Origin of the sequence: Marinobacterium stanieri (genome assembly GCF_900155945.1) — a bacterium.
Classification (GTDB): domain Bacteria; phylum Pseudomonadota; class Gammaproteobacteria; order Pseudomonadales; family Balneatricaceae; genus Marinobacterium; species Marinobacterium stanieri.
The window spans coordinates 1-57,671 of sequence record NZ_FTMN01000008.1 but is presented as its reverse complement, the minus strand read 5'-3'; the positions used below and the strand labels follow the sequence as shown (position 1 = coordinate 57,671).

Annotated in this window: 59 protein-coding genes and 1 other RNA gene (1 of these 60 running past the window's edge); 15 read left to right on the top strand and 45 right to left on the bottom strand. The window is 57.0% G+C overall.

The window, feature by feature from the left end; genetic code table 11:
• Positions 1-2,045, bottom strand: the 5' portion of a protein-coding gene (parC, locus tag BW956_RS16410; RefSeq protein WP_076464334.1) for a DNA topoisomerase IV subunit A. Its footprint begins 202 nt before the window's first position; only the first 2,045 of its 2,247 coding nucleotides appear in the window; its start codon is at positions 2,043-2,045; its stop codon lies beyond the left edge, outside the window.
• Positions 2,046-2,231: 186 nt separating this feature from the next.
• Between parC and BW956_RS22105 the strand changes: the two genes are divergently transcribed.
• The 4 genes from BW956_RS22105 to BW956_RS16385 all read left to right on the top strand — a co-directional run bounded on the left by BW956_RS22105 (position 2,232) and on the right by BW956_RS16385 (position 5,075).
• Positions 2,232-2,393, top strand: coding sequence for a hemin uptake protein HemP (locus tag BW956_RS22105; RefSeq protein ID WP_010323614.1), 162 nt, complete (start codon positions 2,232-2,234; stop codon positions 2,391-2,393).
• A 97-nt stretch (positions 2,394-2,490) separates the two neighbouring features.
• Positions 2,491-3,570, top strand: a complete 1,080-nt coding sequence (locus BW956_RS16400) for a hemin-degrading factor (protein WP_076464331.1) — start codon at positions 2,491-2,493, stop codon at positions 3,568-3,570.
• A 303-nt stretch (positions 3,571-3,873) separates the two neighbouring features.
• Positions 3,874-4,203, top strand: coding sequence for a hypothetical protein (locus tag BW956_RS16390; RefSeq protein ID WP_010323617.1), 330 nt, complete (start codon positions 3,874-3,876; stop codon positions 4,201-4,203).
• A complete protein-coding gene (locus BW956_RS16385) occupies positions 4,200-5,075 on the top strand; it encodes a ChaN family lipoprotein (RefSeq protein WP_076464328.1) in 876 nt (291 codons plus the stop codon). The genes BW956_RS16390 and BW956_RS16385 overlap by 4 nt, the downstream gene beginning before the upstream one ends.
• Here the strand turns inward: BW956_RS16385 and BW956_RS16380 are convergent.
• Positions 5,061-5,525 (bottom strand): LEA/WHy family protein, encoded by a 465-nt coding sequence (locus BW956_RS16380; protein ID WP_139327217.1) that lies wholly within the window; start codon positions 5,523-5,525, stop codon positions 5,061-5,063. The two genes, BW956_RS16385 and BW956_RS16380, sit on opposite strands and share 15 nt — an antisense overlap.
• Positions 5,526-5,666: 141 nt before the next feature.
• On the opposite strand from BW956_RS16380, the gene BW956_RS16375 reads away from it, so the two are divergent.
• Positions 5,667-6,488, top strand: a complete 822-nt coding sequence (locus BW956_RS16375; RefSeq protein ID WP_076464323.1) for a TlpA disulfide reductase family protein — start codon at positions 5,667-5,669, stop codon at positions 6,486-6,488.
• Here BW956_RS16375 and mepK read toward each other — a convergent pair.
• Positions 6,473-7,063 (bottom strand): peptidoglycan L,D-endopeptidase MepK, encoded by a 591-nt coding sequence (gene mepK / locus BW956_RS16370; protein ID WP_076464320.1) that lies wholly within the window; start codon positions 7,061-7,063, stop codon positions 6,473-6,475. The genes BW956_RS16375 and mepK overlap by 16 nt on opposite strands.
• Before the next feature lie 67 nt (positions 7,064-7,130).
• Positions 7,131-8,759, bottom strand: coding sequence for a L,D-transpeptidase family protein (locus tag BW956_RS16365; protein WP_076464317.1), 1,629 nt, complete (start codon positions 8,757-8,759; stop codon positions 7,131-7,133).
• 131 nt (positions 8,760-8,890) lie between these two features.
• On the opposite strand from BW956_RS16365, the gene BW956_RS16360 reads away from it, so the two are divergent.
• Entirely contained in the window at positions 8,891-10,987 is a 2,097-nt protein-coding gene (locus BW956_RS16360; protein WP_076464314.1) for a hypothetical protein, read from the top strand.
• Positions 10,988-11,062: 75 nt separating this feature from the next.
• Here BW956_RS16360 and parE read toward each other — a convergent pair whose 3' ends face one another.
• From parE to ffh, 20 genes are all read right to left on the bottom strand, one after another.
• Positions 11,063-12,958: a DNA topoisomerase IV subunit B gene (gene parE / locus BW956_RS16355; protein ID WP_010323624.1), complete on the bottom strand. Its 1,896-nt coding sequence runs from the start codon at positions 12,956-12,958 to the stop codon at positions 11,063-11,065.
• 13 nt (positions 12,959-12,971) lie between these two features.
• Positions 12,972-13,595: a YqiA/YcfP family alpha/beta fold hydrolase gene (locus BW956_RS16350; protein WP_076464311.1), complete on the bottom strand. Its 624-nt coding sequence runs from the start codon at positions 13,593-13,595 to the stop codon at positions 12,972-12,974.
• Complete coding sequence (locus BW956_RS16345) at positions 13,588-14,376, bottom strand: metallophosphoesterase (protein WP_076464309.1); 789 nt, start codon at positions 14,374-14,376, stop codon at positions 13,588-13,590. Before BW956_RS16345 ends, BW956_RS16350 begins: the two co-directional genes overlap by 8 nt.
• Positions 14,373-14,816 (bottom strand): DUF1249 domain-containing protein, encoded by a 444-nt coding sequence (locus BW956_RS16340; protein WP_010323627.1) that lies wholly within the window; start codon positions 14,814-14,816, stop codon positions 14,373-14,375. The genes BW956_RS16345 and BW956_RS16340 overlap by 4 nt, the downstream gene beginning before the upstream one ends.
• Positions 14,806-15,438 carry an NUDIX domain-containing protein gene (locus BW956_RS16335; RefSeq protein ID WP_076464305.1) on the bottom strand — a complete coding sequence of 211 codons (633 nt, stop codon included), beginning with the start codon at positions 15,436-15,438 and terminating at the stop codon, positions 14,806-14,808. The genes BW956_RS16340 and BW956_RS16335 overlap by 11 nt, the downstream gene beginning before the upstream one ends.
• Before the next feature lie 54 nt (positions 15,439-15,492).
• Positions 15,493-16,365 carry an EAL domain-containing protein gene (locus tag BW956_RS16330; protein ID WP_076464302.1) on the bottom strand — a complete coding sequence of 291 codons (873 nt, stop codon included), beginning with the start codon at positions 16,363-16,365 and terminating at the stop codon, positions 15,493-15,495.
• Positions 16,366-16,430: 65 nt separating this feature from the next.
• Positions 16,431-17,276, bottom strand: coding sequence for a deoxyribonuclease IV (gene nfo / locus BW956_RS16325; RefSeq protein WP_076464300.1), 846 nt, complete (start codon positions 17,274-17,276; stop codon positions 16,431-16,433).
• Between the two features lie 10 nt (positions 17,277-17,286).
• Positions 17,287-17,466: a hypothetical protein gene (locus BW956_RS16320; RefSeq protein WP_029511146.1), complete on the bottom strand. Its 180-nt coding sequence runs from the start codon at positions 17,464-17,466 to the stop codon at positions 17,287-17,289.
• 121 nt (positions 17,467-17,587) lie between these two features.
• Positions 17,588-18,238 carry a hypothetical protein gene (locus BW956_RS16315; protein WP_076464298.1) on the bottom strand — a complete coding sequence of 217 codons (651 nt, stop codon included), beginning with the start codon at positions 18,236-18,238 and terminating at the stop codon, positions 17,588-17,590.
• A gap of 131 nt (positions 18,239-18,369) precedes the next feature.
• Positions 18,370-20,106, bottom strand: a complete 1,737-nt coding sequence (recJ, locus tag BW956_RS16310; RefSeq protein ID WP_076464295.1) for a single-stranded-DNA-specific exonuclease RecJ — start codon at positions 20,104-20,106, stop codon at positions 18,370-18,372.
• A gap of 109 nt (positions 20,107-20,215) precedes the next feature.
• Positions 20,216-21,610 carry a threonine synthase gene (thrC, locus tag BW956_RS16305; RefSeq protein ID WP_010323400.1) on the bottom strand — a complete coding sequence of 465 codons (1,395 nt, stop codon included), beginning with the start codon at positions 21,608-21,610 and terminating at the stop codon, positions 20,216-20,218.
• A gap of 21 nt (positions 21,611-21,631) precedes the next feature.
• Positions 21,632-22,933: a homoserine dehydrogenase gene (locus BW956_RS16300; RefSeq protein WP_076464292.1), complete on the bottom strand. Its 1,302-nt coding sequence runs from the start codon at positions 22,931-22,933 to the stop codon at positions 21,632-21,634.
• A 129-nt stretch (positions 22,934-23,062) separates the two neighbouring features.
• A complete protein-coding gene (locus BW956_RS16295) occupies positions 23,063-23,794 on the bottom strand; it encodes a DsbC family protein (protein ID WP_076464289.1) in 732 nt (243 codons plus the stop codon).
• A gap of 60 nt (positions 23,795-23,854) precedes the next feature.
• Complete coding sequence (xerD, locus tag BW956_RS16290) at positions 23,855-24,784, bottom strand: site-specific tyrosine recombinase XerD (RefSeq protein ID WP_076464286.1); 930 nt, start codon at positions 24,782-24,784, stop codon at positions 23,855-23,857.
• The gene (locus BW956_RS16285) at positions 24,781-26,175 is read right to left on the bottom strand and encodes a hypothetical protein (protein ID WP_076464283.1); all 1,395 of its coding nucleotides are present in this window, start codon (positions 26,173-26,175) and stop codon (positions 24,781-24,783) included. The genes xerD and BW956_RS16285 overlap by 4 nt, the downstream gene beginning before the upstream one ends.
• A gap of 156 nt (positions 26,176-26,331) precedes the next feature.
• Positions 26,332-26,688, bottom strand: a complete 357-nt coding sequence (gene rplS / locus BW956_RS16280) for a 50S ribosomal protein L19 (protein WP_010323405.1) — start codon at positions 26,686-26,688, stop codon at positions 26,332-26,334.
• 9 nt (positions 26,689-26,697) lie between these two features.
• Entirely contained in the window at positions 26,698-27,456 is a 759-nt protein-coding gene (trmD, locus tag BW956_RS16275; protein ID WP_010323406.1) for a tRNA (guanosine(37)-N1)-methyltransferase TrmD, read from the bottom strand.
• A gap of 3 nt (positions 27,457-27,459) precedes the next feature.
• Entirely contained in the window at positions 27,460-27,999 is a 540-nt protein-coding gene (gene rimM, locus BW956_RS16270) for a ribosome maturation factor RimM (protein WP_010323407.1), read from the bottom strand.
• Positions 28,000-28,014: 15 nt separating this feature from the next.
• Positions 28,015-28,266: a 30S ribosomal protein S16 gene (gene rpsP / locus BW956_RS16265; protein WP_010323408.1), complete on the bottom strand. Its 252-nt coding sequence runs from the start codon at positions 28,264-28,266 to the stop codon at positions 28,015-28,017.
• A 180-nt stretch (positions 28,267-28,446) separates the two neighbouring features.
• Positions 28,447-29,829, bottom strand: coding sequence for a signal recognition particle protein (gene ffh, locus BW956_RS16260; protein WP_010323409.1), 1,383 nt, complete (start codon positions 29,827-29,829; stop codon positions 28,447-28,449).
• 152 nt (positions 29,830-29,981) lie between these two features.
• Between ffh and BW956_RS16255 the strand changes: the two genes are divergently transcribed.
• Complete coding sequence (locus BW956_RS16255) at positions 29,982-30,782, top strand: cytochrome C assembly family protein (protein WP_076464280.1); 801 nt, start codon at positions 29,982-29,984, stop codon at positions 30,780-30,782.
• A 57-nt stretch (positions 30,783-30,839) separates the two neighbouring features.
• On the top strand, positions 30,840-32,114 hold the full coding sequence (locus BW956_RS16250) for an HlyC/CorC family transporter (RefSeq protein ID WP_076464277.1): 1,275 nt from the start codon (positions 30,840-30,842) through the stop codon (positions 32,112-32,114).
• A gap of 15 nt (positions 32,115-32,129) precedes the next feature.
• Here BW956_RS16250 and BW956_RS16245 read toward each other — a convergent pair whose 3' ends face one another.
• Entirely contained in the window at positions 32,130-32,321 is a 192-nt protein-coding gene (locus BW956_RS16245) for a DUF1289 domain-containing protein (RefSeq protein ID WP_010323412.1), read from the bottom strand.
• Positions 32,318-32,914, bottom strand: a complete 597-nt coding sequence (locus BW956_RS16240) for an NUDIX hydrolase (RefSeq protein WP_010323413.1) — start codon at positions 32,912-32,914, stop codon at positions 32,318-32,320. Before BW956_RS16240 ends, BW956_RS16245 begins: the two co-directional genes overlap by 4 nt.
• Positions 32,915-33,033: 119 nt before the next feature.
• Here BW956_RS16240 and BW956_RS16235 point away from each other — a divergent pair, with 119 nt between their 5' ends.
• Entirely contained in the window at positions 33,034-33,597 is a 564-nt protein-coding gene (locus BW956_RS16235; RefSeq protein ID WP_076464274.1) for an NUDIX hydrolase, read from the top strand.
• A 5-nt stretch (positions 33,598-33,602) separates the two neighbouring features.
• On the opposite strand, the gene BW956_RS16230 is transcribed toward BW956_RS16235, so the two are convergent.
• The 12 genes from BW956_RS16230 to grpE all read right to left on the bottom strand — a co-directional run bounded on the left by BW956_RS16230 (position 33,603) and on the right by grpE (position 46,234).
• Positions 33,603-35,417 carry a V-type ATP synthase subunit A gene (locus BW956_RS16230; protein ID WP_244894384.1) on the bottom strand — a complete coding sequence of 605 codons (1,815 nt, stop codon included), beginning with the start codon at positions 35,415-35,417 and terminating at the stop codon, positions 33,603-33,605.
• 5 nt (positions 35,418-35,422) lie between these two features.
• Positions 35,423-36,121, bottom strand: a complete 699-nt coding sequence (locus BW956_RS16225; RefSeq protein ID WP_076464269.1) for a hypothetical protein — start codon at positions 36,119-36,121, stop codon at positions 35,423-35,425.
• Positions 36,121-36,801: an ATPase gene (locus BW956_RS16220; protein WP_076464266.1), complete on the bottom strand. Its 681-nt coding sequence runs from the start codon at positions 36,799-36,801 to the stop codon at positions 36,121-36,123. Before BW956_RS16220 ends, BW956_RS16225 begins: the two co-directional genes overlap by 1 nt.
• A gap of 9 nt (positions 36,802-36,810) precedes the next feature.
• A complete protein-coding gene (locus tag BW956_RS16215; RefSeq protein ID WP_010323418.1) occupies positions 36,811-37,257 on the bottom strand; it encodes an ATP synthase subunit C in 447 nt (148 codons plus the stop codon).
• Positions 37,245-39,041, bottom strand: a complete 1,797-nt coding sequence (locus tag BW956_RS16210) for a V-type ATP synthase subunit I (RefSeq protein WP_076464263.1) — start codon at positions 39,039-39,041, stop codon at positions 37,245-37,247. Before BW956_RS16210 ends, BW956_RS16215 begins: the two co-directional genes overlap by 13 nt.
• Complete coding sequence (locus tag BW956_RS16205) at positions 39,038-39,643, bottom strand: V-type ATP synthase subunit D (protein WP_076464260.1); 606 nt, start codon at positions 39,641-39,643, stop codon at positions 39,038-39,040. The genes BW956_RS16210 and BW956_RS16205 overlap by 4 nt, the downstream gene beginning before the upstream one ends.
• 6 nt (positions 39,644-39,649) lie before the next feature.
• On the bottom strand, positions 39,650-41,008 hold the full coding sequence (locus BW956_RS16200; RefSeq protein WP_076464257.1) for a V-type ATP synthase subunit B: 1,359 nt from the start codon (positions 41,006-41,008) through the stop codon (positions 39,650-39,652).
• A gap of 27 nt (positions 41,009-41,035) precedes the next feature.
• A complete protein-coding gene (locus BW956_RS16195) occupies positions 41,036-41,347 on the bottom strand; it encodes a YqfO family protein (RefSeq protein ID WP_010323422.1) in 312 nt (103 codons plus the stop codon).
• Positions 41,348-41,513: 166 nt separating this feature from the next.
• Positions 41,514-42,323: a 4-hydroxy-tetrahydrodipicolinate reductase gene (gene dapB / locus BW956_RS16190; RefSeq protein ID WP_010323423.1), complete on the bottom strand. Its 810-nt coding sequence runs from the start codon at positions 42,321-42,323 to the stop codon at positions 41,514-41,516.
• A gap of 49 nt (positions 42,324-42,372) precedes the next feature.
• Entirely contained in the window at positions 42,373-43,512 is a 1,140-nt protein-coding gene (gene dnaJ, locus BW956_RS16185; RefSeq protein WP_010323424.1) for a molecular chaperone DnaJ, read from the bottom strand.
• 102 nt (positions 43,513-43,614) lie between these two features.
• Positions 43,615-45,543, bottom strand: a complete 1,929-nt coding sequence (dnaK, locus tag BW956_RS16180; RefSeq protein WP_010323425.1) for a molecular chaperone DnaK — start codon at positions 45,541-45,543, stop codon at positions 43,615-43,617.
• Positions 45,544-45,646: 103 nt separating this feature from the next.
• Positions 45,647-46,234, bottom strand: coding sequence for a nucleotide exchange factor GrpE (grpE, locus tag BW956_RS16175; RefSeq protein WP_010323426.1), 588 nt, complete (start codon positions 46,232-46,234; stop codon positions 45,647-45,649).
• 194 nt (positions 46,235-46,428) lie between these two features.
• On the opposite strand from grpE, the gene recN reads away from it, so the two are divergent.
• A complete protein-coding gene (recN, locus tag BW956_RS16170) occupies positions 46,429-48,096 on the top strand; it encodes a DNA repair protein RecN (protein ID WP_076464255.1) in 1,668 nt (555 codons plus the stop codon).
• A 25-nt stretch (positions 48,097-48,121) separates the two neighbouring features.
• Here recN and fur read toward each other — a convergent pair whose 3' ends face one another.
• Positions 48,122-48,556 carry a ferric iron uptake transcriptional regulator gene (gene fur, locus BW956_RS16165; RefSeq protein ID WP_076464253.1) on the bottom strand — a complete coding sequence of 145 codons (435 nt, stop codon included), beginning with the start codon at positions 48,554-48,556 and terminating at the stop codon, positions 48,122-48,124.
• An 88-nt stretch (positions 48,557-48,644) separates the two neighbouring features.
• Here fur and BW956_RS16160 point away from each other — a divergent pair, with 88 nt between their 5' ends.
• Positions 48,645-48,983: an outer membrane protein assembly factor BamE gene (locus tag BW956_RS16160; RefSeq protein WP_010323429.1), complete on the top strand. Its 339-nt coding sequence runs from the start codon at positions 48,645-48,647 to the stop codon at positions 48,981-48,983.
• A gap of 29 nt (positions 48,984-49,012) precedes the next feature.
• On the opposite strand, the gene BW956_RS16155 is transcribed toward BW956_RS16160, so the two are convergent.
• From BW956_RS16155 to BW956_RS16145, 3 genes are read right to left on the bottom strand one after another with little or no spacing between them, the layout of a single operon-like run.
• Positions 49,013-49,339: an RnfH family protein gene (locus BW956_RS16155; RefSeq protein ID WP_010323430.1), complete on the bottom strand. Its 327-nt coding sequence runs from the start codon at positions 49,337-49,339 to the stop codon at positions 49,013-49,015.
• Positions 49,340-49,347: 8 nt separating this feature from the next.
• Positions 49,348-49,779: a type II toxin-antitoxin system RatA family toxin gene (locus BW956_RS16150; RefSeq protein WP_010323431.1), complete on the bottom strand. Its 432-nt coding sequence runs from the start codon at positions 49,777-49,779 to the stop codon at positions 49,348-49,350.
• A gap of 22 nt (positions 49,780-49,801) precedes the next feature.
• Complete coding sequence (locus BW956_RS16145; RefSeq protein WP_010323432.1) at positions 49,802-51,169, bottom strand: sodium-dependent transporter; 1,368 nt, start codon at positions 51,167-51,169, stop codon at positions 49,802-49,804.
• 151 nt (positions 51,170-51,320) lie between these two features.
• Here BW956_RS16145 and smpB point away from each other — a divergent pair, with 151 nt between their 5' ends.
• From smpB to BW956_RS16125, 4 genes are all read left to right on the top strand, one after another.
• Entirely contained in the window at positions 51,321-51,800 is a 480-nt protein-coding gene (gene smpB, locus BW956_RS16140; RefSeq protein WP_010323433.1) for an SsrA-binding protein SmpB, read from the top strand.
• Positions 51,801-51,854: 54 nt separating this feature from the next.
• Positions 51,855-52,213, top strand: a transfer-messenger RNA (tmRNA) gene (gene ssrA, locus BW956_RS16135).
• Between the two features lie 185 nt (positions 52,214-52,398).
• Positions 52,399-53,844, top strand: a complete 1,446-nt coding sequence (locus BW956_RS16130; RefSeq protein ID WP_076464251.1) for an HAD-IA family hydrolase — start codon at positions 52,399-52,401, stop codon at positions 53,842-53,844.
• The gene (locus BW956_RS16125) at positions 53,817-54,839 is read left to right on the top strand and encodes a DNA-processing protein DprA (protein ID WP_083703115.1); all 1,023 of its coding nucleotides are present in this window, start codon (positions 53,817-53,819) and stop codon (positions 54,837-54,839) included. Before BW956_RS16130 ends, BW956_RS16125 begins: the two co-directional genes overlap by 28 nt.
• Before the next feature lie 2 nt (positions 54,840-54,841).
• Here the strand turns inward: BW956_RS16125 and BW956_RS16120 are convergent, their stop codons facing one another.
• The 3 genes from BW956_RS16120 to BW956_RS22500 form a co-directional block, all read right to left on the bottom strand.
• Positions 54,842-55,825 (bottom strand): phage integrase, encoded by a 984-nt coding sequence (locus BW956_RS16120; protein ID WP_076464249.1) that lies wholly within the window; start codon positions 55,823-55,825, stop codon positions 54,842-54,844.
• Positions 55,825-57,159, bottom strand: coding sequence for a hypothetical protein (locus BW956_RS16115; protein WP_175612035.1), 1,335 nt, complete (start codon positions 57,157-57,159; stop codon positions 55,825-55,827). Before BW956_RS16115 ends, BW956_RS16120 begins: the two co-directional genes overlap by 1 nt.
• 10 nt (positions 57,160-57,169) lie before the next feature.
• A partial coding sequence (locus BW956_RS22500) for a hypothetical protein (protein ID WP_175612034.1) occupies positions 57,170-57,671 on the bottom strand: 502 nt, incomplete at its 5' end.

Here is a 57,671-nt window from a genome sequence, read left to right as displayed (position 1 = left end):
GCGCTGGGGATATTGATAACCTTGTTGCCCTTGCCGCGCGCCAGCTCCGGCAATTCACTTACCGGGAATACCAGCAAACGTCCTTCACTGCTCACGGCCGCCAGCAGCGCTTCCGAATCCGGTACTAATACTGGCGGCAGTACCTTGGCGCCTTTCGGCAGCGTCAGTGCCGCCTTGCCGTTTTTGGTCTTGCTGGTGAGCTGGTCAATGCGGGTGACAAAACCGTAGCCCGCATCGGATGCCAGCAATAGCGCATCCGAGTCACGCCCACACACCAGACCATCCACAACCGCGCCCTTGGGCAGGCTGACATGACCGGTGACCGGCTCGCCCTGGCCCCTGGCCGATGGCAGTTTGTGGGTTTCCAGCGTATAGCTGCGGCCGGTAGAGTCGAGCAGGATACAGGGCTGGTTCATGCGCCCGGGGCTGGCCAGCTTGAAGCCGTCACCGGATTTGTAACTCAAGCCTTCGGCATCGATATCATGGCCCTTGGCCGCACGTACCCAGCCCTGCTTGGACAGGACAACGGTGACCGGATCAGCACTGAGCAGATCCTTTTCGCTGAACGCCTGTGCCTCGGCACGTTCGGCCAGCGGCGAGCGACGCTCATCCCCGAATTCCTCGGCCGTGGATTCAATCTCTTCACGCACCAGGTTGCGCATCAGCTCATCGGAGCCCAGCGTCTCTTCCAGGTACTTGCGCTCATCGTTGAGCTCATCCTGCTCACCGCGGATCTTGAACTCTTCGAGTTTAGCCAGATGACGCAGCTTCAGGTCGAGAATGGCATCCGCCTGCACATCGGTCAGCTCGAAGCGACGCATCAACTCGTCTTTGGGCTTGTCCTCTTCACGAATGATCGCGATCACCTCATCGATCTTGAGGTAAGCCACCATCAGGCCTTCGAGGATATGCAGGCGATCCAGCACCTTCTGCAGACGGTATTCCAACCGACGGCGCACGATACTGGTACGCCAGGTCAGCCACTCCACCAGAATCTGGCGCAAGTCTTTCACCTGAGGACGACCGTCAATGCCGATCATGTTCAGGTTAACGCGGTAGCTGCGCTCCAGATCCGTGGTGGCGAACAGGTGCGCCATCAGGGCATCCAGATCCTTGCCACGCTTGGGCACAATGACCAGACGGGTGGGATTTTCGTGATCGGATTCATCGCGCAGATCCACCACCATCGGCAGTTTTTTCTGCTGCATCTGGCTGGCAATCTGTTCCAGCACCTTGGCACCGGACACCTGCGCCGGCAGCGCGGTAATGACAATCTCGCCGTCTTCCTTGCCCCAGATGGCCCGCATGCGGAAGCTGCCGCGCCCCTTGCTGTAGATCTCACGCAGGTCTTTGGCAGGGGTAATGATCTCGGCCTCGGTCGGCATGTCCGGCCCCGGAATCAGGTCACAGACATCCTCCAGCGTAGCCATCGGGTGGTCCAGCAAATAACAGCAGGCCCTGGCCACTTCGCGCAGGTTGTGTGGCGGAATATCCGTTGCCATGCCCACGGCAATGCCGGTGCCGCCATTCAAGAGTACGTTGGGCAAACGTGCCGGCAGCACCTCGGGCTCATTGATGGTGCCATCAAAATTGGGCACCCAGTTGACCGTGCCCTGCCCCAGCTCCTTGAGCAGCACTTCGGAATAGGGCGCCAGACGTGACTCGGTATAACGCATGGCCGCAAAGGACTTGGGATCATCAGCCGACCCCCAGTTCCCCTGACCGTCGATCAGCGGATAACGATAGCTGAACGACTGGGCCATCAGCACCATCGCCTCATAACAGGCGGAGTCACCATGGGGGTGGAATTTACCCAGCACATCACCGACGGTACGCGCCGATTTTTTGTACTTGGCCGTTGCCTTGAGTCCCAGCTCAGACATGGCATAAACAATTCGACGCTGCACCGGCTTCATGCCATCCCCAAGGTGGGGCAAGGCACGGTCCAGAATGACGTACATCGAATAATCGAGATAGGCTTTTTCGGTAAAGTCTCTCAGCGACAGCTTTTCCGTCTCGCCGTCAAAGGTGGTTTCTACACTCATCAACTGATCCCTGCACAGATGTGCCCGCAGACTGGCGTGGCAAACAATTGTGATTAGTGCGGCAGTATGCCAGCTCAGTGAAAGGAGCGCATCTTGCACTCCTCATCCTCTCCGGGGACTTGCATTTATCGCTAATGCGGATTATTCTCATTTGCATAAAGTGATCACCAATCAGGACCGGAAATCATGTTCGACAAATCAGCTCAAGCCAACAGCACCGCCCCATCCAACACCTGGGTTCGCAGTGATGAACTGGTACAACACCCGTCCGGGCTGATCATCATGCACAATGATGAGCTCTACCGCCTGCGCGTAACCCGCAAGGGCAAACTGATCCTGACCAAGTAACCCACCCAAACGACTGCGACTAGCCAGCATGTTTTGCCATGCCAGCCAAAGCACCACCCCGGCGCAGCCCAATTGCCGCGCAAGGAGAGCGACTGGTATGAATACTCTGTTTGATTACACCTCCCCCTTTGCCGAACTCCAGCACGCCTACACCAGTTTGGTCGATAGCGGACGCCGCCTGCGCCGACGCGAACTGGCGGCCGAGTTGAACCTGACAGAAGCGGAGCTGACCGACGCCCAACTGGGGTGCAAACGCTTGCGCCTCAAAGACAACTTTCCGCAGCTGGTTGAACAGTTACATCGCCTGGGCCCTATTCTCACGCTGACACGAAACGAGGCTGCCGTGCATGAGCGCAAGGGTCACTACCCTCACGCCCATATCCAACGACCCGTGGGCCTGGTGATCGGCAATGATCGCAAGATCGATCTGCGCCTGCTGTTCAATCACTGGCACCAGGGTTTTGCTGTAGCCGAAGCGCTGGCGAGCGGCATGCGCTACAGCCTGCAGTTCTTCGACAAGTACGGCGTTGCCGTACAAAAGATATTTCTCCAGCCCGACACCCACTTTGAGGGTTATTTTCAGTTACTGGAACAATTTCGTGCAGAAGATCAGACAACGCCACTGGCCTTTGAGCCTCAGCAGCCTGCTGTTGCCGAGTTGGCCGATAGCCGGGTGGATGTGCGTGCACTGACCCGCAGCTGGTCGAGTCTCAGTAATGAACATCAGTTTTTTGGTCTGCTCAAGGAGCACGGTGTCTCACGCCAGCAGGCGTTTCGTCTGGTGGGCGCCCCCTGGGCCGAACCCGTGGCCCTTGGCCGTATCAAGCCGCTGTTGGAGCAGGCAGCGCGCGACGCACTGCCACTGATGTGCTTTGTCGGCAGCCGCGGCAATATCCAGATACATTCCGGCCCTATCCACAGGGTCAAAATGGTCGGGAACTGGCTCAATGTGCTGGACCCCGAGTTCAACCTGCACCTGGATATGGAACGAATTGCATCTGCCTGGCTGGTCCGCAAACCCTCTCGTGATGGCACCCTGACCTCACTTGAACTCTATACCGACAACGGCAACACCGCCGCCCAATTCCTTGGCGTCCGTCAGCCGGGTAAACCCGAGTCCAATGCCTGGCGCCAACTGGCTGAATCCACCCTCAAACCGGAGCGAGCCTGCGCATGAAACTTCACTGGCCGTTAATCGTCTTTGCTGCCCTGCTGGCACTTATGCTGACTGACCATAGTCCCTCGCCGGCGGAGCGGCTGGCCGATGCCGACAACAGCACACTGGCAACGCTCAGCCAAGCACCTGCAAACCAGCCCCCGCCCCGAGGGGGCTTCCCATCCCGGATGGGTATGCTAGATTCAACTCAGGGGCTGTTGAAAACTGTCTGCACAGATAAACAGCCATACGGGTGCGCTGTGCATAACTCAGCCTGATCAAGAGGCACATGGCGCTCCTCCGCCTCATGCCAAGGAGAGATCCATGTCTACCGATAATAACCGTTTGCTGCTGGAACTGGAGAAACATCGGCGTGATATCAATCGCGAGGTGATCAACCCACTGTTGCCCGAACTGGCACTGGCTGACCTCAAGCCGGTCCTTGCCATGGTCGCCCACGCCCGCGCCGACTACATCAAGACGTTGCTGTCGATTGCCGATGGCAGTGAGGGTGAATCACCGGCCCCCGAGTCCATCAAGGAACTGAAGCACCGCCGTGAAACCTTCCAGGAGCTGGTCGATGCCGTTAACGCACTGGAGAGTGTCATCTCTCGCGACTATCTGGACGTTAAAAGCGGGCGGAGCCATTCGTGATCCGCTATCTGTGCTGCCTGATGGTTATGTTACTGGGCCTACAGGTGCAGGCCGAGCCGCTGGAAGGCAAGCTCTGGAGCCTCAAGGAAGCACGCTTCCTGCCTGTTGCAACCCTGTTTGATCAGCTGCCTGCCGGTGGCTGGTTGCTGCTGGGTGAACAGCACGACCACCCGCAACATCATGCAATTCAGACACAATGGCTGCAGCAGCTGGCCAAACGCAAGCAGTTGGGTGCCGTTGCACTGGAAATGGCCGATCAGACGCAGCAGGATGCCCTGGATGACGCTCTGGGCCGCGGCAAAGAGGTATCACCGGACGAGCTGCAATGGCAGCAAGGGTGGGACTGGGATCTGTATGAATCCGTGGTGCGCACAGCGCTGGATCTTTCGCCCGCCGTGGTAGCCGCCGATCTGCCCCGCGATGCCCAGCGACGGGCCTACCGCGAGGGGGCTCCAGAAGGTGAGCTGGAGACCGAGCACAGCAACTTCATGCGAGATCTCCTGTACGAAAGCCACTGTGGACAGATGCCCACGTCGGGGCTGGATGGCATGCGCCAGGTGCAACTGGCCCGCGATCAGGCCATGGCCGAACAGCTAAGACGCTACTCGACACCGGAGCGCACCGGCGTGATGCTGACCGGTGGCATCCATGCGCGCAATGACCTGGGTATTCCACGCTGGCTGGATCGACCTCTGGTCAGTGTATTGATGGTGTCCATCGAAGCGGACAAATCCAGTCCACAGGACTATATTCCCGAGGGTTTGAGCGGGTTCACACCGGTGGACTATCTGTTGTTCACCCACGCCATTCCCCAACAGGATTACTGTGCCGGGCTGGCATCCCAACACTCGGCCTCCTCAGGGAATGAGTGACAGCTTACCCTCTCGCTCAACATTGACCGGCCAGCTCATGCCACCGCTGTCGAGCTTAACCTCTACCCGGTAGTCCAACGCCTTCAGGCCCGGCGTACCCGCCAGCTCCTGCAGCAAACGCACGCTGCCAAACAATGCTGGCGTTGCTCCCACTTCCAGAGTGGTTTCTTCATAACCGGGAATGGCGGGCAGATTGTTGCTCACACCACTGAGCACGCGCTGGTTTTGCAGATACAGATGATAACGAACCCCTTCCAGCGCCAGCGTCTGGCGGTTCGGGTTCAACACGCGCAGGCTGATCAGAAAACGCGGCACAGCGCCCTGGCTTTGCGGATCCAGTCGCACACCGATCACATCTACTGTGGGGGCTTCCTGTGTCGGCTGAATACCGGCACAGCCCGTCATCAGCAGCACCATTAACGCCACCATTGCACGCAGTTGTATTTGCACGTCCTACCTCCGAACTTGATATGCTTGCCATTGAAGGCGCGCTTGAATGAAGCTTAGCTGAACCCCCGCCATTGAGTGGGGTCTCACAGGCATCCATGTTTTTTCAGTCCTGCGCAGCTGGACCACCTCAAGGAGAACCTCATGCAATCTTTGGCCCTCGGCCCCTTCGCACTTTCAATGGATCACCTGCTGCTGTTGATCGCCCTGGTGATCGCCCTGTTTGCCGGCTGGGTCAGCAGTCGCAAAGGTGGCAAGAACCCGGAAAGTGCACTGTTTCTGATTGTACTGGTTGCAGCCCTGGGTGCACGTCTCGGCTTCGTACTGCGCTACAGTGAGGAGTATCTGGCCGACCCGGTGCAAATCATCGACATTCGTGACGGTGGCTTCTGGTGGGTCAGCGGATTGGCGGCCGGTATTGCCACCACACTGTTCTGTTTCTGGCGCCAGCCGGCGCTGCGGCGACCGCTCGGTATCGCCCTGCTCTGTGGCGGCATCACCTGGGGTACTACGGCGGTGCCGCTGGCTCATATCCAGCAGAACCAGCAGAGCCTGCCGGATATGGTGCTGATGTCGCAACAGGGGCAGGAGGTAAACCTGCAGGACTATGCCGGTAAGCCGGTGGTGCTCAATGTCTGGGCTACCTGGTGTCCGCCCTGTGTGCGTGAGATGCCGGTGCTGCAGGATGCTCAGCAATCACATCCCGAGGTTCACTTCCTGTTCGCCAACCTGGGGGAAGATGCGGTCACCATCGATGCCTTTCTGATGGAGCTGGGCGTGGAGCTGGATAACGTCCTGCTTGATCAGCGCAATGCCATCGGCCAGCACTACGGTTCACGCGCGCTGCCCACAACACTGTTCATTGATGCCCAGGGCCAGCTGCGGGATTCACATTTGGGTGAACTCTCGGCAGCCAGCCTGAAGGATAAACTGGGTCGATTGTTACCGGATCAGCTGCCCCAGTAACGGACACGCCCGGTATCGATGTGGATAAAGTTGGAGCCGGTATACAGCCCCACGCCGCCGACCTTGGCCTCACAGGCAACCTGATGCAGGTGTGACAGAGAGGTGCCGGGCAAGCGGATATCCAGTGCCTTGCCCTGCATGTGCAGGCTTTTCTTGGCGACACCACTGCTGGATGAACGCAGCTGGGCATTGGTTTTGGGGGAACGGTAGCCCGAAATGATCTGGAACGGGTTGCTGTTGCCGGTCTGCTGCTGCAGATGATGCAGCAGATCCAGCAGGCGCGGGTCAATGGGGTGCACTTCACCGGTGCGGAAATCACGCAGCAGATGATTGATATCTGCCAGGCTGCGCTGCAAGTAGCTGCCCTCTGACCAGTAAGTCGTATCCAGGCGCTCGCCGGTGTGCAAGTGGTCAAACTTCAGATGCCGCCCCTGCAGCGGACGAATATTGGCCCGCGCCGCCGGCACCTGCATCACCGCAGCCGTTGCTGCGACTGTTCCGAGGATGCGGCGCCGCTGACGGCATTCAGGTTGAGCATCGGGATCTACTTGGAATCGGCGCGGGGTCAACAGCATCAGTCACCTCGGTTACAGCTGGAAAAATCACAATTGTGCGAATTTTAACCAATGCGCAACCGGCTGACTACTTTTTAATCACATTCCGTGCCAATTTCACCAATTCCGCCGCCGGTGCCTGAGGTATAGGACCCAGCACTTGCTGCAGCGCCTGATCACGGCCATACACATCCGGGTGATAATACGCCTTGCCTGCTTCGTCCACCCAGGTCGTCAGGTAGACCAGGTACACAGGGATGGCTGTGGGTAATGACAGGTAACGCCGATCCGGTTGGGCCAGCCCCTCGGCAATAGCCTCTTCACCCGCGAGCCTTTGTGCCAGCTCCCCAATCCGGTACACCCTGACACAGCCGGAACTGAATGCGCGCCGGGACTCATCGAACAGGTGCTGCTGCGGCGTATCATGCAGAAAAATGCTGTACGGGTTGGGCATATCCATCCGCATGCGCCCCAGACTGTTGCCCGGCCCCGGGCGCTGTCGCAACAGGTAGTCGAAGTTGCGCCTTGATAGACCGCTCCAATCCACCTCTGATGAGGCCACCTCATGCCATTGGCCGGTTTCACTGCGCTGAAGAACATCGATCTGTTTTCCAGTCAGGTACGTCTCATCAACCTGCTGTTTCGGCAACAGATCTTCCACCGCGATGCGAAAGGGCACCGTCCAATAGGGATTGAAGGTCAGGCGTCGGATGCTGGCCGCAAAAGATGGTGTCGGCCGCCGCGGCTGTCCGGTGATGACAGAGTGGCGCTGTATCGGCTGCCCCTGTTCGACCAGATCCAGGTTATACGCACCGGTCCTGACCAGCACATACTGGTTGCCCAGCTGCCGCGGCAGTGCCCGCCAACGAAACAGGTTGGCCCGGACCTGCTGCAGCCGGTCCGTTACCGAGCGCTGCATCGCCGCGCCTGTTTCCGGCCCCAGAATGCCATCGGGTTTGAGTCCGTTGCGCTGCTGGAATTCTCGCACGGCGGCGACCAGTTCTTCGTCATATATCTCTGGATTATCCACCGCCGAAACCGGTGCCAGCCAGTGCTGCCAAATCAACCATCGACGCAGCTGGGGCACGACCGGATGCCGCTGTCCCGGACGAATCAACTGATCCGGCAGTGGCAACTCTGGCACATAGGCACTCTGCTGGCGTAACAGATCTCGATACAGGGTTTGCAGCCGCACATACTCAGGTGCAAGGGGCAGCAAGGAACGCAGCAGCTGATCCACCGTTTCCCCCTGAGCCAGTCGTTGCGCCAACTGCGCCACACCCAGTCTGGTATTCACAAAGTGCCACTGGCTATCACTGCTACCAACCTGGGCAGCACCATTCAGGTCACGCGCCAGCTTGAGAAACTGCTGCGTCAGCCAATATTCGCGCTGTGGACCCATCCTGGCCAAATGGCCTGCTGACAGCTCCTTTAACCCATACGTCTGTGGATCCAGCCCCTGCTCGTAGGACAGCATGACCCAGGCTTCCAGTTGCTGCTGTCGCTGCAGAAAAGGCTCACCCTGCTCATCAAACCAGACGCGGCTCCCGCCCAGCGCCTGATAGAAAGTCTGTAGGTCAGACTGGTCGACCGACTGCTCTGACAAGTGTGCGCTGCCCGGGGGCAGGTTCAACCCCTCGGTGCGTGCAACAGCCGGGGCCAGTAGCCACAGGCACAGCACCAGAACGCCCCTCAGTTTTTGCCATCCAGCCATCATCGTTTCTACCCTTTGGCGCAACATCTTCACTATAGCCTGTTCTCGGATAATGCTATGCTCACCGCTTGTAACGGCGGGGTTTTCAAGGTCGTCGTCAATCTCCAACACAACCCGAAGCAAGGGAGTTTCTAATGAATAAATGGATAGGCGCGGGTGTGCTTGTAGCTGCCGCAGGGGCAGGACTGGCATGGCAGCAGGGATGGTTCGGCGAAGCCCCGGCGGGCAGCGCGCAACTGACCGATTTTGTACCGGCTGACACCGTGCTGTATCTGGGCGGCCAGGCTGAGGCCAAACAGGTTGAACAGCTCCGCCAGATGCCCTTGATGGCACAGTCACAGTTTCAGATGCAGCAGCTGCTCAGAGAGATGGACAACTGGGGTCGCGAAGAAACACCCCAGGCCCGCTTCGCCACAGAGCTGCTGCGTGACTTCCTGAGCAATGCCACCAACTATGGCATGTTCATGGATCATTTCGGGCTGGACCTGACCAAACCCCAGGCGATCTACATGGATGGCCTGATCCCGGTTGTGCGCTTCGGTGTCAAAAACGAAGAGACCTTCTGGCAGGTGTTCGAGCGCGCCTCCGAGAGCAGTGGCCTGCAGCCGCGTGAAGTCACCCTGGATGGCAGCACGGTCAAACTCTGGCGCCTCACCAAGGAAGATGACAAAGCGCTGGAACTGGCCGTAAATGTGCGCGATGGCGTCGCGACCCTTTCTGCCTTCCACTTCCTCGACCAGGAAGCCGACCAGCTGCAGCGTCTGGCCATGACCGCACCGGAGCAGTCACTGGCCGACAGCGGTGAGCTGGACAAGATGCAGAAAACCTACGGTTTCGACAACAGCATGCTGGCGCTGATCCATTTTGAGCGCCTGGCACAGGGTATGCTCGACCCCAACAGCAACGATTTGGGCCGAGACCTCAAGGCATTGATGGACGCCCAGGGCGAAACCCTGCCCACCGCTAACCTGGACGCTGCCTGCCGCAGTGACCTGACCTCACTGGTGGCCAATGTGCCGCGTCTGGTAGCCGGTAATACCCGTGTCGCCTCCGGCGATACCCTGGCGATCGACAGCCTGTCCGTACTGGAACTGACCAACAAGGAGGTACTGACGTCCCTGCAGGGTCTGCGTGGTCACCTGCCCGGCCACACCGCGGGCAGCGACTCGATCTTCAACATGGGCTTTGGCATCAATGTGGATAACCTGATCCCGACGGCCACCAGCCTGATGCAGCGTTTCCAGGGTTACCAGACCGATTGCGCCCAGTTGCAACAGGCTCAACAGCAGCTGAGCAGCGCCAACCCGGCCATGATGGGCATGTTCACCGGTATGGTACAGGGCACCAAAGGTGCTGGCTTCTCACTGTATGACCTGGATATCGATCCGAATACACTGCAGCCGAACAACCTGGACTTCCTGTTCAGTGTGGCCACCGATAATCCCAACTCGCTGCTGGGCCTGCTGGCCATGTCGCCCATGGGCCGCCAGATCCAGATCCCGACCGATGGCAGCCTCACCGATGTGGACCTGTCCTTTGTCGCACCGGGCCTGAGCCTTAAAGCGGGCATGCAGGGGCAGCACCTGGTCGCCTTCACTGGTGAACAGGCCAGCCGTGCCGCAGAGAGCCTGAAAGATGAAAGCCTGGATGCCAATGGACTGACCCGCTTTGGCGCGGACTACGGCCGTCTGGCAGATCTGGTCGACCGCATCCCGTCACAGTTCGCCGGCGAGCTGGAAACCGGCACCGCCAGCGGCTGTGTTGCCCAGGCACAGGTAGCCAACATGCTGCGTCTGCAGGGCGCCAACCTGAACTACACACTGGACTTTGCCGAGCAGGGCCTGAGCACCAACATGGCGTTCAGCATTGATCCTCAGGCATTGGCCAGCGTGAATCCGGTCGGCAACTACCAGATTCTGGATCAGAGCTACGACTGCCAGGGCGGCGAGCCCATGGGCACTGAAGAGATCCGTGAAGACGGTACCGGTGAATACCGCTACAACGACGGTCAGTGTGACCTCTATCGTAGCCAGTACACCTGGAGCCAGAACGGCAACCTGTTCAGCATGACTGCTCAGGAAAGCGTCAGCCGTGACAGCTGCGACCAGGAGTGGAACAACGACGAGCTGATCAGCAGCCAGTGCGTACTGGTTCCGATGGATGAAGGCTTCCGCTGCATGTACAGCGATGACGAGAGCGAAAGCCTGTTCCACTACGTACCACGTTCCTGATCACGAACCTTTCAGGATGAAAACCAAAACGCCGGGCATTGCCCGGCGTTTTTCGTTAAGAAGAAGGGTGAGGAATCAGATCACTTCCGCCAGGTTACCCTTCTCTTCCAGCCAGCGCTTGCGGTCGCCCGAACGCTTCTTGGCCAACAACATATCCATGATTTCCAGCGTATCGTCGCCGGCATCCAGCGTCAGCTGAACCAGGCGGCGTGTATCCGGCGACATGGTGGTCTCACGCAGCTGCAGCGGGTTCATCTCACCCAGCCCCTTGAAGCGCTGCACACCCACCTTGGCATTCTTGCGCTCGGCTCGAATGCGCTCGACGATACCGTCTTTCTCGGCATCGTCCAGGGCGTAATAAACCTCCTTGCCGAAGTCGATGCGATACAGCGGCGGCATGGCAACAAAGATATGCCCGGCTGCGACCAGGGGCTTGAAGTGACGCACAAACAGCGCACACAGCAGGGTAGCGATATGCAGGCCGTCGGAATCGGCATCGGCCAGAATGCAGATACGGTTGTACCTGAGCCCATCCAGCTTGTCCGAGCCGGGATCGACCCCTATAGCCACCGAGATATCGTGAATTTCCTGCGACGCCAGTACCTCACCGGGGTCCACTTCCCAGGAGTTCAGGATCTTGCCGCGCAGCGGCATGATCGCCTGGAATTCACGGTTACGTGCCTGTTTGGCAGAACCGCCAGCGGAGTCGCCCTCCACCAGAAAGAGTTCGGACTGACTGGCATCGGCACCGGAACAGTCGGCCAGTTTGCCCGGCAGCGCCGGCCCCTGAGTCACCTTCTTGCGCACCACCTTGCGACCGGCCCGCATGCGACGCTGGGCACTGGCGATCACCAGTTCAGCCAGCTTCTCGCCCTCTTCCACATGGCGGTTAAGCCAGAGCGAAAAGGCATCCTTCACTGCACCGGAGATAAAGGCCGCAATCTGGCGTGAGGACAGGCGTTCCTTGGTCTGACCGGCAAACTGGGGGTCACGCATCTTGGCCGACAGGATGTAACAGCAGCGATCCCAGATATCGTCCGGGCTCAGCTTGACGCCACGGGGCAGCAGGTTGCGGAACTCGCAGAATTCGCGCATCGCCTCCAGCAAGCCGGTACGCATGCCGTTGACGTGGGTGCCGCCCTGCGCGGTAGGAATCAGGTTCACGTAGCTTTCGGCAGTCACTTCACCACCATCGGCCAGCCACTGCACCGCCCATTCCACGGCATCTTCCTCGCCCTGCAGGCTACCGGTGAACGGCTCCGCCGGCAGAGTTTCATATACCTGGGTGGTACCGCGCAGGTAGGCTTCCAGGCCATCTTCGTAGTACCACTCTTCCTGCTCTTTCTTGCCGCTGCTCAGATCGGTAAAGATCACCTTCAAGCCTGGGCAGAGCACGGCCTTGGCGCGCAGGTTGTGCTTCAGGCGAGTGGTATTGAACTTGGGCGTATCGAAGTACTTGGGGTCCGGCAGGAAGCGCAGACTGGTACCGGTATTGCGCTGGCCACAGGTGCCGGTAACCTCGAGCTCGGAGACCTTGTCACCGTCGGCAAAGCCGATACGGTACACCTGGCCACCACGCTTGATCTCAACGTTCAGCAGCTTGGACAGGGCGTTCACTACGGACACCCCCACACCGTGTAGACCGCCGGAGTAGTTGTAGTTGTCGTTGTTGAACTTGCCGCCGGCATGCAGCTTGGTCAGGATCAGCTCGACCCCGCTGACACCCTCTTCAGGGTGAATATCCACCGGCATGCCACGGCCATTGTCGGCCACGCTCAGTGAGCCGTCATCGTGAAGCGTCACTTCGATCTGGCTGGCATGACCTGCCAACGCCTCGTCGACCGAGTTATCGATCACTTCCTGAGCCAGGTGGTTGGGGCGATCCGTCTCGGTGTACATGCCCGGACGGCGGCGCACCGGATCCAGACCACTGAGAACTTCTATCGCTTCGGCATTGTATTGCTTCGACATTGAATCTTCCTGTTCAGAGAGAGGCGACCGGCAAGGGCGTGGGTTCGGGCAGTTCCACTCTGCCCTCGGCAAATGCCTGCACGGCCGGAATCAGCGCCTCGAACTGTTCAAATCCATGGCTGCCACCGGGCTGCACAAACTGATGACTGCCGGCAAACTTATCCACCGATTCACGGTAATCGATGGTGTCATCGGCAGTCTGCACCAGCAGCAGATAGCGGGACGGATCCTGCAGCTGTGGACAGTATATAGCCTTGAGCTGCTCCAGATGGGTCTCGGTAAGCTCGTAATTATCATCGGTATAGAGGTTGGTATTGGTGCCCAACCACTCTTCCAGCAGCTCGTAAGGACGTACCGCCGGATTCACCAGCACCGCCCTCACACCGGGATTATGTTCCACCAGCCAGGTGCTGTAATACCCACCCAGTGAGCTGCCCACCAGTGTAACCGGACCATCCGCCTGATCAATTTCGGTCTGCAGCTGGGCCATGGCTTCCTGCGGCCAGTGCGACAGCGCCGGTACACGCAGTCGATCACCGCAGCCCTGCTTATCCATCACGGCCTGCATCAACCGCGCCTTGGCTGACTGTGGCGAGCTGTTAAAGCCATGTGCATAAATAATCAGGGGCTCAGCCATGCGTCATGCTCTCTTCAATTGTGGATAAACGAACAAGATGGGCATCAATGCGCCCATCATCCTGTAATTCATACCAGCGACAGCCGGGTGTGGACAACTGCGGCTGTGTTTCTACCTCCAGCCTGTCGCTGCCGGCGACAAACTGCACGACCGTGGACGGTGCCGACCAGAGCGGGCGACCAGCGCACTCCAATGCGTGCGCCTGATGCAGGTGACCACAGATCAAACCACGCACCTGGGGTGCGGCCGCCACCAGGGCTTCCAGCGCGTCGGGATTACCCAGCCGGGTTGCATCCTGCCAGGGCGTGCCTGTTGCTGTGGGGTTGTGGTGCAGTGCCAGCAGGACAAAACGGTCCTGCAGTTGTTGCAGCCTTGCCTGCAGCCAGTTCAGTTCTTCAGTCGCCAGATCACCGCTGCCACGCCCGTCCGGGTTGGACGTGCTGTTCAGCAGCAGGATAGTCCAACGCCCCAGGTCGAGACGCTTCCCGCCCGGCATGCGACCAGCGTCTACCGCCGCCATGGCGGCAGTGTCGTCATGATTGCCCGGTAACCAATGGCAAGGGGACCGCAGCGGTGCAACCTGCTCCAGCAAACGTTGATAGGCATCCGGCCCGGCATGGTGCACCAGATCACCGGTCAGCAGGGTCAGATCAAAACGGGGCATCTGGCCCAGCTGCTGAACCAGTTGAGTCAGCGTCTGGTCAGCATCCCGGCCGTGATAAAGAGTGCCCGGCTGCGCCGGCAGGTGACAGTCGCTCAGTTGCAGAACGCGCTGACTCACTCGGCAAACACCTCTTCCAGCAGCTGGCCGTGGGCCAGGCAGTGGCTGAGCCATTCACCGAGGAACGCATTGAGCTGGGCCTTCTCATCGGGGTAACGCATCTGCTGGTTGGGGTAGCTGTATACGCCAGACAACTGGCGGCGCTGGCGGGTGCAGATCACTTCCGCCACACGGGCATCATGGTAGAGCCGTACCACCAGTCGCGGAGACTCCAGCCAGACAGACGCGTTTTCATACTGCTGAGATACCACCACGCTGGTGGTGTAGGTAAAGCGCTCATCAATTTCCAGGCGCACACGCACGCGCTGTCCATCCAGCTCTACCAGAAATTCGCGCTGGTCACAGCTGTCCAGGTCCGGCAGCAGTTTCAGCAGGCGCAGATAATTGGCTTCCCCCTGCGCCATCTGGCGCTTGAGGTCGGGTACATACTTACGTTTCATCGGACATCCGCATCTGTTGCAGCCGTCCATGGTTGAGTTCCAGCCACTGCAGGCCAATGATGGCTGCGGCGTTCATCAGCCTGTTATCACGCACCAGGGCAAAGGCATCGGTAGCACTGATCACATGCACGCGAATATCTTCGCCTTCGCTCTCCAGTCCATGCACGCCGCCTGCCCCTCGGGAATCCACCAACGCACAGACGAGCTCGATCCATTCATCACAGCCGCCCGGGCTGGGCAGATAACCGGTGATGGGAAACACCTGTCCAAGGGCAACACCAGCTTCTTCAACGCTTTCGCGACGGGCCACATCGTCCGGGGTTTCACCGGGCTCGACAATGCCGGCGACCAGCTCCAGCAACCAGGGACTGCCTGCCTTGCCCAGAGCACCGGCACGGAACTGCTCCACCAGCACCACCGCATCGGCAACCGGGTCGTACATGAGTACGCAGACAGCATCACCACGGTCCAGTATTTCACGCTGAATACGCACCCGACCGCCTTCAAAGCGGGGGTGGCTCAAGGTCAGTCGGTGCAAGCGGAAAAAGCCCTGATACAGAGGCTCATCCTGCTCCAGTCGGACATCGCGCTCGTCGAATGTCGGCGCCCAGTTCTCAGACATTGGTGCTCTCGCGTCGCATTATGAAAACGCGACTATACCACTAGCGAAGCGCCGCTAAAAACCGAACCAGCTGCGAGGCGGAAGCATTGAGTATAGGCCGCGCTGGATACTTTGCTGCCAGCGGCCCGGTAGCGGGCGACGGATCTGTGCTCGGCTGAGCCGGGCTCTGGGCTGCTGCTCGGGCCGCCCCAGCAGATAGCCCTGCCCCAACTCGATACCCAGGGTCTGCAAGGTGCGCATTTCGGCGACTTCTTCAATGCCCTCGGCCAGTACATGACAGCCCAGATTGCGGCCAATACGGCTGATGGAATGGACAAACTCGCGCTTGACCGGATCCTGGTGCAAGCCGCGCACGAAGTGCTGATCGATTTTGACGTATTCCGGCTGCAGCTCCGACCAGAGTTTTAACCCTGAATACCCAGCCCCGAGGTCATCAATGGCGATGCTGAAGCCCATATTACGGTAGTGCTCAACGGCTGCTCGGGTGAGACCGTGCTGATCAAACGGATGCTGCTCGGAGAGCTCGATGACGATCATCTCGATGGGAATACCCAGCTGACGCAGCAGATCGGCGGTGAAGCCATGTTGATGGTCAGGTGAGCTGAGCAGGGAGGCGGTCACATTGAGAAACAGCTTGTGACCGGGCTCGAAATCGGCAAAGGCCTGCAGCGAGCACTTGCGGCTCAGCAGCTCCAGCTCCTGCTGGCGGCCCTGCTCGATGGCACAGCGAAACAGTTCCGACGGCATCTGCAGCGGACTGCCCTCAGGTCCACGTATCAGCGCTTCATGACCGATCAGCTCGCCCTTGCGCAGATCCATAATGGGCTGGAAGTGGGGACGCAGCAGCTCACGCGACAGGATGCGTTCCAGCTCCTGTCGCTCAAGGTCCTGCCGTCGAGGAAACTGTTGTGTATAGGCTAACTGCATGCCCGCTTCCACCCTGTTGAATCGAGGGCAGAAGCCTATTGAAGTTTAATGACAGGAAAATGACATCAGGCCGCAGCCAGCGCTCTCAGGTGCTGGATTTCATCCGCCCAGATCTCAGGTTCGATGGTTTCCAGTACCAGAGGGATGCCCTCAAAACGGCTGTCCTGCATGATGAACTCGAAGGGTGCCCAACCAATTTCACCCTGCCCCAGGCTGTGGTGACGATCGATACGGCTTTCCAGCGCACCCTTGGAATCATTCAGGTGCATGCCCCTGAGATACTCAAATCCGACAATGCGTTCAAACTCGGCAAAGGTATAAGCACAGGCCTCGGGCGTGCGCAGGTCATAGCCTGCCGCGAAGGTATGGCAGGTATCCAGACAGACGCCCACACGGGACTTGTCTTCCACCTGATCGATGATTGCGGCCAGCTGCTCGAAACGGAAACCCAGATTGGAGCCCTGGCCGGCGGTGTTCTCAATCACCGCGACCACGTTTTCCGTCTGTGCCAGCGCCAGATTGATCGACTCGGCGATGGTGCTCAGGCAGGTCGCTTCATCCACCTTCTTCAGGTGACTGCCAGGATGGAAATTAAGCAGTTTCAGCCCCAGCTGTTCACAACGCTGCATCTCGTCCAGAAAGGCCGCACGGGATTTCTCCAGAGGTTCCTCTTCCGGGTGACCCAGATTAATCAGATAGCTGTCATGGGGCAGAATCTGATCCGCACTGAAACCCAGACGCTCACAGTTGGCCTTGAACGCCTTGATGCTCTTGCTGGTCAGCGGCTTGGCTTCCCAGCGACGCTGGTTCTTGGTGAACAGGGCAAAGGCGTTGGCCCCGATTTTGGCAGCGTTCAGCGGCGCATTTTCAACACCACCGGCAGCACTGACGTGGGCACCGATATAGTACATCCTCTATTCCTCAGAGCTTACAAGCGCCGCCGAGGCAATCATCAAAATCCATCGACGCCAGCTCTTCCTTCTCGGCATGATGCGCTTTCAGACGGGTCAGCAGGTCGGATTCAACTGCATCCTGAGTGTCGCCGGCACGATCAAATACGTTCAGCAGTGCGGTCAGTTCATCAAGAGTCAGTTCATGCATGGGAATACTCCTCGGCCAGGGTCGGGCCGGTTAAATGGGCGATCAAAACAGGGCGCGTATCCTAGCCTAACAGGCTGTAAAACGACACCTTGACGTGTTGTATCAAAGCCTCTTTATTCGCTCAGCCTGCAGTGCCTTCCTGTTTTCCAACAACAGCAGGGGCGGTACTATGCCGCTCGTATTCCGCACGCGCCTGCATAATTTTGAGCAGGTTCAGGTTATAAGGATCAGCCTGCATCGCCAGCCAGTCGACCACGGCCCGAGGCTGTTCAAGACGGTCGTAGGTCGCCTGATCCAGCGCAGTGTCTGATCTCACCCACACGGAACCGCCCGCTGCACGTGCCAGCTGTTCCGCCAGCACCTGTGCCCGCTCGGGCCCCTTGGGCAGATTGCCACCACTAATTGCGTCCATATCAATCCCCAGATAGTGCAGATTGACATCGCTGCCGATATAGCCGTTGTTATCCACGGTGGCGATCACCCGGCCATCCACCACAATTTCGGCATATGGCTCAAGCAGCCGGGGGTCTCCCGGCTGGATCCGGGTATGCATGCTCTCCAGCATCCGTTGCATGCCGTCCAGTAACATCTGATAGTCTTCCTCAGGCAGCTCGGACATCGGAGTTGTCTGGCTGAGATCAAATGTACGCGGATTACTTACCGCCTCATCAGGCAGCTTGAACTGTCCCTTCTCCTCACTCGCCGATTGGGTGTGAGCGGCAGCGGGCCGGGATTGGGGGTAGGTGTTGGTGTACTGAGTAATGCTGGTCATGTATCGCACTCCTTGCGGTGGTGAGGTCATCCCCTCACCAGCAAGGCCTGTGCCAAATTACATGGTCTTATAAATCAAAAACTTATACTGAACGAATGCGGAGCAGCGGCAAGCCTTTGCCTCTGCGCAAGTCAGACCTCAGCCCCTATCCAATCCACCATCAGCTGCAAGGTGCGCTGGCCACGGAACTCGTTCACATCCAGTCGATAGACCAGGCGTACCCGCTGTACGGACTCATCCGGCCAGGCCAGGGTATCCACATTGAAGGCGATCGCATCCAGCGCCAGGGTGCCGCCTTCGGGCATTACTACCATTTTCAGGTGGCGCTGGCCGACGATACGCTGCTGCAGCAGGTGAAAGCGGCCTTCAAACAGCGGCTCGGGGAACTGATGCCCCCAGGGGCCTGCGTTGCGCAGCTCTTCCGCCAGCGTCATGCTGAATTCGGCTTCCGCCAGTTCACCATCGGTGAGGATACGCTGGGTCAGGTCGGCAGCATCCAGTTGCCGCCGCACTTCGACATCGAAAGCGTCACGAAAGGCCGGCAGGTCATCGGCTGCTATGGTCATGCCAGCCGCCATGGCATGGCCGCCGAATTTCTTCAGCAGGCCCGGGTGTTTGGCAGCCACGGCATCCAGGCCGTCACGGATATGAAAACCGTTGATGGAGCGGGCCGATCCCTTGATCTCGCCATCATCGCCGGGCGCAAAAGCGATCACCGGACGGTGCACACGCTCCTTGATACGGGAGGCAAGAATACCGATCACGCCCTGATGCCAGTATTCGTCATACAGACAAAGGCCGAACGGCAGTTCCTGATCATTGAGGCTGAGCTGGCCCAGCAGTTCCAGTGCCTGGTGCTGCATCTCCTGCTCAATCCCACGACGTTCCTTGTTGAGATCGTCCAGCGAGCGCGCCATTTCCAGTGCGCGGTCATAGTCCTCTTCCAGCAGGCATTCAATGCCGATGGACATGTCTTCCAGGCGCCCGGCCGCGTTCAACCGTGGCGCGATGGCGAAGCCCAGATCACTGGCGACCAGACGGCTGCGGTTACGGCCGGAAACTTCAATCAGCGCCAGCAGGCCCGGTCGTGCCTGACCGGCACGAATGCGCTGCAGCCCCTGCCAGACCAGCGCCCGGTTATTGCGCTCCAGTGGCACCACATCAGCCACCGTACCCAGTGCCACCAGGTCCAGCAGGCTGGCCAGATTGGGCGCCTTGCCGTTAAACCAGCCACGCTCATCCAGCGCACGACGCAGGGCGATCAAGACATAGAAAATCACGCCTACGCCACAGGTGGACTTGGCTATGAAGTCGCAACCGGGCTGGTTCGGATTAACGATAGCACAGGCATCCGGCAATTCGGCGCCCGCCAGATGGTGGTCGGTGACAATGACATCTATACCCAGTGACTGGGCACGGGCCACACCTTCGATACTGGAGATGCCGTTATCTACCGTAATCACCAGATCCGGCTTGTTCTGTGCCGCCACATCGACTATTTCCGGGCTGAGCCCATAACCATACTCAAAGCGGTTGGGCACCAGATAGTCCACTTCGGCGGCACCCAGCATACGCAGGCCCAGCAGCCCCACCGAGGTACTGGTCGCACCGTCGCAATCGAAATCACCGACAATCAGGATCTTTTCCTGCTGCTCGAAAGCTTTGAGCAAACGCTCGACTGCTGCCGGCACCCCTTTCATCTGGCTGTCAGGCAGAAGTTCCTGAAGGCGACGTCCCAACAGGGCCGGGTCATCAATGCCACGGGCGGCGTAGACTCGCGCCAGTACCGGGTCCAGTCCGGCCAAACCGGGATGGCTGGGGTCGACCTGAAACGGCCGCTGTTCAATGATCGGGTCAGACACACTCATGCACACAGATCCGCCAGAAGGGGCAAGGAAAGGAGAGCCGGGCCACGCAGGCCCGGTATGCCTGACCGGCAGAGCGCCGGAACAGGCCAGAGATCAGGCGTTGTGCCGATCAGTCGCGGTGCACGTGGCCCGCGATGAAGTCCTGGACCTTGGACAGGTCGTTAGCCAGCACTTCGTAGCGCTCTTCACGCTCGAACAGATCCGCCATGTGCGTCGGCAGCTGCGGTGATTCCAGACCGGCCTTGACCACCGGTTCGGGGAATTTGACCGGATGCGCCGTCGCCAGGGTGATCATCGGCACGGACTTGTCACGCCAGCATTCACGCGCCGCCTTGACACCGATCGCAGTGTGCGGATCCAGCAGGTAACCGGTTTCCGCGTGTACCTCTTTGATCACGTCACAGGTGCTGTCGTCGTTCACGGCATAGCTGTCGAACAGTTCACGTACCTTGTCCCACTGCGCCGGATCAAGCTGCACGGATTCGGTCTTGAAACGCGCCATCAGGTCGTTGATGGCCGCGCCGTCACGGTCATAAACATCAAACAGCAGACGTTCGAAGTTGGAGCTGACCATGATATCCATGGACGGAGACAGCGTATGCACCAGGTCGCCCTTGGACATGTCGTTACCGCTGATGACGCGGTGCAGAATGTCGTTACGGTTGGTTGCCACGACCAGCTGCTGGATCGGCAGACCCATCTGCTTGGCCAGGTAACCGGCGAAGATATCACCGAAGTTACCGGTCGGAACCGAGAAGGATACCGGGCGGTGCGGACCACCCACGGCCAGAGAGGCGGAGAAGTAGTAAACGATCTGGGCCATGATGCGCGCCCAGTTGATGGAGTTTACTGCGCCCAGCTTCATGCCCTTGAGGAAGTCCTGGTTGGCGAAGCTGTCCTTCACCATCTCCTGACAGTCGTCGAAGTTGCCTTCCAGCGCGATGTTGAACACATTGTCTTCCAGGATGCTGGTCATCTGGCGACGCTGTACTTCAGATACACGCTGGTAGGGGTGCAGGATAAAGATATCCAGGTGATCGGAATGGCGGCAGCCTTCGATGGCTGCAGAACCGGTATCACCGGAGGTCGCGCCCATGATCACCAGACGCTCGCCACGCTCGGCCAGCACATGATCCATCAGACGGCCCAGCAGCTGCAGTGCAAAGTCCTTGAACGCCAGTGTCGGACCGTGGAACAGCTCCAGCACCCATTCATTGGTGCCCAGCTCTTTCAGCGGTGCCACCGCGCTGTGATTGAACGCGGCGTAGGTCTCGTCAACCATGCGCTTGAGATCGGCGTCGCTGATGCAGTCATCCACGAACGGCTTGATTACCTTGTACGCCAGCTCGGCATAGGACAGACCTGCCCAGGAGGCGATTTCGTCCTGGCTGAACTTGGGCAGTTCTTCCGGGACGTAGAGGCCACCGTCGCTGGCCAGACCAGCCAGCAGAACATCAGCAAACTTCAGTTTCGGTGCCTGACCGCGAGTAGAGATATAGTTCATGTTCGTCTTCCTAAATCAGCCTCAGTCCGCCAGCAGCTCGACACGGATACGGACGATTTCGCCCAGGATATCCGGCAGCGCTTCGATTTCGCGGATCGCTTCATTCATCATGCGCTCTTCCACACGCTGGGTCAGCATGATCACAGGCACCTGTGCTTCGGTGGTCTGCTTCTGGATGATCGCTTCGATGTTGATGCCCTTCTCGCCCAGGATGCGGGTCACGTGGGCCAGTACACCCGGACGCTCGACAGCCTGCAGGCGCAGGTAGTAGGCGCTGGTGGTTTCTTCCACCGGCAGTACCGGCGCATCAGACAGCGCAGACGGCTGGAAGGCCAGGTGCGGTACACGGTTGTCACGGTCAGCCGTCAGCGTACGGACCACATCCACGACGTCGGCAACGACAGCGGAAGCCGTGGCTTCAGCACCGGCGCCCGGACCGTAGTACATGGTCTGGCCCACAGCGTCGCCGTCAGCCAGAATCGCGTTCATGACGCCATTCACATTGGCCAGCAGGACGTTTTTCGGAATCAGGGTCGGGTGTACACGCAGCTCGATACCCTTGTCGGTACGGCGGGTGATACCCAGGTGCTTGACGCGGTAGCCCAGCTCTTCAGCGTACTGGATATCCTGCGGGGTGATCTTGCTGATACCCTCGGTGTAGGCCTTGCTGAACTGCAGCGGGATACCGAATGCCAGAGATGACAGGATGGTCAGCTTGTGCGCGGCATCGATGCCTTCAACGTCGAAGGTCGGGTCGGCTTCAGCGTAACCCAGTGCCTGAGCTTCCTGCAGTACATCGGCAAACTCGCGGCCCTTCTCACGCATTTCAGTCATGATGAAGTTGCCGGTACCGTTGATGATGCCAGCCAGCCAGTTGATCTGGTTGGCAGACAGGCCTTCACGGATCGCCTTGATGATCGGGATACCGCCGGCAACGGAGGCTTCAAACGCCACCATGACGTTTTTTTCCTGCGCCGCTTCAAAGATCTCGTTACCGTGCACAGCAATCAGCGCCTTGTTGGCTGTCACTACGTGCTTGCCATTTTCGATGGCAGTCATCACCAGATCACGTGCGGTGTCATAGCCACCGATCAGCTCAATGACAATATCAATTTCCGGGTTCGTGGCAACCTCGAAGATATCTGCGGTAAGTTGCATACCGGTGGTATCACAGCTCGGGTTTTCGCTACGCATCCCGATCTGTTCAATCACGATATGGCGTCCGGCACGGCGGGAAATTTCCTCCGCATTTCGTGTCAGAACATTGAACGTACCGCCACCGACGGTACCCAAGCCACAGATCCCTACTTTTACAGGTTTCAAGCCACACCTCGCAGAATGTTCGGTCAGAGAGTGTCACCGCCAGCCGGCGGTTAAAAAATGGGCTCCAGTATAGCGAAAAGGCGGGTCATGCACTACGCATGCCCGCCTCGGATACAGCCTGTTTCACGCTTAGTTGAGTTTAAGCGTCTGTTTCAGCCGTTCTGCTGGCACATAACCCGGCAGCAGGCGACCATCTTCCAGTACCAGCGCCGGTGTACCGGTGACACCCAGCTTCTGGCCCAGGGCAAATTGCTCCATGACCGGTGTTTCACAATCGTCTACATCCACACGGCCACCGGACTTGGCTTCATCCATGCGCTCGCGGCGCTCTTCAGCCGTACCGCACCAGATGCTGTTCATGGTCGTAAAGGCGCGCGAGCCCTGACCGCCACGAGGGAACGCCAGATAATTCACCTGTACGCCCATCTCATTGAGGGCGGGCACTTCATCATGCAGTTTGCGGCAGTAAGGGCAATCCACATCGGTGAACACATGAATGGTGGCTTTCACCTCGCCTTCCGGCTTATACACAACCTGATCGTCTTCGGACAGCGCCTGCATGGCAGCAACACGTTGCTCGGCACGTTTCTCTTCAGTCAGGTTCACCAGCCCCTGCTCTTCTACCTTGTACAGCTGCCCGGCCAGCAGATACTGTCCCTGACCGTCGGAGTACAGGGTTTCGCCGCTATTCAGCGTTACCGCATACAGACCTGCCAGCGGTGCGGGCTCAATACTTTCAACCTTGAGGCGACTGTCCACCTGGTTCAGCTGCTGTTTGATCTTTTCTTCAGCGGTATCAACCGCCCAGGCGGTGCCGGTCATGGCCAGCATGAGCGCAGATGTCAGGGTAAGGGATCGCATGAATGCCTCTGTATTTCCGTATTGATTTGAGAGTTTGATTATACTCGCTCCAGATAGTTCCTAACCGCGCGGGTGATGTTCCCGATGCAGGCTCTGGAGACGATGATTGGCCACATGGGTATATATCTGAGTGGTCGAGAGATCACTGTGGCCCAGCAACATCTGCACCACGCGCAAGTCAGCGCCATGATTGATCAGGTGCGTAGCAAAGGCGTGGCGCAGCACATGGGGTGACAGGGGCTTGTCGATGCCGCTTTCCACCGCATAGCGTCGTATCCGGTACCAGAATGCCTGGCGCGTCATCATCTGGCCACGCTGACTCAAGAACAGCCCCTCTTCCCGGGTATTCTGAGCCAGCAACCCGCGTGACTGCTGCAGGTAACGCTCAATCCAGCGCAGCGCTTCATCCCCGACCGGCACCAGTCGCTCCTTGTCACCCTTGCCAACCACCCGAATGACACCAAGGCGCTGGTTAACCTGTTCCAGCTGCAAGCCGACCAGCTCACTGATGCGCAACCCTGAAGCATACAACACTTCCAGCATGGCGCGGTCACGCAAGCCCAACACATCGCTGCAGTCAGGCGCAGCCAAAAGCCGTTCCACTTCCTCTTCACTGAGTGTTTTTGGCAGCGGACGCGCCGGGCGTGGGTTATCCAGATTCAATGTAGGGTCAACATCCAGATAGCGCTCACGCAACAGAAAACGATAGAAGCCGCGCAGGCAGGACAAGAGGCGCGAGGTCGAACTGCTTTTCAGCTGCTGCTCCAGGCGCCAGTGCAGATAGGATTGTAACTCGCTGCGGCCTGCCTGAAGCAGGCCCGTATTACGCGTATTGAGCCAGACAGCGTACTGCCAGAGATCGCGCTGGTAGGAGGCACGAGAATTATCACTGAGCCCCTTTTCCAGCCAAAGACTGTTGAGCCAAAGCTCGACCAGTTGTTGATCAGCGGCAGCGGGACGCTGACGGGTTTTACGCCCGTCAACGCTCAACGATAAACCTCAACCTGCTCGATACGTGAGAACTCCAGCGGATACTCGGCCTTACCCTGCGCCAAGCGCTGGGAAACGCGAATGCCATCACTGTCAACCGACACCAGCTGACCGGACACATCACGGCCAAAGTAGGTAAAGATACGCACCTGAGCTCCCAGGTGGTCCCCCAGTTGTTCCTTGGGCGTCAGCTTAAAGCCCCTCGCTTCAGGCTGCTGGCGGCGGGATGAACGCGAAGATACCGCTGCCGGCGCCGCTTCAGCCGGTGCCTCGGCGCTGTCTGCAACGCTTTCGGCGTCTGTTGCTTCAACTTCAGCACCCGGTTCTTCAACGGTTTCGCTGGCACCATTCTCGCGCGCGATGGCCGCTGCATTACCGGCCTGGCTGACCTGAGTGATCAGCGCCATCCAGTCAACACCGTCCAGTGGCAGCTGCTTGCCATTCACTTCAACCGCCGGGTTGGCCTTCTGAATCAGATATACCGGATCCTGCGCCATCATCATTTCACCGGCACCGAAACCACCAATCGGATTCAGTGACACCGTCAGACGTCCGCCCTTGCCCTGCAGGTCCTGATACGCCTGGAACCAGCTGTCAGGAATTTCGATACCGTTGGAATCCAGCCAGGCACGATAAAGACGGAAATGCTCGGCACGATATTCCGGTGCGGTGACACCGCTTTCACGGGCACAGAAGACAGCCAAACGCGAGTTATAGCCCTTATCGGTATAGTTCAGCTCAAATTTTTCCAGACGCGCAGTGCCGGTCGCCTGCATGGGGTTACGCAGTTGATCCGGGTCGGCGCTGAAACGCATATCAAACTTGAGCTCAGCCAGGCCATCGATATCGGCCAAGATGGAGAATTCCAGTTTGCGAGTCTGCTGGTCACCGCTGTAATGCAGATTCAGATCGGTCTCCAGTGAACGGTAGCCCATGCCGCGCAGGGCGTTCACATCCAGATGACGTACATCGCCGCAGGCCAGTGCCGTGGGGCTGACATGTAAAGGATTGGCTTCACGCTGCAGGTCTATCTGCTGCTGCATCGCCTTGAGAACGCCGCTGTTCAGGCCCTGCTCCAGACGCTGAAAGTGCACATTCAGGGTTTCCGGCGGCTCATCTCCACCGGTAAGCCAGTACATGGGACTACCGGGACGCACACGCACGGCATCAACCGTAATGGGCTCATAGGAGCCTGAGGGGGTCACTTCAAGCTTGTTTACACCCACGGTGCCATCGGGGTGGGCATAGATGGCGCCATAACTGACCTGAGCAAAGGGTGCCGCAGCCTCCACCAGATCGTCGATACTGGTTTTCACCTTGTACCAGTAGATTCCATAAGCAGCGCCTACCAGTAATACCAGCACCACAAGCAGAGTTCCGAGCCTGCGCATGCAACACCTCGTTCCATTCAGTTGCTAAAGGTTCAATTCTAGGTAGTGCTTATGTTAATTGCGAGGGGTCAGATCAAGAAAAACCGTAAACAGGGGGCAACAAAAAAGGCAGCCCTGAGGCTGCCTTTTTTTGCTTGGACACGAGAGAACTCGTGCTTAGCCCAGCTTTTCCTTGATGCGCGCAGACTTACCGCTACGCTCACGCAGGTAGTACAGCTTAGCCTGGCGCACGTCACCGCGACGCTTGACTTCGATCTGTTCAACAGTCGGGCTGTAAGTCTGGAAAGTACGCTCAACGCCCACACCGTGGGAGATTTTACGAACGGTGAAAGCAGAGTTCAGGCCGCGGTTACGCTTGCCCAGAACAACACCTTCAAACGCCTGCAGACGGCTACGAGAACCTTCCACAACACGTACCTGTACGACAACGGTATCGCCCGGTGCAAAAGCCGGGACTTCTTTGCTCATCTGTTCAGCTTCGATCTGCTGAATAATAGCGCTTTTGTTGCTCATTGCTTGCTCCTAAATTTTGCCCCCGCCGGCCCCTTGGGCCTGGCGGATATATTCGCTTAACAACGTCTGCTGTTCGGGGTTCAGCTCGATCTTTTCCAACAGGTCCGGTCTACGCTCCCAGGTACGTCCCAACTGCTGCTGCAGGCGCCAGCGGCGGATATCCGCATGGTTGCCACTGAGCAGAACCGGCGGCACCGTTTGGCCATCCAGCTCTTCAGGGCGGGTGTAATGGGGACAATCCAGAAGCCCTTCAAAGAAGGAGTCTTCGATCGCCGAATCCTTGTGCCCCAGTACTCCCGGGACCATGCGAGACACGGCATCCACCATTACCATTGCCGGCAGCTCACCACCGCTGAGGACAAAGTCACCCAGTGACCACTCCTCATCCACTTCACTCTGCAGCAGGCGTTCATCAATACCTTCATAACGCCCGGCCACGAGTATCAGCTTGTCGCTGGCAGCCAGTTCACAGACTCCCACCTGGTCGAGTTTGCGTCCCTGAGGTGACAGATAAATCACCCGGGCGCCCTCGCCGGCAGCAGTCTTGGCAGCGTGAATTGCATCGCGCAGCGGCTGGACCTTCATCAACATGCCGGGACCACCGCCATAGGGGCGGTCATCCACGGTGCGATGGCGGTCATGGGTGAAATCGCGGGGATTCCAGCATTCCACACTGACCAGTCCGTTGCGCACTGCCCTTCCGGTGACGCCGTAGCGGGTAACCGCCTCGAACATCTCCGGAAAAAGGCTGACAATTCCGAACCACATGACTCAGAAATCGGGGTCCCAATCGACCCGCATGCTTCCCGAGTTCAGATCTACTTCCTTTACCACCTGATCAGGCAACCAGGGGATCAACCGCTGTTGGCGATCGATGCTCTCGGCTGTGCCCTTGACCACCAGCACATCATTGGCGCCGGTTTCCATCAGGTGGCTTACCCGTCCCAGCAATACGCCGGATTCGGTGTATACCAACAGGTTTTCCAGCTGGCTCCAGTAATACTCACCGGTCTCCAGTTGTGGCAGCTCGGAGGCGGAAACCTTGATTTCACGACCGTTCCAGAGACGTGCCTCTTCCGGAGTATTCACACCGGCCAATTTGGCGATCAGGCCCTTGCCATGGCGTTTGCCAGCTTCCAGTTTGACTGGCGTCAGACGCCCGTCGCACTCCACCTGCCATGAGCTGTAGTTCAGTATGTTCTCCATCGGGTCGGTGTAAGAGTAGACCTTGATCCACCCTTTGACGCCGTAAGGAGCGGTGAAACGACCCAGTACAACCAGATCATCGGCGTTTTCACTTGTTACTGACACGGCCTGAATCCGACCTTACTCTGCTGCTTTGCGTGCGTCTTTGAGCAGCTGAGCAACACGCTCAGAAGCCTGAGCACCTTTGCCAACCCAGTACTCAACACGTTCCAGGTTTACGCGCAGACGCTCTTCCTGACCACGAGCCAGCGGGTTGAAGAAACCAACACGCTCAATAAAGCGGCCGTCACGCGCATTACGCGAATCAGCTACTGTGATGTGATAGAAAGGACGCTTTTTAGCGCCACCGCGAGACAAACGAATAGTGACCATGCGCTGGACCCCTTTATTTCGCCGGATGGGTTTTGAGATCGCCCATCATTAGAATTCTCCGTTTCCCCAGCCATACTGCCCAGGATAAACGAAGGCCAAATTAAACAGGGCGGCAATTCTACGGGAAAGCGCCGCCCTTGGAAAGCAAAAAGCTCAGTTTTTAAACACCCTTAGGGGGCATTACATGCGCGGGAAACCGCCGCCTCCGCCCATGCCCGGCGGCATCATGCCTTTCATGCCACGCGCGAGCTTGGCCATGCCGGATTTGGAACCGAACTTCTTCATCATTTTTGCCATCTGCTTGTGCTGTTTCAGCAGACGGTTGACGTCCTGGATCTGGGTACCCGAGCCCATGGCAATACGGCGTTTGCGCGAGCCACTGATCACATCCGGGTGGCGGCGTTCATGCGGTGTCATCGAGTTGATGATGACACACATCTGCTGAATACCTTTCTCCGCCTGGGCCGCCTGTGCAGCCTGCGCCATCTGACCCATGCCCGGCAGTTTTTCCAGCATGGACATCATGCCGCCCATGTTCTGCATCTGCTGGATCTGCTCACGGAAGTCTTCCAGGTCAAAGCCCTTGCCCTTGGTGACCTTCTTGGCAAATTTTTCGGCCTTGTCCTTGTCGATCTTGTGCTCGGCTTCCTCGATCAGGGAGAGCACATCGCCCATGCCCAGAATACGGGAAGCCACACGGTCCGGATGGAAGGGCTCCAGAGCATCGGTTTTCTCGCCCACACCCAGGAACTTGATCGGCTTGCCGGTAATATGACGCACGGACAGCGCGGCACCGCCACGGGCATCACCATCGGTCTTGGTCAGGATGACACCGGTCAACGGCAGGACTTCGTTGAACGCCTTGGCCGTGTTGGCCGCGTCCTGACCGGTCATGGAGTCAACCACGAACAGGGTTTCCACCGGCTTGACGGAGGCATGCAGACGCTTGATCTCATCCATCATGTCGCCGTCGACGTGCAAACGACCGGCGGTATCGAGAATCAGAACATCAAACGCCTTGATACGGGCATGCTGGATCGCCGCTTCGGCAATATCCACCGGGTCCTGGTCAGCACTGGAGGGGAAGAACTCGACCCCTACTTCACCGGCCAGGGTTTCCAGCTGGCGAATCGCGGCCGGACGATAGACATCCGCCGATACCACCAGCACCTTTTTCTTCTTGCGCTCTTTAAGGTAGCGCGACAGCTTTGCAACAGAGGTGGTTTTACCCGCACCCTGCAGACCGGCCATCATCAATACTGCAGGCGGCTGAGTCGCCAGGTCCAGCTCGGCATTCGCCTCGCCCATGACCTTGACCAGCTCTTCGTTAACGATCTTGACGAACACCTGACCGGGGCTGAGGCTCTTGCTGACCTCCTGACCAACAGCACGTTCCTTCACGCTGTTGATGAATTCCTTGACCACCGGCAGCGCAACATCGGCTTCCAGCAGTGCCATCCGGACCTCACGCAGAGTGCCCTTGATGTTGTCTTCGGTCAGTTTCGCCTGACCGGTCACACTGCGCAGCGTATGCGTTAACCGTTCTGTCAGATTATCAAACATCGAATACCTCTATCTGGCCGCAGCTGCCGCCCCGACACCTGCCTTAAAACGCTTTGGCGACATATTATACAGGAGCCCCCGCCGGTGGGGCACCTCATATTTCCTCCTCCCGGCATTTGTGCCACACTTAGCCGCCATTAAGGAGGATAGGAATGCTGATCATTACGACGCTTGTCGCCGCTCTGTGTTATTCCCTAGCGACCTGGATGCAATGGCAACGCCTGTCCACCGGACCCAATGACGGCCGTGGCGCGACGCTGCGCATGCTGGGCGCGGGTGCTTTTGCATTGCACGGATACTCAGTGTATCAGGTCCTGCACCAGCCGGGTGGCATCGACCTGGGCTTCTTCCCGGTCGGCTCGCTTATCGCCTGGGTTGTGGCCGGACTGGTTCTGATCAGCAGCCTGCGACAGAAACTGGACAACCTGTTTATTGGCGTTTTCCCGTTGGCGGCCATAACAGCATTGCTGTCCATCACTGGTATTGAAGAGCCCCAGGCCAAGCCCTATGCCGGTGGTCTGATCGCCCACATCCTGCTATCCCTGCTGGCCTACAGCCTGTTTACCATTTCTGCAGTGCAGGCCATTCTCCTGTCGCGTCAGGAAAGTGCGCTGAAGCACCATCATACCCGTGGCCTGGTTGCCTCCCTGCCACCGCTGCAGATGATGGAGCGCCTGCTGTTCGACACACTCTGGGCCGGTTTCATTCTGCTCACCGCTTCGCTCATCTCCGGCGTGGTGTTTGTCGAAAACCTGTTTGCCCAGCACCTGGCCCATAAAACTGCGCTCTCTATCCTTGCCTGGGTGGTGTATGCCATCTTGCTGGGCGGTCGATATTTCCTGGGCTGGCGTGGCCGCACGGCCGTGCGCTGGACACTGGGCGGCTTTATTGTGCTGATGCTGGCGTTTTTCGGCTCCAAACTGGTACTGGAGTTGCTACTAAACACGCCTTGACACCCGCAGGGCCTGACCAGAAAATGAACGCCCCGAATTAAGATAAGGTTTTGTCCCTTGGACGATGCGTCGATAGGCACACTGACGATCATTCTAGTTGTGCTGATTTTCTGTTCAGCTTTTTTCTCCAGCTCCGAAACCGGCATGATGTCGCTCAACCGTTACCGGTTGCGCCATCTGGTCAAGAGCGGACACCGCTCTGCACGCAAGGCCAACAGCCTGCTGGAGCGCCCTGACCGCCTTATCGGCCTGATCCTGATCGGCAATAACTTCGTCAACATCCTGGCATCCGCCATCGCCACCGTTATCGCGGTACGCCTTTGGGGTGACGCCGGTATTGCCATCGCAACCGCAGGCCTGACACTGGTTATCCTGATTTTTGCCGAAGTATCGCCGAAAACCATGGCGGCACTGCACCCCGAGAAAATTGCCTTTCCGGCCTCCTATATCCTGCAACCGATGCTGAAAATCGCATACCCGCTGGTATGGATCATCAACGGCATCACCAACGGTTTCCTGCGTCTGTTTGGCGTCAACGTCAACGACGCCGGCAATGAACACCTGAGTACCGAAGAGCTGCGCACCATCGTGCACGAAGCTGGTTCACTGCTGCCGCATCGCAACCAGTCCATGCTGCTGGGCGTACTGGAGCTGAACGAGGTCACCGTCAACGACATCATGATCCCGCGCAACGAGGTCGAGGGGATCGACCTGGATCTGGAGATGGACGAGATCCTCCAGCTGCTGTCCAAGACCCGCCACACACGCCTGCCGGTGTACCGCGGCGACATCAACAACATTGTCGGCATCCTGCACATGCGCAACCTGGCGCAGTTGATCCAGCAGGGCAAGGTGACCAAGCCGGCCATCATGCAGGTGGTGCATGAAGCCTATTTCGTGCCGGAAAGCACACCGCTGCAGACCCAATTGCTGAACTTCCAGAAGCACAGCCGCCGCATTGCCGTGGTAGTGGATGAATACGGTGATATCGAAGGCGTAGTAACGCTGGAAGATATTCTGGAAGAGATCGTTGGTGAGCTGTCCAACGAGAAGGATGACACCAACCAGGACATCCACCCACAGGAAGATGGCAGTTACTTTATCGACGGCAGCGCCTATGTCCGCGAAATCAACAAGGCGTTGAAGTGGCAGCTGCCCACGGATGGCCCCAAGACATTGAACGGTCTGATTACGGAGATTCTGGAATCCATTCCCGATGCCAATGTCTGCCTTGAGGTAAACGGCTATCGTATGGAAACCCTGCAGATCTGTGACAACCTGGTCAAAACCGTGCGTGCCAGCAAGACGGCCAAGGCACGGGAAACCCTCTAACCGGTATAGGTGGCGTTAGCAGGCTTCGCCCTGCTCTCGCCGCCTCACCAGCGCCCAAACCGCCCGCTTTTCTTCATTACTCATGCGGCCCCAGTGGCTGATCTCCATGCCACTGCGGTGACAGGCAATACAGATATCGCCTTCTCCAAGAGCACAGACGCCAATGCAGGGACTGGGCACAGGACGGTTATCGGTGGTATCGGTCAAAGCTCGGCCTCCAGGTGTTCGGGGCGGGGTTTCATCGGAATATCGGCATCAAAGCCCACGTTCAGCAGCTCGGCCAGAATGTAGGCGGTCAGCCCCCAAATCACATCCCCCTGCCAGCTCCAGGCCGGAACATAACGGGTCTGGCCGGCGAAGTCGAGCCGATCCATGCGGCGGTTTTCCGGCGCCAGCAGGAAACTCAGCGGCACACGCAGAATACGGTCAATTTCGCCGGGATTGGCCTTCAGCGGCTGCTGTTCTGCCACAACACCCACCCAGGGCATAACCTGAAGATGATGCTTGGATACCACCTGCCCCAGCGAACCGATGATTTCCACATCACGGCTGTGCAGGTCAACTTCCTCATGCGCTTCTCGCAGAGCCGTGGCCAACAGGTCAGCATCTTCAGGGTCACGTTTGCCGCCGGGGAAGGAAACTTCACCACTGTGGGTCGACAAGGTAGCCGCTCTGAGCGTCAAGATCACTTCCGGGTCGGGGCGGTCCGTCAGGGCCACCAGAACACCTGCTTCACGGCCACGGGTTCTGAGGCGCCAAGGACGGTGATGGTGCAAACGCTTACGTAACTGATCCAGCATGCAGACAACCAATGCGAAAAAGAGGCATTTATAATACCGCTGTAATCGACCTGTCGCGACCCCACGTAAAATGCCACAATTCACATTCAGCTTCGGCAAGCGACAACCAAGGGTTTGAAATGAAATATTGCAGCCAGTGCAGCCATCCGGTCAGCGTACGAGTCCCCGAGGGCGATAACCGGGAGCGCTATGTCTGCGACAACTGCGGCAGCATCCACTACCAGAATCCGCGCATTATCGCCGGCTGCCTGCCGGTGCACGGTGATCGTGTGCTGTTGTGCAAGCGTGCCATCGAGCCGCGTTACGGCTACTGGACGCTGCCCGCAGGCTTTATGGAAAACGGCGAGTCCACTGAAACAGCTGCCCTGCGCGAGACCCGCGAAGAAGCTCAGGCCGAGGTTGTGCTGCGCAAGCTGTATACGGTCACCTCGATTCTGCACGTGAACCAGGTGCAGATGATCTATCTGGCAGACCTGCCGGAAGAAAAGTTTGGCATCAGTGAAGAAACCCTGGAAACACGCCTGTTCCGTGAAGACGAGATCCCCTGGGATGAGTTGGCATTCACCACTATCGGCAACGCCCTGAGGTACTACTTTGCCGATCGCGCCAAGGCCGAGCCCAGCTTTCCCCTGCGCCATCTGGAGATTGAGCCGGGCTACGCCGAGCTGTTACTGCAAACCTGACCGGTTCAGGCCTGCACGTGGTACACCATCTCCTTGATGTCAGCCAGATAACGTCGGTAGTCCGGACTGTCATGGCGACTGTAGTTGAGGTTGCGGAACAGGCCTGCCAGTTTGACGAAATGCGCTCGCACATTTTCCTTTTCGGTCATCGCCGGCGGGTTATCCAGGCAGTCGATCAACAGACCAAAAAGTTCCTGCTGGCGACTGATGGGCGTTGAAGCATCCACATCGTCAAAGGCATCCTGCTGTAGATAGACCTGGTCAAGACACTGGGATTTTTGCCAGATCAGGTAATCCTCCAGCGTAACCCCCTCTTCGCCCGTCACCTGCATCATCTGCTGCACCCGCTCGCCCTCGCGGATCAGGCTCAGCATACGCTTCACCTGTGCCACCCACTGTGGCGACAGCTCATCGCTGTACCAGTTCTCCAGCTGATCCAGATAGCGTGACCAGGAGATCAACGGATCCACTGCCGGGTAGGCGCGCTTGTAGGCACGCTCGGCACTCAGGCCCAGGAAGGTTTTCACCGTACGCAGCGTCGACTGGGTCACCGGCTCCTCAAAGTTGCCGCCGGCGGGCGATACCGTGCCAATCAGGGTCAGACTGCCCTGCTCGCGATCATTGGTCTGTACCAGGCCGGCACGCTCATAGAGCGCACGTACTGCCGAGTCCAGATAGGCCGGAAAGGCCTCTTCACCCGGTATCTCTTCCAAACGGCCCGAGGTTTCACGCATGGCCTGAGCCCAGCGTGAAGTGGAGTCCGCGATCAACAGCACGTTATAGCCCATCTGGCGGTAGTATTCGCTGATGGTGATACCGGTATAGATGGAGGCTTCACGGGCCGCAACCGGCATGGACGAGGTGTTACAGATAATCACCGTGCGGTCCATCAGGGTGCCGCCACGCGGGTCCGGCATATTGGGGAACTCGGTAATGGTTTCCACCACCTCGCCGGCACGCTCGCCACAGGCCACGATGACCACGATATCCACATTGGAGTAGCGCGAAATCAGGCCCTGCAGCACGGTTTTACCGGCACCGAACGGTCCCGGAATACAGGCGGTGCCGCCCAGCGCAACCGGGAAGAAGGTGTCGATCAAGCGGATACTGGTCAGCATCGGTTGCTGTGGAAACAGGCGCTGGTTATAACCCTCTCGCAACAGGTCACGGTTGACCGGTACGCGCACCGGCCAGCGCTGCTGCATGCTGACTTCACGCTCGCTGCCATTGGCCAGACGCAGGCGCACCACGGGCGTTGAAACAGTGAAGCTGCCCTCCTGCACCCAGGTGACCTCGGCTTCCCCGCGCAAATTGAACGGCACCATGATCTTGTGACTGAAGCGGCTTTCGGGCACACGCCCCAGCAGGTCGCCTGCCTTAACCCTGGCCCCTACCTTCACGCTGGGCTGAAATGACCACTTCTGCTGCTGGTCAATGCCATCTACTTCCAGGCCGCGCGGCAGGAAAAAACCATGCTGGCCGGCAATCACTTCCAGTGGATTCTGCAAACCATCATAGACCTGTCCCAACAGGCCCGGCCCCAGCGATACCGACAGCATCTGGCCGGTTTGCTCAACGCCATCACCAACGGACACACCTCGGGTGGTCTCGAACACCTGCACATCAGCTTCACCATGACGTACACGCAGCACTTCGGCCTGCAGTTTTTCCAGCCGCTCGCCATCACTGCGCTGTGGACAGATCAGCACCACCTCGTTCTTGGTAATGGGATAAAACTCGCCCTCGTCATCCTTCAGCATGCGGATACTGACGATGTCGTCATGGACACCTATTACCCGTGCACTGGGGGTCTGGTTCATGCTCATTAACCTGCCTCTGTCACAGCGTCGACCGGCTCATCCAGCTCCAGCCCGGAGAGGGCGCGGTCGACCAGTTGCGAAAAATGGGTCTGCGCGGCGTCACCCTGCCAGCGCAAACGATACTCGGCCAGCGACCAGCGCAGCCGATAGGCCGCAATGGCCATCAGGGTAAAGGGGTGGCTTTGCTCCAACAGGCGCAACTTGCGCCATAGCCGTTCCAGAATCTGCTGTTCCAGCTCCAGGCACTGCCCCTGCTTGAGCTGGGCCAGGGATTCGATCAACCAGGGATAGCGACGCCCCAGGCCAAAGTCGGGTTGCTGCCAGTCACGTTTGATAATCCATACACGCCGACCATAGCCCTGAAAGCTACCACCTTCGGCCTGACCTGCCAGACGGTAGCGCTGCGCCGCAATCAGGCTGCGCCACTCAAGATTCTCTTCCAATACACGCCGCAAGGGCTTGTCCGGAATCGCCGCCAGCTCCTGTTGCCAGTGCAGTACTTCATCCCGGTCAGAGAAACCCTCGTCTCCACTGCGCTCACGCTGGAACAGGCGCAGCGCCCGCTCCAGTACTGCCCGGTCATCCTCGCTCAGCATGGTCAGACGCTGTTCCAGCTGCAGTACCGAAATCGGCAGCTCCTTCAACTGACTCATGGATGGCGGCAGGGCAGGCAAAGCCGGGACCAGGGTGTAGTACAGCGACACTAGCGAATCACCCCTTCCAGAATGGCACGGAAACGGGGCTGCAGGTGGCGCAGCAGCAGCTCAGCCAGGGCACGGTCACTGAGATCGATTTCCGCATCCTCACCGTTACAGCGAATACAGATGCCACGCCCGTCATGCAGATCCAGCGTCACCCCGTCACGCAGTTGCACGTTCAGCTGCTCCTGAACGAACTGGCTAAGCTTGCCCTCACGATAGGCATGGGGGTTGCGGCGCAGCTCTTCCAGGCCCACCACACCGGCCGGCAACAGCACCTCAACTCTTGGCATGGCGCACAGGGACGCATCCTGACAGGCCTGCTGCACCACTTCCTGAATCACGTCGCGGATAAAGGTCTCGCTGTCCAGCTGTTCGCTGACCTGCATCCGCACCCGGTCGGCAAAGGTATGCGCCAGTTGCTCGCGCAGCTGCAACTGCATGTCCCGTGCTGCCATTTTCAGGGCATCCTCGCCGGCACGGCGCAGTCGCTCGGCGTCTTCACGGGCCTTGCGCCGCAGCTGCTCGGCTTCCTGCTGCGCCTGTTCGACCAGCCAGTTGGCACGACGCTCGGCTTCTTCCACCAGCTCCGAGGCTTTTTGCTGCCCCTGCTCCACACCCTGCTCACGCAGTTGCTGGATCAGCTTTTCAACGCCGGATGCGGCCTGCTGTTGTTGCTCACTCATGGCGCCCCCTTAGCCCGGAATGCCGGCACTGATCACCAGAGCAAAGATGAAGGCGAATACGGCGAAGCCTTCAACGATGGCCGCCGGCGCCACCGACATACCGAAGATCTCCGGTTTGATTTTGGACACGTTAATCGCGCTGGCACAGCACTGCCCCTGGCGAATGGCACTGAACATCAGCGCCAGCCCTGCCAGAATCCCGATGGCGAACAGGCCGGGTGCGTTATCCAGCGTCACCGCCCGGTTCAATGAGAACATCACCACGATGCCGTAGATCGTCTGCGACGAGGGCATAGCGGCGATACCCACGTAGCGCCCATGTCCGGTTTCCGTTTCCAGCAAGGCGCCACAGGCTGCCTGCCCCGCCAGCGCACAGCCGATAATGCTGCCGATCGCGCCCAATGCCATGGGGCCGTAAAGCCCCGCCCATCCCAGTGCCAGTATCAGGTTATCCAAGGGTCGACCTCCCGCTTGGTGAACGGTTGAAAAGCGTAGCCTTCATCAGCAAGGCTCCAGTTATAGAACTCGATCAGATTCAGGCGCAGGCCGTGGATCACACCACTGACCACCGCCAGTACAAAGTTGAGCAGATGTCCGGCCAGCAGAATCAGTACCTCGAAGAACAGGCCAATACCGGGCACGGCAGCCGCCACATCGGTGGCCAGCTGGTTAAAGGTGACGGCCAGCGAAGCACTGGCAAGCCCCAGCGCGAACAGGCGCAGATAACTCAGCACATCGCCAAACATTTTGGACACACCAGTGAGGGCCAGCAGGCCATCTACCAGGCGCCAGGCGATGGACGATGCTCCCTGCATGGGACGCTCACTGGAGAACAGCAGAATCATCAACAAGCCCAGCCCCAGCAGCCCCCATTCCAGTCCCAGTTGCTGTCGCAGCCAGGCACTGAGGCCCGCCACAATCACCAGCGTCCAGCCCAGGGGGGCCAGTGCCGTCAGCCGGTGCCGGGCACGCCAGGCAGTGATCAGGTTCGCCAGAATCAGGTGACTGGCGCCCATCACCACCGAGATGCGCATCATGCTGTCAAAGTCGTTCATATCCACCAGCTTCAGGACCGCCAGGGGCCCTGGTGGTGGAGCACCAAAGTAGCTGCCCACCAGCACGCCCCAGCCCGCTGAGAACAGCGCCAGGGTAGCACCCAATACACGCAGACGGCAGCCGGTTTCAGAACGTCCCATACGGTTCCAGTAAAACAGCAAGACCAGCCCCAGCAGCAAGGCATAACCGGCATCCGACAGAATCAGGGCAAAGAAGGCGGCAAAGGAGAAAAACACCACGCGGGAAGGGTCCCAGGCCCGATAACCGGGCATCTGATAAAAACGCACCACCTCTTCACCGCCCGCCAGCTGGGCCGGGTTATCCAGCAGAGTTGGCGGCAGTTCGTCATCCGCTACCGCTTCCAGCAACAACACTAACCCTTCGGCGTCGGCAAAGGCCTGCAACTCGTCCGCTCGCGCAGCGGGCAGCCAGCCCTGCAACGCAAAAATCTTGTCATCATCCAGGGTTTGACGAGACACCCGCTCACGCTCGGCCATATCCTCGCTGCCCGCCATGGAGCGCTGCAGCAGATACAGCCAGCGGGTATGGGCTTCACGCTCAGCCTTGAGCGCTTCGATTTCAATCTCGAGATCTTCCAGCTCACGCTTGAGCTGATTCAGCGGCACCGAGCCGGTATGGGTACGTGCCACCGGCATTTGATTGGTGCGCGGCTCGTCCTTTGCCATCACGGCCACGTAAGCGTGACGGTTATCCCGATGCACCAGTGACCAGGGCAACTCGGTGTGTTTCAGCTCGTGCATGCGGTAGTTGGGGACCAGATAGAACCAGAGCCGATAGCCCAACAACCTCTCATCACCGGGCAGCTCAAAGTTGCCCCAGGGTTCCAGATCACGAATACGCTTACACAGGAAGTCGAGACGTTCACTCAACTGCAGGTGCTGTTTGCGGTTATCCAGCACCTCTGCCACCACATCCGGCAAGCGGAAATGGCGCTCGGCCGTCACCTGACGACGCTTTTGCGGACAACTTAGCAGGTAACGAATGGCCTGCTGCAACGCATCCGGCGCAACGCCTTGTGTACAACCGGCTTCAATATCGAAGGCAGGATCATCACGCAGGGGAATAATATGCATGAGACCCAGCCCTTGCAGCCGGTCGAGCACCTGTTCCTTATCACCGGTCAGGCCGATGAGCGTCGCTTTATGCAGTGTCTGGATACTCATTGGACGGCCATCCTTGCGCGCTTGCTCTTGGCAATCTTGGCGCGTACAACCCCGGCCCGTTCGGCATCCGAGAGGGCAATACGAATACGTCGTATATTGCGCTCTGTTTGCGGAATCAACACCTTATCGAACAGGTTGAGGCGCTGGGTGGTTTTCTGCAGCCCTGCTTCCAGGCGCTGCAGACGTACCTCCTGGTTACGCAATTCCAGCTTCAGTGCCATCACGCTTGCCAGGTGTTCCACCAGCACATCCACCCACTGCGGCAATGCCAGACGGGAATATTCGGCACGGTCAATTTCGATGTGATCAATCACCGGCAGCTCGATACCGACCAGATTTTCGGTGCGTTGCTCAACACCCTTGAGCTTCACCAGATCACCCAGCGCCAGCGTGGTACCGGCCAGCATGGGCAGCTGCACCCGAACCTGTGCTTCGATATCCAGAATCTGCTGCTGCACGTCAGCCAGGCGATGCTTTGCCTTCAACCGCGCCGCCAGGATCTGTTTGCGCTTGAGATCCAGTGCCGGCACAAACTGGCGGAAGGATTTCAGCCGCTGCTGCTCATGGTTGAGCGTGCTTTTGTTCAGCGCCAGCTTCGCCATGGTGAATCACCCGGCCTGACGCTGAGGGAAGTATTTATCCACAAGCTGCTGTTTCATCAACAGCTCTTCCGGCTGGAAGCATTCAGAGAGCGTCTGCCAGCACAGATCCAGCGCCTCCTCCAACGGCAGTGACACGCCAATATCCATAAAGCGATCGCGGAAGAGTGCGCCGAACTGCAGCAGACGCTCGTCATATTCGGTCAGATCAAAGGACATGGCCTGTTTCTGCTGGGCATCCCGTGCTTCGGCATAGAACCTGACCATGGTATTCATGATCTGGCCATGATCCTCGCGCGTTACCTTGCCGATCACATGCTGTTTAAGCCGCGACAGGGAACCGAAGGGGTCCAGCACACCGTTATGCAGGTAGAACTGACCCTCGGTGATATAGCCCGTGTTATCCGGCACCGGGTGGGTGACGTCATCACCCGGCATGGTCGTCACGGAAAGGATGGTCACCGAACCGGCGCCCTTGTAATCACAGGCCTTCTCGTAGCGGCGTGCCAGCTGGGAGTAAAGATCGCCGATATAGCCACGGTTGGACGGCACGTGCTCCATGGAGATACCCACTTCCTTGAGCGCGTCGGCATAGGCGGTCATATCGGTGAGCAGCACCAGGACACGCTTGCCCTCCTCTACCGCAAAGCGTTCTGCCACCGCCAGCGCCATATCCGGCACCAGCAGGCCTTCTACCACCGGGTCTGAACCCAGGTGAGCGAAGGTCACGGTACGGGCACTGACGCCGGCCTCTTCAAAGGCACGGCGGAAGAAGTGGTAATCATCAAAGATCAAACCGATACCACCAAACACCACCACATCGGCGTCAGCATTGGCACCGATCTGGGCCAGCAGGCGGTTATAGGGCTCGCCGGCCACGGAGAAAATGGGGATTTTCTGGCTTTCGACCAGAGAGTTGAACACATCGATCATGGGCACGTTGGTGCGAATCATGCGCGATGCCAGAATACGGCGCACCGGATTCACCGTGGGACCGTCGATATCGATACGCGCTTCTTCGCTAAGCGCCGGCCCGCCATCAATGGGGCGACCGGAACCGGAGAAGGCACGGCCCAGAATATTGGGAGAGAAGGTCACCTGCATGGGGTGTCCCAGAAAACGCACGCCGGCCTTGGTGGACAGCCCCTTGGTGCCGGAGAACACCTGCAGCGACACGCTGTCGTCGTCCAGCTGGATCACCTGCGCCATATAGGGCGGCTGATCCGGGTCGAGGATATTTTCGATCAGCGCCAGATCGCCAAAGCCAATGGCACTGACATCGCCTTCCGCCGGTGAGGGTACGTGCACCCGCACAATATCGCCGACGATTTCGAGAATTCGAGAGTAACGCACCAGTAGCTGTGTCACAGCGACCTCCCTTTGCTGCCAGCTCGCCTAGAAATCGGCCAGCTTATAGACTTCGTAAGCGACTTCCTCGTAGGGGTGCGCCTGTTTCAAGGTGGCAACGGCCAGCCGAATCAGGTCATCACGGCACACCATCTCCACTTTCAGTTCAGCCACGTGTTCAAGACGGTTATGCTGCCCCAAATGCGGGTTGGCACCCTCCAGCGGGCGGAATTGACCTGTCCCCAGGGTTTGCCAGCAGCATTGGTCATAATCGCCGATTTTACCCACACCCGCCTCAAACAAAGCTGATTTGACGGGTTCGGCATCGGGCTCAGGTACGAAGAAACACAGCTTGTACATTCCGCCTCCATACGTTACCGAAACGCAATAACCATAGCCGTGAAGACAGGGGAGCAGCAAGCCTATTTATACTTTGCCGGCAGGAAGTGACAAAAACATTGCCGCAGCGCACAAATAAAAGAGCCCGCACAGAGGCGGGCAGAGGGAACAACAACAAGGTTGGGATTCAGTGTAGGCCGAGAACGTCCTGCATGTCGAATAAACCGGTCGATTTATCCTGCAGCCAACCGGCTGCACGCACCGCTCCCTTGGCAAAGGTCATGCGGCTGGACGCCTTGTGGGTAATCTCGATACGCTCGCCTTCTGTGGCAAACAGCACTGTATGATCACCCACGACATCACCGGCACGGATGGTTTCAAAACCGATCTGCTTGGCCGGACGCGCACCGGTAATGCCTTCACGGCCATACACGGCACATTCCTTCAAATCACGTCCCAGTGCATCGGCAACCACTTCACCCATGCGCAGTGCGGTACCTGAAGGTGCATCCACCTTATGGCGGTGATGCGCTTCAATTACTTCAATATCGTAGCCACTATCGTCGCCCAATGCCTTGGCCGCAATTTCCAGCAGCTTGAAGCAGAGGTTCACACCCACACTCATGTTGGGCGCAAACACGATGGCGGTTTTCTCGCCAGCCTGCTGCAACTCTTCTTTCTGACTGTCATTGAGACCGGTAGTTCCAATGACAACCTTTTTTCCGTGAGCAGCACAGAAGGCCACATTCTGCATGGTGACTTCAGGGGCAGTGAAATCAATCAACAGATCGAAATCGTCAACCACGGCTTCCAGGCTGCCCGCCAGGGCGACACCCAGCTTGCCGACACCTGCCAGCTCACCGGCGTCAGCGCCGATCAGGGAGCTGTCCGGTTCAACAATGGCTGCGCTCAGTGACACAGCATCGTTCTGCTGCAGTGCTTCAATAATGGTCTTGCCCATACGGCCGGCCGCGCCGGTCACCGCTACTCTGGTCATGCTGCTTTCCTGTATCCGTCTGCACATGCAGGCCCCGCAGGGCCTGCGATCAGGTCATATCTTCAAAGAACTTCTTCACGGAGTCAAAGAAGCCGTGCTTTTTCGGGCTGTGCTTGCTGTTGCCCTCTTCCGTGGTCTCGGCAAACTCACGCAGCAGCTCTTTCTGACGACTATTCAGGTTGACCGGCGTTTCCACCGCCACTTTCACCATCAAATCGCCAACGCTGCCACCGCGTACCGGGGTAATACCCTTGCCACGCAGACGGAACAACTTGCCGGACTGGGTTTCCGCCGGGATCTTCAGCTTGACGCGACCATCCAGTGTCGGCACATCCAGCTCACCGCCCAGGGCGGCATCGACAAAGCTAATCGGCACTTCACAGTACAGATGCTTGCCATCGCGCTGGAAGATCGGATGTTCGCGCACATGAACCTGAACATAGAGATCACCCGCCGGACCACCATGGGAGCCCGCTTCACCTTCGCCTGCCAGGCGGATACGATCACCCGTATCAACACCGGCCGGAATCTTGACCTGCAGGGTTTTGGTCTTCTCGACACGTCCCTGGCCATGACAGTCGTCACAGGGATCGGAGATCACCTTGCCTTCGCCACGACAGGTCGGACAGGTCTGCTGTACGGAGAAGAAACCCTGCTGCATGCGTACCTGGCCCATACCACCACAGGTGTTACAGGTCTTGGCACTGGTACCCGGCTTGGCACCGCTGCCGTCACAGGTTTCACAGCCGACCAGCGTCGGGATTTCCAGTGTTTTCTCGCAGCCACGCACTGCTTCCTCGAGGCTCAGCTCCAGGTTGTAGCGCAGATCAGCGCCGCGCTGAACGCTGGAACGACGACGACCACCGCCGCCTCCGCCACCACCGAAGATGTCACCGAATACATCGCCGAAGATGTCGGAGAAGTTGCCTTCAAATCCGCCACCGCCAAAGCCGCCGCCCTGGCCATCGACACCGGCATGACCAAACTGGTCATAGGCCGCTTTTTTCTGAGCATCAGACAGGACCTCGTAGGCCTCGCTGATCTCCTTGAATTTGTTTTCAGCCTCTTTGTCATCCGGATTACGATCCGGATGGTACTTCATCGCCAGGCGACGGTAGGCTTTTTTAATGTCCCGATCAGATGCATCACGGGGCACATCCAAAAGTTCGTAGTAGTCCTGCTTTGACATGATCCGAATCTGACTCGTCAGGGTTTGGCTCACTTGAGCCGGACATGACAACGCGGGCCGGGGCCCGCGCTGTCACACTGCAAGGATCGACAACCGCGAAGCTTACTTCTTGTCGTCCTTCACTTCTTCGAACTCGGCATCGACAACGTCGTCTGCTGCGTCCTTGGCACCGGCGTCAGCGTTAGCACCGCCAGCCGCTTCTTCAGCCTGGGCTGCTTCGGCGTACATTTTCTGGGCCACTGCAGACAGTGCTTCAGTCAGAGCTTCGGTCTTGCTTTCGATGGCATCCTTGTCGGTGCCCTTCAGCGCTTCTTCCAGCTCTTTGCTCGCTGCTTCGATCTTCTCTTTCTCTTCGTCGGTTGCCTTGTCACCGGCATCCTTCAGAGTTTTCTGAGCAGTGTGGATCATCGCGTCACCCTGGTTACGGGCAGCGGTCAGTTCCTCGAACTTCTTGTCTTCTTCGGCGTGCGCTTCGGCATCGCGAACCATCTGGTCGATCTCGTCATCGTTCAGACCGGAAGAGGCCTTGATTACGATGGACTGCTCTTTGCCAGTGGCCTTGTCTTTCGCAGACACGTTCAGGATACCGTTGGCATCGATGTCAAAGGTGACTTCGATCTGCGGCATGCCGCGCGGTGCCGGCGGAATGTCAGCCAGGTCGAAACGACCCAGAGACTTGTTGGAAGACGCCTGCTTACGCTCACCCTGAACCACGTGAATGGTTACCGCAGTCTGGTTGTCATCAGCGGTCGAGAACACCTGAGACTTCTTGGTCGGAATCGTGGTGTTCTTTTCGATCAGCGGTGTCGCAACGCCACCCATGGTTTCGATACCCAGCGTCAGCGGGGTTACGTCCAGCAGCAGTACGTCTTTAACATCACCGGACAGAACCGCACCCTGGATAGCGGCACCGATAGCAACGGCCTCATCCGGGTTTACGTCTTTACGCGGTTCCTTGCCGAAGAAGTCAGCAACTTTCTGCTGTACCAGCGGCATACGGGTCTGACCACCCACCAGGATCACTTCATCGATCTCGGACGCGGATACACCGGAGTCCTGGATCGCGATGCGGCACGGTTCGATGGAGCGAATTACCAGCTCTTCTACCAGAGATTCCAACTTGGAGCGGGTCAGCTTCACGTTCAGGTGCTTCGGACCGGTCGCATCAGCCGTGATGTACGGCAGGTTCACGTCAGTAGCCTGAGCGGAAGACAGCTCGACTTTCGCTTTCTCACCCGCTTCTTTCAGACGCTGCAGCGCCAGCGGATCGTTGTGCAGGTCGATGCCGCTTTCTTTCTTGAACTCGTCCGCCAGGTAGTTGATGACAGCCAGGTCGAAATCTTCACCACCGAGGAAGGTGTCACCGTTGGTCGCCAGTACTTCAAACTGGTGCTCACCGTCTACATCAGCGATTTCGATGATGGAGATATCGAAGGTACCACCACCCAGGTCGTATACGGCAACAGTCTTGTCACCCTTGGACTTGTCCATGCCGTACGCCAGCGCAGCTGCTGTCGGCTCGTTGATGATACGCTTCACTTCAAGACCGGCGATCTTGCCTGCGTCCTTGGTTGCCTGACGCTGAGAATCGTTGAAGTAGGCCGGTACGGTGATAACCGCTTCGGTCACTTTCTCGCCTAGGTAATCCTCGGCGGTTTTCTTCATCTTCTTCAGCACTTCAGCAGACACCTGCGGCGGTGCCATTTTCTGGCCCTTAACATCGACCCAAGCGTCGCCGTTGTCGGCCGCAGTGATCTTGTAAGGCACCATTTTGATGTCTTTCTGTACGACCTTGTCTTCAAAACGACGGCCGATCAATCGCTTGATCGCGAACAGAGTGTTGTCCGGGTTAGTCACTGCCTGGCGCTTGGCCGGCTGACCGACCAGCGTTTCGCCATCATCTGTGTACGCGATGATGGACGGGGTGGTGCGATCACCCTCGGCGTTTTCGATTACCTTGGTCTTGTCACCGTCCAGGATAGCTACACAAGAGTTGGTAGTACCCAGGTCAATACCGATAATTTTGCCCATGTTCTGCTCCGATATTGCTGTCGCCCCTCGGGGCGAGAATTCAAGTCTTAAAAATTTGGTTGCTACTTATATGGGTACGCGTTGAAGAAATTCAACGCCCCGATCAGCTTTTTGCGACCATCACCATCGCCGGGCGCATCAGACGACCATTCAGCAGGTAGCCTTTCTGCACCACGGTTACTACCGTGTTCGGCGCTACGCCTTCAGCCGGCACCATGGACATCGCCTGATGGTGCTCAGGGTTGAACGGCTGGCCTTCCGGGTTCACCTGTTCGACGTTGAACTTCTCCATGCTGGACAGGAACAGGTTCAGCGTCATTTCGACCCCTTCACGGATCGCTTGCAGCTGCTCGCCTTCGCCCTGGCTCGCCTCGATGGCACGCTCCAGGCTGTCGACAACAGGCAGGAGTTCGTTGGCGAACTTCTCCAGGCCAAACTTGTGGGCCTTTTCCACGTCCTGCTCGGCACGACGGCGGATGTTCTGAATCTCGGCCTGCGCGCGCGGCTGAAGCTCAGCCAGTTCCTTTTGCAGCGCATCAACTTCGGCACGGGACTCTTCCAACTGCTGCAGCACATCCGCTTGAGTATCATCCGCAGCCTGCGGCTCTGCCGCGCCTGCTTCAACCGCAGTGTCGACTGCGTCCTGAACCCCTTCCAGGGGCTCTTGGGTGTTCTGCTGCTCTTTCGCCATCAGGTCTCTCCAACTGAAATCTCGGGTTTCACCTCGTTGCTCATCTATATGGGGCTGCTTTGTTCGGCTTCAAGCGCTCAGCTGTATTTTTTCGCTCAAGGATTGCAGCAATGGCAAAAATGACTTATACAGTAAATACTGTATAAATAACCACTGTATATAAAACCACTAGAACCAACCCGTAGGTATTCGCCATGCTGACGCAGATTACGATCCGCAACTTCGCGATTGTCGATGCTCTGGAAGTGGAACTGGATAACGGAATGACCGTGATCAGCGGTGAAACCGGTGCCGGCAAGTCCATCATGCTGGATGCGCTGGGGCTGTGCCTGGGCAACCGTGCCGACAGCGACAGCCTGTACAAGGGCGCCGATCGTGCCGAACTCACCGCCTGCTTCGATATCCGCGAACTGGGCTCTGCCCGGCTCTGGCTACAGGAACATGAGCTGGAATGCGATCCGCGCGAATGCCTCATGCGGCGCGTCATTACCCGAGAAGGACGCAGCCGCAGCTATATCAACGGCCGGCCCGTCCCCCTCACCCTGATGCGGGAGTTCGGCCAGTTTCTGGTGGATATACACGGCCAGCACGAGCACCAGCGCCTGCTGAAAAAGGATCACCACCGCGTGCTGCTGGATGCCTTTGGCGGCCAGGGCGAGCTGTCGGACCAGGTTCGCCGCCACTTTCACAAATGGCGCCGCCTGCACTCCGAATTCCGCGCCCTCACCGAAGTATCCGAAGAGCGCAACGCCCGCGTACAGCTGCTCAGCTATCAGGTTGAAGAGCTGGACCAGCTGGCCCTGCAGCCCGGTGAGCTGGAAGCACTGGAGCAGGAGCAGCAGCGTCTGGAAAATGCCGACGGTCTGCTTTCCAGCGGCCATCAGCTGCTGCAGCTGAGCAGCGAAGGCGACGATACTCACTGCCTGTCCATGCTGCACCACTGCCTGCAACTTCTGGGACAGTTGGATGCCCAGGATGAACGTCTGCGCCAGGCCGACGAGATGCTCAACAGCGCCCTGATTCAGGTGGAAGAAGCCAGCCGCGAGGTACGTCACTTTATCGACGGCATCGAAATCAATCCCGAGCGCCAACAGGAAGTAGAAGAGCGCCTGTCGGCCATCTATGACGTGGCCCGCAAGCACCGCCTGCTACCGGAAGAACTTCCTGCTTTCCATCAATCATTGCAGCAGGAACTGGCCGGGCTCACCCAGAGTGACGAAGCGCTGGTCGAAATGGAAGCCGAGGTGGTACACGCACGCGACGAGTATCTCGGCAGCGCTGCCGAGCTGAGCCTGGCGCGCCAACAGGCGGCCGAAACATTGGGCACACGCGTCGATGAGCAACTGCACGCACTGGGCATGCCTGCTGCACACTTTACAGCCTGCCTGACCCCGCTGGATGAGGAGCGCTACAACGCCAACGGGCTGGAAGAAGTGGAATTCCTGATCAGCACCAATGAAGGCCAGCCGGCCCGTGCACTGGCCAAGGTTGCCTCCGGTGGCGAGCTGTCACGTATCAGCCTGGCGATCCAGGTCATTACCGCACAAAGCAGCAGCACACCCACACTGGTCTTCGACGAAGTGGATGTCGGTATCGGTGGCGGCATTGCTGAAGTGGTTGGCCGCATGCTGCACGCACTGGGCAAACGCGTACAGATTCTCTGCGTGACCCACCAGCCACAGGTCGCGGCACAGGGCGATCAGCACCTGTTCGTCAGCAAGAACGGTAAAACAACTGGGAAACAAACTCGCGTCAGTCGCTTGAGTGACAAGCAGCGAGTGGAAGAAGTGGCGCGCATGCTGGGCGGGGTCGATATTACCCGCACTACCCTCACACACGCGCAGGAGATGCTGTCGGCCTGATGCCGACAGTATCGAATTCAGCGACTTACTTCTTGCCGCTTTCCTCACAGCCGCCCTTGCAGACGCCGTAGAGGTACAGAGTACGATCGGTGATGCTGAAGCCCAGCTCGTCGGCTACCTTGTCCAGAATCTCGGACACCTGCGGCTCGGTAAACTCGCGGACACGGCCGCATTTCACACACACGACATGGTCATGGTGCTCTTCACGGGCCAGCTCAAATACGGAATGACCGCCATCAAAGTGGTGACGTGACACCAGACCTGCTGCTTCAAACTGAGTCAGTACACGGTATACCGTGGCCAAACCCACATCCTCACCCTGCTCCATCAGGAGCTTGTAGATATCTTCAGCACTGAAGTGATCGCCCTCTCCGGCGCGCTCCAGTATCTGATAAATTTTTACCCGCGGCAGTGTGACCTTCAATCCGGCCTTCCGCAGTTCCTGATTTTCCAGTGCCATATTAGGCCTCAATCACTATGCTGTTCGGGATTTGCAATGTTAGACTCCATTATCTTTGTTTAGGCTGAAAAACGGAAGTCATTGTCCGATGCAAAAGGTTTTTATCAGCGCCATCCTTGCCGTTATTATTACCGGCTGTACCGAATTCCCCGGCGTGTACAAGATTGATATCCCTCAGGGTAACCTCGTCACTCAGGAAATGGTGGACCAGCTCCGCCCTGGCATGACCCCTGCGCAGGTACGGTACATCATGGGCACCCCTTTGGTGAATGATAGCTTCAGCGAAAATCGCTGGGATTACATCTACACCATCAAGGACGGGGACGACCAGCGCTATCGCGAGCGCCTCACGCTGTTCTTCCAGGACGGCAAGCTGCATCGCCTCACCGGTGATTTCCAGCCCAATCAGGGTCAGGACCAGCAGTAACCGCTACAACGGATGCCAGGCCCTGAATGTCAGGCATCCTTCTCTGACTTTTCCTTCTGCTCGGCTTCTTTCTGCGCCTTCATTTTGGCTGCACGCTTGGCACGTACTTCTTTGGGATCAGCGATGAGCGGGCGGTAAAGCTCCACACGGTCGCCTTCCCGCAGCACGGTTGTGCCCGGATCCTTGATCGCCTTGCCAAAAATCCCCATCGGGATGCTGTCAGGGTCAATTTCAGGAAATACTTCGGCAATGCCAGAGCGAATCACGGCATCACGCGCCGTGCAATCCTCTTCCACCTGTACCGCAATGATCTTCTGTTCATGCGGCAGTGCGTACGCTACTTCAACCTGAATCATCTTTTCCCTCAACCGTAGACTTCATCAGCACGGGTGACAAAAGCATCAACCAGTGTCGTTGCAACCGAGCTGAACACCTTGGACATGGCCATGCCGGTCAGCTTGCCCTGGAACTCGAACTCCATGGTCAGCTCCACCTTGCAGGCCTCATCACTGAGCGGTGTAAACACCCAGATACCATGCAGGGAGGAGAAAGGCCCTTCAACCAGCGCAATATCCATCTGGCGCGGACGATCCAACTGGTTACGCGTGGTAAAGCTGTACTTTAAACCACCCTTGGCCAGATACAGCGTCGCCTCAAGCACCTGATCGGACTCGGCGACCACTTCGGTCGCCGAGCACCAGGGCAGGAATTGAGGGTACTGGCGCACATCGTTTACCAGGTCGAACATCTGCTCGGCCGTGTGTAACACCAGTGCGCTGCGTTTTACCTGCGTCATAACCTACCTATTTCAGCCAGCCTCAGCCCGCCAGCTTGTCATACAAATTGACCACAAAGATGATCATTACGGCAACGGGCGCAATGTAGCGAATCACGAACCACCAGGCCGCGTATACCTTGTTGCAGCCCAGCGCCAGCTCATCACGGGTCATGTTACTGGTCAGTACCCAGCCTGCATACAGCGCAATCAGCAAACCACTCAATGGCAGCATGATATTGGCCGTCAGGAAGTCGAGGAAGTCGAACACACTCAGGCTGAAGATCTTGATTTCTGCCCAGTGGTTGAACGACAGCAGGGATGCGATACCCATCAACCAGATAATGACGCCCAGCACCAGAGCCGCCAGCGGACGACGCATGCCAAAGCGCTCGACAACCCAGGCCGTCGCCGGTTCAAGCAGGGAGATCGCAGACGTCCAGGCCGCTACACCGACCAGAGTGAAGAACAGGAAGCCGAATACCTGTCCACCCGGCATCTGACCAAAGGCCACCGGCAGGGTGATAAACATCAGGCCAGGGCCCGCAGCCGGGTCCATCTGGTTGGCAAATACGATCGGGAAGATACACAGGCCTGCTACCAGCGCGACCAGCGTATCCAGTACACCGATAGTGATAACAGTGGAACCGATGGAGTCTTTCTTACCCATGTAGGAACCGTAGGCCATGATAGCGCCCATGCCCAGCGACAGGGTAAAGAAGGAGTGACCCAGCGCAACCAGTACCGCATCCCAGGTCAGCGCTTCCGGCGAGAAGCTGAACAGGAAAGACCAGCCCTCGGCAAAACCGCCTGAGTTAACGGAATAGCCCAGCAACACGATCAACAGCAGGAACAGTGCCGGCATCATCACCTTGGTAGCACGCTCCAGGCCCTTGTTCACGCCGCCAGCAACCACCGCGACCACCATCAATACGAACACGGTATGCCACATCAGCATCTGATCAGGGCTGGCCAGCAGATCGGTAAAACGCTGCCCGGCCTGTTCACTGCCGATATCGACAAGCTGCCCTGTCCCCATGCCCGCGATGTAGTGCAGCACCCAGCCGGCTACGACGGAATAAAAGGAAAAGATAATGTAGCCGGCAAGAACACCCAGCCAGCCGATCAGGCCCCAATGCTTGCTGCGGCCCGCTTCAGCCGCCGTTTCGCGTACCGCATTGATCGGACTCTGCCGGGCACGGCGACCCACCAGAATCTCCGCCATCATGATCGGAATACCGACCAGCAGGATGCAGAACAGATAAACCAGAACGAAGGCGCCCCCGCCATTTTCACCGGTGATGTACGGGAACTTCCAGATGTTACCCAGTCCGACAGCCGACCCTGTCGCGGCGAGGATGAAGATCCATCGGTTCGCCCAGGAGCCGTGAATAGACTGCTTAGTTTCCATAGTGCTCTCAAGTCAGATTTTCGGAAACCAGCAATTGTTCATATTTACGACAGGGGTGACAACCTTATTCGCCGATTTAGCGCAACAGATCCATGCTATTTCGCTACACGGGCCGCTTTTCTTGCCACGCGCCCCTCTATATAATCCGCGCATGGCAAAGAAAAAGAAGGCTCCGGGCGGAAACACCATCTGCCTGAACAAACGTGCTAAGCACGAATACACCATCGACACCCGCGTCGAGGCTGGCCTGTCCCTGCAGGGATGGGAAGTGAAAAGCCTGCGTGAAGGCCGCGGCCAGTTGGTGGACTCCTACGTCATTTTCAAAAACGGTGAAGCCTGGCTGGTGGGTGCGCACATCACACCGCTGATCTCTGCGTCCACGCACTACGTAACAGACCCGCGTCGTGACCGCAAGCTGCTGCTCAACCGTCGCGAACTCGACAAACTCATTACGGCAGTGGAAGCCAAGGGTTACACCTGCGTTGCACTGGCACTGTACTGGAAGAAGGGTATGGTGAAGTGTGAAATCGCGCTGGTAAAAGGCAAGAAACTGCACGACAAGCGCGCAGACGAGAAAGAAAAAGACTGGAATCGTCAGAAGCAACGTGAACTTTCTGTTGCGGTTAGATGAACCAGCCCCCTTTCGTACTGTCTATTAAGTCGTTACAATAGCGCGTTCAAATCTGGGGGTGACTTGGCTTCGACGCCGATTACGAACCCTTAGGTGCATGCCGAGAACGTGATGATTCTCGTAAATCCCTCATCACACAGTTATAGTTGCAAACGACGATAACTACGCTCTAGCTGCATAAGCCAGCTAGCGCCGCACTTTAAGGTGTCTGTAACTTATTGATTTTGCGGTGTCATTCGAGACAGAATCGCCTGGATGCTTTGCTCTAAGCTGAACGGTTAAAACTAAAAGAGCTCGCCCATAACACCCTGGCTCTCGGGTCGTGACGGGTTAATTAAATAGAGATGCCTAAGCATGTAGATCTTGAGGCAGAGGATTGGCGGACGCGGGTTCGAAACCCGCCACCTCCACCAAATTGCTAACGTTAAAAGCCTGTTTTTACAGGCTTTTTTCGTTTCTGGACCCAGCAACTCCCCAAAAGTGTCGAAAAAGTGTCGAAAACGCCCTACGCCGAAAGCCTTAAGAACTTACAACTCCCGGCCTCTTTTTGTTAACCTCGATCCAACCTATCGAATAACCCTTAGGGAAAAGGTGCCTCATGCTGCAAGCGGTCCTGTTTGATCTAGACAACACTCTGGCTAACACAAAAGAAATTGAAGAAATTCGCGAGAGAGGAAACTATGACCTTCTGAATGAGGAAACGCTGCGGAATGTACATGCCTACCCAAAATGCCATGACCTGATCGTTGCGTTAAAAGAGAAAGGGGTAAAGGTTGGCATCGTTACCAACTCAGCCCGTGCATATGCCCAAAAGGTTCTGGATCACATAGGATTGCCAGACTTTGATGTAATAGTTACCTATAACGATGTTGGCAGGAAGGGGGCTAAACCAAATCCTGATGGGATTCTAAAGGCAGTAGATGAGCTTGAATTAGAAGCTAACGAAAACATTATCTATATCGGTGACAACTATAAAGACATAGTTGCTGCTTACAGAGCGAAAGTTAAACCTGCTATTTGTTCCTGGGCTCATAGATACCCTGTATCTCAGTCGCCATCAATTGAGCTTAGTACTGAATATTTACTAGATGAAATTGACTCACCAGAAAACCTTAAGCTCATCGCCGAACTGACTGAAGAACACGAGTCTTTTGACTTCAGCAAAAAACGTCTTTATTTCTTACCGGTTGATCTTTCTGCCAATGTCGTCACACTAAAGGACGACATGAAGATATTTGTTCTCGGCCGATATTTTAGCCAGAAATCTATTGACACCATCGAATATCACCATAATCATAAACTGTCAAAAAAAATTGCCGAAAAAAACTCAAATGAAAATTTTAAAGCTCCTGATTACTGGGTTGACCTGATTAGCCACTGCGTCGAAAAAATTCCTGACTATCACCATGAGTTTGATAAATACGATATCGTAACAGTTATACCTGCTAAGAGTGGACGCCCACAAAGACTTGAAGACCTTCTAAGTAGAGTTCAGGCTAAGCTGAATGATAGTAAAATATTATTTATTCCCGACATCTTTGAGTTCTCGAAGGATGCAGGCTCTCAAAAGACTCTTGCAGGAGATGAGCGCTACGACTCCGCAAAAAGCTCTATCTCTGTTAACAAGAGCCATATTGATACTATCAACGGATCAAATATCCTAATCATTGATGACGTTATCACTACTGGAGCAACACTCCGAGTTGCAATTGAGCTTCTTGAAGCGTTAGAGCCTTCATCAGTAAAAGCATTAGCAATAGCTAAAACCGTCACAATTAAAAGCTTAGAAGAAAAAGAGTGCCCTGAATGTTCAAGGATGATGCAAATAATAAAACGTAAAGACTCTGACATATACTTCTGGGGCTGCACTGGTTATCATGAGGACCCTCAATGTAAAAATACCGAAAATTATATTGAGAAAGATTGCCCAATGTGTGGAAGAGGAATGGTAAAAAAACGTAGGCGAAAAGATGGAGTTTATTTTCTATCTTGCAGCGGATACAACTTGGAACCATCATGCAACTACTCAGAAAGTTTGGACTAAGTTTAAATGTGTCTTCAGAAATAATCTCTGAAGACACATTCTATTTGCTTTCAATTTCGAAGCTTAAAGGCCGTGGAAAGGCTTTTCTTCACTCTATCTCCCAAGATAGAACAACATTTAAGCACAAAGTAATTAACGAATTGGAAAAGGATCTATTACTTTCCAAGAATGCAATCAATGAGGCTTTAGACGACTGCGCTATAGCTGAAACTAGCCAGCACAGAATAGTATCTATTTTGGATACTGAGTTCCCCACCTCTTTGAAATTTACTCACGACTCACCGGCAATACTATACTGCAACGGAAATGTGGAGTTATTGAAACACAAATGCATTGCAATCATTGGCACAAGAGAACCGACAGAGCACGGGGTTGAAATTACCAATAGAGTATCTAAATGGTTTTCAAATAATGGTTGGTGCATAGTCAGCGGTCTCGCTAAAGGAATTGACACAGAGGCGCACAGGGCGTGTATATCCGTTAATGGAAAAACCATCGCTGTATTTGGCACTCACCTGAACAAAACATATCCGGCTGAAAACAAAAATTTAGCGCATGAGATAGTTGATAAAAACGGTCTCATCATATCGGAATACGGTTATCAATCAAAAGGATATCGGTCAGCATTTGTTGAAAGAGACCGCATACAAGCAGGTTTAAGCATGGCTACCTTTTTGGTTCAAACCGACATAAAAGGAGGTAGTTTGCATGCCAGCAAAGCGGCACTAAAATACGGCAGGAGGCTTATCGTGATCAACCCAACGCCTAAGGATATCGCGAACAAAGAACCCAAGATAGAAGGTAATCTAAAAATAATAAACAGCTCTGATATTGAAAAATCAAACTATCTAAACACTATTAAAGGTTCATTAGAAAGAATAACGATCCTTAAGAACAAAGATCAATATTTTGAAATTGATGCACACTGTAAAAATGATTTAGATTCACTTATAGAATCATCAGCCAAAAAAGAAAGTACTATGGCTCTTTTTTAAAATCAGACAGGAGCCATTGCAACAACACTTTGCAATTGGTCTTTGGCAAGATGTGAGTAACGTAATGTCATTGCTAAAGAAGAATGCCCAAGTGCTTTTTTTAAAACTAGAATATTCCCGCCGTTCATCATGAAGTGACTGGCGAACGTATGCCGTAGTACATGAGCTGCCTGGCCCTTGGGTAGCTCTATCGTGGTTTTCTCCAATGCCCTGCGGAATGCACCGATTGAGCTGGTGAACAGTCCGTACTCTTTCCAATGCTGTTTTAGCCGTTGTTCGAGTTCCTGGGAGATGGGTACGGTTCTAACCTTGCCGTTTTTGGTGTTACTGAAGGTCACTGCCCTATTCCGTACAGATGACGGTTTCAGGTTCTGGGCTTCTGACCAACGGGCACCCGTTGCCAGACACACCAGCACAATCAGCTCCAGGTGGGGGTTTGCCCCTGCCGATCGGGAGCGGATAGCAGCCAACAACTCCTGAATCTGGTCCTGCGTTAACCAGGACAATTCCTTCTGCTGAAGTCGTAGCGGTTTCACCTTGGCCAGTGGGTTTTCGTAATCGAGTTGGTCCAGGGAGTAGAGTTCGTTATACACCGCACGGATATACGTCAGCTCATTGTTCAGTGTCTTGCCGGTAATCCCAGCCTCGGACCGTTTGCGACGGTCTTTCATATACGCCGTCGGTGTCAGCTTTATGGCTGCAGGGTCCTTGAGGCGAGCCGCCATATTGAGCAGCGCGGTTTTCCTGCGTACACCATCGCGCAGGGTGTGGCCATGCAGGTCATACCAGAGTTCGATTAACTCACTCAGTTTCCGCAGGTCCTTGGCCTTGGGCGACCATTCAGGTTCCAGGGTAATTTTCTGCTTGCAAACCAGCTCAAAGCGTTTTGCATCAGCTTTGGTCTTGAGTATGCGGCGGAAACGACGCCCTTTGATCGGTTCGATATCGACCTTCCAGCGTCCATCCGGCAGAGGGGATATTGCCACTATGCAGCCACCTTGCTCGTCAGTCGCCGTTCCAACAGGCCCCGCTCAATGAGATCAAAGAGGTCAGCCTTTGTGAGCTCTCTGGCCTTGATATACCCCATCAGATCACGCCAGAGGCCGGACTTTTTTAGGCAGCTCCACGCCTTGCGAGCGGTGATGTTGTTCCTGGCATAAATGGAGAGCAGGTTTCCCAGTGCAAGGGCTACGTTTCGTTCATTGCCGACACCGGCCGTTTTGTATTTCCGCTTGGGGATGAAGTCAGACGCCGGCTTGATCCAGTCGGTGTCCTCATTCAGCAGGGTCCAGAACGGGTCCACGTAACGTCTATTCAGGTCCAACCGGAAACGATCAAGCCCATAGGCCCAGAGGTTCGCTAAATACTCGGATGCAGCCTCATAGGTACTGAGATTGCACTTCTTCTCTTCAGTGGTGTTGTAGTCGGCAAACTGACGGAGCACCGTTTGAGAGAAACGGAATTCCAGACGCCATACGTCCTGATCCGGTTGCCAGAGAGGAGTTGTCAGGTCGTGATCAACCTTGGCACTCCAGATGCCGTGGAAGTAGTCGATCTTGTCATGGGCAACGATCTCCCGTGACTTGTTGTATAAGGCTGCCTGCAGGCTGGAGACGGTGCCAAAGGTGTAGGACTGACCACGGCCGTAGATGCTGGCGACTTCACCAGTGGTAACTTCAAGGGACTGGAAGCCGTTACGATCATTGACCCGCTGGGATCGACAGGTAAGGCGGTCCACGAAATCAGACGGGGGAACCCATCCTTGCCAGTCGGTAGCCAGGTGAATAGCCACACCACAGGGGGACGGAGCTATTACGAACCATCCTGCTGCCAGTTCATCCATCTGGTGTTGCAGTACATCAGGGGATCGGTCTCGTATCAGCTTGGGTGAAACTTCAATCTTACAGTGACTTCCCACACAGTCAGCCGTGGTGTGGTTGTTCTTCACCATGATAATCACGCCGAATTCAGCATTCTGCAGCAGGAATTTGAAACCAGCCTTACCGCCTCTTTTGAGTCGCCATAGATGCCCCTGGTACTCAATCACTGGACGGTGTTCTGCCTCTAACCTTTCCTCCAAATTGTCCAGGAGGTCATGATCAAGCATCCCGTTATACAACTGACGTACCGTATCAACGGAGCAATCAATAACACGGACACCCGAAAGGTCTACGGTCTCCAATGTGGGGGTTACAAAGAAACGACCATCTTCACAGGGTTCAAAATTCTGGTTTCTACGGGTTAAGGATTCTTTCTTCATCATCTGCACCTGATGTAACAAGGGTGTATAGCTGTCTAACCAGCCACTGGTTGTAATCATTTGAGACGTGCTACAGGATCGTCGGGACGGGGGCCGCGCGGGCACCCTCTGCTCCTCCCATAGGTTCCTCGCGACGGGTGCCCGCGCTGCCGTAGTACTCGCGCAATAAGATGGTGTTTCCGTGTTTGTTTAACAGCAGGCCGGATTTGCGGTACTGGGCAAGGTATCCCAACTCTTCCAGTGCATCCTGATCGAATACGTCCAGGAGCTGATCATCAAAATACACATGAACACGGTAATAAACGGCTCCGGTGGAACGGACATAGACAACGGCCGATACATAGGGCTGGGCCCCTGCATCAATTAATGCCTGGAAGGGATCAGCGGATTCGACTACAGAAATAGAAGCTTGAGGCCCACTCGGAGCAGGAACGACACCAGGAGCATGCCCAGTACCAGAAGAATCGACTTGAGGAACAGGCGCAGGAGTGTCCGGTAAAGCGTTTTCAGCAGCGAGGCCGACAAACGAGCCATTTTCGAACGCTTGAACCGCCGAATACGTAAACCAAAAG

Bases quoted from the DNA above. Each gene is read 5' to 3' on its own strand.
- recN (WP_076464255.1), top strand. From the start codon at position 46,429: ATGCTGACGCAGATTACGATCCGCAACTTCGCGATTGTCGATGCTCTG.
- trmD (WP_010323406.1), bottom strand. From the start codon at position 27,456: ATGTGGTTCGGAATTGTCAGCCTTTTTCCGGAGATGTTCGAGGCGGTT.
- BW956_RS16125 (WP_083703115.1), top strand. From the start codon at position 53,817: ATGCAACTACTCAGAAAGTTTGGACTAAGTTTAAATGTGTCTTCAGAA.
- BW956_RS16235 (WP_076464274.1), top strand. From the start codon at position 33,034: ATGAAATATTGCAGCCAGTGCAGCCATCCGGTCAGCGTACGAGTCCCC.
- BW956_RS16400 (WP_076464331.1), top strand. From the start codon at position 2,491: ATGAATACTCTGTTTGATTACACCTCCCCCTTTGCCGAACTCCAGCAC.
- thrC (WP_010323400.1), bottom strand. From the start codon at position 21,610: ATGAACTATATCTCTACTCGCGGTCAGGCACCGAAACTGAAGTTTGCT.
- BW956_RS16130 (WP_076464251.1), top strand. From the start codon at position 52,399: ATGCTGCAAGCGGTCCTGTTTGATCTAGACAACACTCTGGCTAACACA.
- ffh (WP_010323409.1), bottom strand. From the start codon at position 29,829: ATGTTTGATAATCTGACAGAACGGTTAACGCATACGCTGCGCAGTGTG.
- BW956_RS16360 (WP_076464314.1), top strand. From the start codon at position 8,891: ATGAATAAATGGATAGGCGCGGGTGTGCTTGTAGCTGCCGCAGGGGCA.
- parE (WP_010323624.1), bottom strand. From the start codon at position 12,958: ATGTCGAAGCAATACAATGCCGAAGCGATAGAAGTTCTCAGTGGTCTG.
- BW956_RS16195 (WP_010323422.1), bottom strand. From the start codon at position 41,347: ATGTACAAGCTGTGTTTCTTCGTACCTGAGCCCGATGCCGAACCCGTC.
- BW956_RS16220 (WP_076464266.1), bottom strand. From the start codon at position 36,801: ATGAGTGAGCAACAACAGCAGGCCGCATCCGGCGTTGAAAAGCTGATC.
- rpsP (WP_010323408.1), bottom strand. From the start codon at position 28,266: ATGGTCACTATTCGTTTGTCTCGCGGTGGCGCTAAAAAGCGTCCTTTC.
- recJ (WP_076464295.1), bottom strand. From the start codon at position 20,106: ATGAGTGTGTCTGACCCGATCATTGAACAGCGGCCGTTTCAGGTCGAC.
- BW956_RS16285 (WP_076464283.1), bottom strand. From the start codon at position 26,175: ATGCGCAGGCTCGGAACTCTGCTTGTGGTGCTGGTATTACTGGTAGGC.
- smpB (WP_010323433.1), top strand. From the start codon at position 51,321: ATGGCAAAGAAAAAGAAGGCTCCGGGCGGAAACACCATCTGCCTGAAC.
- BW956_RS16335 (WP_076464305.1), bottom strand. From the start codon at position 15,438: ATGTCTGAGAACTGGGCGCCGACATTCGACGAGCGCGATGTCCGACTG.
- BW956_RS16340 (WP_010323627.1), bottom strand. From the start codon at position 14,816: ATGAAACGTAAGTATGTACCCGACCTCAAGCGCCAGATGGCGCAGGGG.
- dnaK (WP_010323425.1), bottom strand. From the start codon at position 45,543: ATGGGCAAAATTATCGGTATTGACCTGGGTACTACCAACTCTTGTGTA.
- BW956_RS16115 (WP_175612035.1), bottom strand. From the start codon at position 57,159: ATGATTACAACCAGTGGCTGGTTAGACAGCTATACACCCTTGTTACAT.
- BW956_RS16155 (WP_010323430.1), bottom strand. From the start codon at position 49,339: ATGATTCAGGTTGAAGTAGCGTACGCACTGCCGCATGAACAGAAGATC.
- BW956_RS16315 (WP_076464298.1), bottom strand. From the start codon at position 18,238: ATGACCAGCATTACTCAGTACACCAACACCTACCCCCAATCCCGGCCC.
- dapB (WP_010323423.1), bottom strand. From the start codon at position 42,323: ATGACCAGAGTAGCGGTGACCGGCGCGGCCGGCCGTATGGGCAAGACC.
- BW956_RS16160 (WP_010323429.1), top strand. From the start codon at position 48,645: ATGCAAAAGGTTTTTATCAGCGCCATCCTTGCCGTTATTATTACCGGC.
- dnaJ (WP_010323424.1), bottom strand. From the start codon at position 43,512: ATGTCAAAGCAGGACTACTACGAACTTTTGGATGTGCCCCGTGATGCA.
- BW956_RS16150 (WP_010323431.1), bottom strand. From the start codon at position 49,779: ATGACGCAGGTAAAACGCAGCGCACTGGTGTTACACACGGCCGAGCAG.
- BW956_RS16330 (WP_076464302.1), bottom strand. From the start codon at position 16,365: ATGCAGTTAGCCTATACACAACAGTTTCCTCGACGGCAGGACCTTGAG.
- BW956_RS22105 (WP_010323614.1), top strand. From the start codon at position 2,232: ATGTTCGACAAATCAGCTCAAGCCAACAGCACCGCCCCATCCAACACC.
- BW956_RS16375 (WP_076464323.1), top strand. From the start codon at position 5,667: ATGCAATCTTTGGCCCTCGGCCCCTTCGCACTTTCAATGGATCACCTG.
- mepK (WP_076464320.1), bottom strand. From the start codon at position 7,063: ATGCTGTTGACCCCGCGCCGATTCCAAGTAGATCCCGATGCTCAACCT.
- BW956_RS16240 (WP_010323413.1), bottom strand. From the start codon at position 32,914: ATGCTGGATCAGTTACGTAAGCGTTTGCACCATCACCGTCCTTGGCGC.
- BW956_RS16255 (WP_076464280.1), top strand. From the start codon at position 29,982: ATGCTGATCATTACGACGCTTGTCGCCGCTCTGTGTTATTCCCTAGCG.
- BW956_RS16365 (WP_076464317.1), bottom strand. From the start codon at position 8,759: ATGATGGCTGGATGGCAAAAACTGAGGGGCGTTCTGGTGCTGTGCCTG.
- grpE (WP_010323426.1), bottom strand. From the start codon at position 46,234: ATGGCGAAAGAGCAGCAGAACACCCAAGAGCCCCTGGAAGGGGTTCAG.
- fur (WP_076464253.1), bottom strand. From the start codon at position 48,556: ATGGCACTGGAAAATCAGGAACTGCGGAAGGCCGGATTGAAGGTCACA.
- BW956_RS16145 (WP_010323432.1), bottom strand. From the start codon at position 51,169: ATGGAAACTAAGCAGTCTATTCACGGCTCCTGGGCGAACCGATGGATC.
- BW956_RS16320 (WP_029511146.1), bottom strand. From the start codon at position 17,466: ATGCATGAACTGACTCTTGATGAACTGACCGCACTGCTGAACGTATTT.
- BW956_RS16210 (WP_076464263.1), bottom strand. From the start codon at position 39,041: ATGAGTATCCAGACACTGCATAAAGCGACGCTCATCGGCCTGACCGGT.
- BW956_RS16230 (WP_244894384.1), bottom strand. From the start codon at position 35,417: ATGAACCAGACCCCCAGTGCACGGGTAATAGGTGTCCATGACGACATC.
- BW956_RS16350 (WP_076464311.1), bottom strand. From the start codon at position 13,595: ATGGCTGAGCCCCTGATTATTTATGCACATGGCTTTAACAGCTCGCCA.
- rplS (WP_010323405.1), bottom strand. From the start codon at position 26,688: ATGAGCAACAAAAGCGCTATTATTCAGCAGATCGAAGCTGAACAGATG.
- BW956_RS16390 (WP_010323617.1), top strand. From the start codon at position 3,874: ATGTCTACCGATAATAACCGTTTGCTGCTGGAACTGGAGAAACATCGG.
- BW956_RS16205 (WP_076464260.1), bottom strand. From the start codon at position 39,643: ATGGCGAAGCTGGCGCTGAACAAAAGCACGCTCAACCATGAGCAGCAG.
- nfo (WP_076464300.1), bottom strand. From the start codon at position 17,276: ATGTACTATATCGGTGCCCACGTCAGTGCTGCCGGTGGTGTTGAAAAT.
- BW956_RS16295 (WP_076464289.1), bottom strand. From the start codon at position 23,794: ATGCGATCCCTTACCCTGACATCTGCGCTCATGCTGGCCATGACCGGC.